At 33.9% G+C, this 57,671-nt stretch carries 54 protein-coding genes and 1 pseudogene (1 of these 55 running past the window's edge); 24 read left to right on the forward strand and 31 right to left on the reverse strand.

Translation table 11 applies throughout. The annotated features are described in order from the left end of the window. The 8 genes from ACJMML_RS08790 to ACJMML_RS08825 form a co-directional block, all read right to left on the reverse strand. Positions 1-150 (reverse strand): terminase large subunit domain-containing protein (locus ACJMML_RS08790; RefSeq protein ID WP_405307010.1); only part of this gene is annotated, 150 nt, incomplete at its 3' end. A 9-nt stretch (positions 151-159) separates the two neighbouring features. Beyond that, complete coding sequence (gene pdxT, locus ACJMML_RS08795; protein WP_405306944.1) at positions 160-747, reverse strand: pyridoxal 5'-phosphate synthase glutaminase subunit PdxT; 588 nt, start codon at positions 745-747, stop codon at positions 160-162. 40 nt (positions 748-787) lie between these two features. Further along, positions 788-1,672: a pyridoxal 5'-phosphate synthase lyase subunit PdxS gene (gene pdxS, locus ACJMML_RS08800; RefSeq protein WP_405306945.1), complete on the reverse strand. Its 885-nt coding sequence runs from the start codon at positions 1,670-1,672 to the stop codon at positions 788-790. A 101-nt stretch (positions 1,673-1,773) separates the two neighbouring features. Beyond that, positions 1,774-2,211 carry a molybdenum cofactor biosynthesis protein MoaE gene (locus ACJMML_RS08805; RefSeq protein ID WP_405306946.1) on the reverse strand — a complete coding sequence of 146 codons (438 nt, stop codon included), beginning with the start codon at positions 2,209-2,211 and terminating at the stop codon, positions 1,774-1,776. 44 nt (positions 2,212-2,255) lie between these two features. Further along, entirely contained in the window at positions 2,256-4,568 is a 2,313-nt protein-coding gene (gene hdrA / locus ACJMML_RS08810) for a ferredoxin:CoB-CoM heterodisulfide reductase subunit HdrA (RefSeq protein ID WP_405306947.1), read from the reverse strand. Beyond that, positions 4,565-5,506 carry a ferredoxin:CoB-CoM heterodisulfide reductase subunit HdrB gene (gene hdrB / locus ACJMML_RS08815; protein WP_405306948.1) on the reverse strand — a complete coding sequence of 314 codons (942 nt, stop codon included), beginning with the start codon at positions 5,504-5,506 and terminating at the stop codon, positions 4,565-4,567. Before hdrB ends, hdrA begins: the two co-directional genes overlap by 4 nt. After that, positions 5,503-6,114, reverse strand: coding sequence for a ferredoxin:CoB-CoM heterodisulfide reductase subunit HdrC (gene hdrC / locus ACJMML_RS08820; RefSeq protein WP_405306949.1), 612 nt, complete (start codon positions 6,112-6,114; stop codon positions 5,503-5,505). Before hdrC ends, hdrB begins: the two co-directional genes overlap by 4 nt. Positions 6,115-6,127: 13 nt before the next feature. Further along, on the reverse strand, positions 6,128-7,381 hold the full coding sequence (locus tag ACJMML_RS08825; RefSeq protein ID WP_405306950.1) for a methanogenesis marker 16 metalloprotein: 1,254 nt from the start codon (positions 7,379-7,381) through the stop codon (positions 6,128-6,130). A 455-nt stretch (positions 7,382-7,836) separates the two neighbouring features. Here ACJMML_RS08825 and ACJMML_RS08830 point away from each other — a divergent pair, with 455 nt between their 5' ends. Next, positions 7,837-8,685, forward strand: coding sequence for a methanogenesis marker 8 protein (locus tag ACJMML_RS08830; protein ID WP_405306951.1), 849 nt, complete (start codon positions 7,837-7,839; stop codon positions 8,683-8,685). Between the two features lie 67 nt (positions 8,686-8,752). Here the strand turns inward: ACJMML_RS08830 and thiI are convergent, their stop codons facing one another. After that, a complete protein-coding gene (thiI, locus tag ACJMML_RS08835) occupies positions 8,753-9,907 on the reverse strand; it encodes a tRNA uracil 4-sulfurtransferase ThiI (RefSeq protein ID WP_405306952.1) in 1,155 nt (384 codons plus the stop codon). Between the two features lie 300 nt (positions 9,908-10,207). On the opposite strand from thiI, the gene ACJMML_RS08840 reads away from it, so the two are divergent. The 5 genes from ACJMML_RS08840 to ACJMML_RS08860 all read left to right on the forward strand — a co-directional run bounded on the left by ACJMML_RS08840 (position 10,208) and on the right by ACJMML_RS08860 (position 16,501). Then, entirely contained in the window at positions 10,208-10,924 is a 717-nt protein-coding gene (locus ACJMML_RS08840) for a UPF0280 family protein (RefSeq protein WP_405306953.1), read from the forward strand. Positions 10,925-11,443: 519 nt separating this feature from the next. Beyond that, positions 11,444-13,006, forward strand: a complete 1,563-nt coding sequence (locus tag ACJMML_RS08845; RefSeq protein ID WP_405306954.1) for a nitrogenase component 1 — start codon at positions 11,444-11,446, stop codon at positions 13,004-13,006. Between the two features lie 16 nt (positions 13,007-13,022). Next, positions 13,023-14,393: a nitrogenase component 1 gene (locus ACJMML_RS08850; protein ID WP_405306955.1), complete on the forward strand. Its 1,371-nt coding sequence runs from the start codon at positions 13,023-13,025 to the stop codon at positions 14,391-14,393. Between the two features lie 16 nt (positions 14,394-14,409). After that, positions 14,410-15,282, forward strand: a complete 873-nt coding sequence (locus ACJMML_RS08855; protein ID WP_405306956.1) for an AAA family ATPase — start codon at positions 14,410-14,412, stop codon at positions 15,280-15,282. Between the two features lie 211 nt (positions 15,283-15,493). Continuing rightward, complete coding sequence (locus ACJMML_RS08860) at positions 15,494-16,501, forward strand: DsrE/DsrF/DrsH-like family protein (RefSeq protein ID WP_405306957.1); 1,008 nt, start codon at positions 15,494-15,496, stop codon at positions 16,499-16,501. Positions 16,502-16,563: 62 nt separating this feature from the next. Here ACJMML_RS08860 and ACJMML_RS08865 read toward each other — a convergent pair whose 3' ends face one another. Continuing rightward, positions 16,564-17,349 (reverse strand): carbon-nitrogen hydrolase family protein, encoded by a 786-nt coding sequence (locus ACJMML_RS08865; RefSeq protein ID WP_405306958.1) that lies wholly within the window; start codon positions 17,347-17,349, stop codon positions 16,564-16,566. A gap of 77 nt (positions 17,350-17,426) precedes the next feature. Further along, complete coding sequence (locus ACJMML_RS08870) at positions 17,427-18,602, reverse strand: GMC family oxidoreductase N-terminal domain-containing protein (protein ID WP_405306959.1); 1,176 nt, start codon at positions 18,600-18,602, stop codon at positions 17,427-17,429. Positions 18,603-19,124: 522 nt separating this feature from the next. On the opposite strand from ACJMML_RS08870, the gene larE reads away from it, so the two are divergent. The 5 genes from larE to ACJMML_RS08895 all read left to right on the forward strand — a co-directional run bounded on the left by larE (position 19,125) and on the right by ACJMML_RS08895 (position 25,306). Continuing rightward, on the forward strand, positions 19,125-20,141 hold the full coding sequence (gene larE / locus ACJMML_RS08875) for an ATP-dependent sacrificial sulfur transferase LarE (RefSeq protein WP_405306960.1): 1,017 nt from the start codon (positions 19,125-19,127) through the stop codon (positions 20,139-20,141). 327 nt (positions 20,142-20,468) lie between these two features. Continuing rightward, a complete protein-coding gene (locus tag ACJMML_RS08880; RefSeq protein ID WP_405306961.1) occupies positions 20,469-21,497 on the forward strand; it encodes an NOG1 family protein in 1,029 nt (342 codons plus the stop codon). 426 nt (positions 21,498-21,923) lie between these two features. Continuing rightward, positions 21,924-22,181, forward strand: coding sequence for a PRC-barrel domain-containing protein (locus ACJMML_RS08885; protein ID WP_405306962.1), 258 nt, complete (start codon positions 21,924-21,926; stop codon positions 22,179-22,181). A gap of 256 nt (positions 22,182-22,437) precedes the next feature. After that, positions 22,438-24,456 (forward strand): hypothetical protein, encoded by a 2,019-nt coding sequence (locus ACJMML_RS08890; protein ID WP_405306963.1) that lies wholly within the window; start codon positions 22,438-22,440, stop codon positions 24,454-24,456. Between the two features lie 286 nt (positions 24,457-24,742). Further along, positions 24,743-25,306, forward strand: a complete 564-nt coding sequence (locus tag ACJMML_RS08895; protein ID WP_405306964.1) for an Hsp20/alpha crystallin family protein — start codon at positions 24,743-24,745, stop codon at positions 25,304-25,306. A gap of 33 nt (positions 25,307-25,339) precedes the next feature. On the opposite strand, the gene ACJMML_RS08900 is transcribed toward ACJMML_RS08895, so the two are convergent. After that, positions 25,340-26,350 carry an SIS domain-containing protein gene (locus ACJMML_RS08900; protein ID WP_405306965.1) on the reverse strand — a complete coding sequence of 337 codons (1,011 nt, stop codon included), beginning with the start codon at positions 26,348-26,350 and terminating at the stop codon, positions 25,340-25,342. Positions 26,351-26,433: 83 nt separating this feature from the next. Between ACJMML_RS08900 and ACJMML_RS08905 the strand changes: the two genes are divergently transcribed. Then, positions 26,434-27,060, forward strand: coding sequence for a DUF447 domain-containing protein (locus ACJMML_RS08905; RefSeq protein ID WP_405306966.1), 627 nt, complete (start codon positions 26,434-26,436; stop codon positions 27,058-27,060). On the opposite strand, the gene ade is transcribed toward ACJMML_RS08905, so the two are convergent. The 6 genes from ade to ACJMML_RS08935 all read right to left on the reverse strand — a co-directional run bounded on the left by ade (position 27,057) and on the right by ACJMML_RS08935 (position 33,772). Beyond that, positions 27,057-28,769 carry an adenine deaminase gene (gene ade / locus ACJMML_RS08910; RefSeq protein ID WP_405306967.1) on the reverse strand — a complete coding sequence of 571 codons (1,713 nt, stop codon included), beginning with the start codon at positions 28,767-28,769 and terminating at the stop codon, positions 27,057-27,059. The two genes, ACJMML_RS08905 and ade, sit on opposite strands and share 4 nt — an antisense overlap. A 2-nt stretch (positions 28,770-28,771) precedes the next feature. After that, entirely contained in the window at positions 28,772-29,992 is a 1,221-nt protein-coding gene (locus ACJMML_RS08915; RefSeq protein ID WP_405306968.1) for a TIGR00300 family protein, read from the reverse strand. A 292-nt stretch (positions 29,993-30,284) separates the two neighbouring features. Further along, a complete protein-coding gene (locus tag ACJMML_RS08920) occupies positions 30,285-30,785 on the reverse strand; it encodes a hypothetical protein (RefSeq protein ID WP_405306970.1) in 501 nt (166 codons plus the stop codon). A 267-nt stretch (positions 30,786-31,052) separates the two neighbouring features. Continuing rightward, positions 31,053-32,390, reverse strand: a complete 1,338-nt coding sequence (locus ACJMML_RS08925; RefSeq protein ID WP_405306972.1) for an NCS2 family permease — start codon at positions 32,388-32,390, stop codon at positions 31,053-31,055. A gap of 83 nt (positions 32,391-32,473) precedes the next feature. Next, a complete protein-coding gene (speB, locus tag ACJMML_RS08930; RefSeq protein ID WP_405306974.1) occupies positions 32,474-33,340 on the reverse strand; it encodes an agmatinase in 867 nt (288 codons plus the stop codon). A 36-nt stretch (positions 33,341-33,376) separates the two neighbouring features. After that, the gene (locus ACJMML_RS08935) at positions 33,377-33,772 is read right to left on the reverse strand and encodes a translation initiation factor IF-5A (RefSeq protein ID WP_292604345.1); all 396 of its coding nucleotides are present in this window, start codon (positions 33,770-33,772) and stop codon (positions 33,377-33,379) included. 202 nt (positions 33,773-33,974) lie between these two features. On the opposite strand from ACJMML_RS08935, the gene ACJMML_RS08940 reads away from it, so the two are divergent. From ACJMML_RS08940 to ACJMML_RS08975, 8 genes are all read left to right on the forward strand, one after another. Then, entirely contained in the window at positions 33,975-34,436 is a 462-nt protein-coding gene (locus tag ACJMML_RS08940) for a pyruvoyl-dependent arginine decarboxylase (protein ID WP_405306975.1), read from the forward strand. A gap of 4 nt (positions 34,437-34,440) precedes the next feature. Beyond that, positions 34,441-36,261: a bifunctional NADP phosphatase/NAD kinase gene (locus ACJMML_RS08945; protein WP_405306976.1), complete on the forward strand. Its 1,821-nt coding sequence runs from the start codon at positions 34,441-34,443 to the stop codon at positions 36,259-36,261. Between the two features lie 24 nt (positions 36,262-36,285). Beyond that, positions 36,286-37,704: a coenzyme F430 synthase gene (cfbE, locus tag ACJMML_RS08950; protein ID WP_405306977.1), complete on the forward strand. Its 1,419-nt coding sequence runs from the start codon at positions 36,286-36,288 to the stop codon at positions 37,702-37,704. A 109-nt stretch (positions 37,705-37,813) separates the two neighbouring features. After that, positions 37,814-38,683: a hydroxymethylbilane synthase gene (gene hemC / locus ACJMML_RS08955; RefSeq protein ID WP_405306979.1), complete on the forward strand. Its 870-nt coding sequence runs from the start codon at positions 37,814-37,816 to the stop codon at positions 38,681-38,683. A 14-nt stretch (positions 38,684-38,697) separates the two neighbouring features. Then, complete coding sequence (locus ACJMML_RS08960) at positions 38,698-39,654, forward strand: Gfo/Idh/MocA family oxidoreductase (protein ID WP_405306980.1); 957 nt, start codon at positions 38,698-38,700, stop codon at positions 39,652-39,654. A gap of 8 nt (positions 39,655-39,662) precedes the next feature. Further along, entirely contained in the window at positions 39,663-40,274 is a 612-nt protein-coding gene (locus ACJMML_RS08965; RefSeq protein ID WP_405306982.1) for an orotate phosphoribosyltransferase-like protein, read from the forward strand. A gap of 94 nt (positions 40,275-40,368) precedes the next feature. Beyond that, complete coding sequence (locus tag ACJMML_RS08970) at positions 40,369-40,755, forward strand: HIRAN domain-containing protein (RefSeq protein ID WP_405306984.1); 387 nt, start codon at positions 40,369-40,371, stop codon at positions 40,753-40,755. An 11-nt stretch (positions 40,756-40,766) separates the two neighbouring features. After that, entirely contained in the window at positions 40,767-41,696 is a 930-nt protein-coding gene (locus tag ACJMML_RS08975) for an ARPP-1 family domain-containing protein (RefSeq protein WP_405306985.1), read from the forward strand. Here ACJMML_RS08975 and ACJMML_RS08980 read toward each other — a convergent pair. The 6 genes and pseudogenes from ACJMML_RS08980 to ACJMML_RS09005 all read right to left on the reverse strand — a co-directional run bounded on the left by ACJMML_RS08980 (position 41,679) and on the right by ACJMML_RS09005 (position 46,225). Next, positions 41,679-43,352, reverse strand: coding sequence for an N-6 DNA methylase (locus tag ACJMML_RS08980; RefSeq protein ID WP_405306986.1), 1,674 nt, complete (start codon positions 43,350-43,352; stop codon positions 41,679-41,681). The two genes, ACJMML_RS08975 and ACJMML_RS08980, sit on opposite strands and share 18 nt — an antisense overlap. After that, positions 43,349-43,912 carry a restriction endonuclease subunit S gene (locus ACJMML_RS08985; RefSeq protein WP_405306987.1) on the reverse strand — a complete coding sequence of 188 codons (564 nt, stop codon included), beginning with the start codon at positions 43,910-43,912 and terminating at the stop codon, positions 43,349-43,351. Before ACJMML_RS08985 ends, ACJMML_RS08980 begins: the two co-directional genes overlap by 4 nt. Before the next feature lie 77 nt (positions 43,913-43,989). Then, the gene (locus ACJMML_RS08990; RefSeq protein ID WP_405306988.1) at positions 43,990-44,334 is read right to left on the reverse strand and encodes a hypothetical protein; all 345 of its coding nucleotides are present in this window, start codon (positions 44,332-44,334) and stop codon (positions 43,990-43,992) included. Positions 44,335-44,765: 431 nt separating this feature from the next. Then, a pseudogene (gene mtrA, locus ACJMML_RS08995) lies at positions 44,766-45,281 on the reverse strand (tetrahydromethanopterin S-methyltransferase subunit A); the annotation flags it as partial. A 60-nt stretch (positions 45,282-45,341) separates the two neighbouring features. Further along, entirely contained in the window at positions 45,342-45,632 is a 291-nt protein-coding gene (locus ACJMML_RS09000) for a hypothetical protein (protein ID WP_405306989.1), read from the reverse strand. A 74-nt stretch (positions 45,633-45,706) separates the two neighbouring features. Beyond that, the gene (locus ACJMML_RS09005; protein ID WP_405306990.1) at positions 45,707-46,225 is read right to left on the reverse strand and encodes a nitroreductase family protein; all 519 of its coding nucleotides are present in this window, start codon (positions 46,223-46,225) and stop codon (positions 45,707-45,709) included. 486 nt (positions 46,226-46,711) lie between these two features. Between ACJMML_RS09005 and ACJMML_RS09010 the strand changes: the two genes are divergently transcribed. Further along, entirely contained in the window at positions 46,712-47,011 is a 300-nt protein-coding gene (locus tag ACJMML_RS09010) for a hypothetical protein (RefSeq protein ID WP_405306991.1), read from the forward strand. A 144-nt stretch (positions 47,012-47,155) separates the two neighbouring features. Here the strand turns inward: ACJMML_RS09010 and ACJMML_RS09015 are convergent, their stop codons facing one another. Next, a complete protein-coding gene (locus ACJMML_RS09015; RefSeq protein WP_405306992.1) occupies positions 47,156-47,554 on the reverse strand; it encodes a PaaI family thioesterase in 399 nt (132 codons plus the stop codon). A gap of 84 nt (positions 47,555-47,638) precedes the next feature. Between ACJMML_RS09015 and ACJMML_RS09020 the strand changes: the two genes are divergently transcribed. After that, on the forward strand, positions 47,639-48,121 hold the full coding sequence (locus ACJMML_RS09020) for a GNAT family N-acetyltransferase (RefSeq protein ID WP_405306993.1): 483 nt from the start codon (positions 47,639-47,641) through the stop codon (positions 48,119-48,121). Here the strand turns inward: ACJMML_RS09020 and ACJMML_RS09025 are convergent. From ACJMML_RS09025 to ACJMML_RS09035, 3 genes are all read right to left on the reverse strand, one after another. Next, complete coding sequence (locus ACJMML_RS09025) at positions 48,105-48,725, reverse strand: cytochrome c biogenesis CcdA family protein (RefSeq protein WP_405306994.1); 621 nt, start codon at positions 48,723-48,725, stop codon at positions 48,105-48,107. The genes ACJMML_RS09020 and ACJMML_RS09025 overlap by 17 nt on opposite strands. Beyond that, the gene (locus ACJMML_RS09030; RefSeq protein ID WP_405306995.1) at positions 48,726-49,115 is read right to left on the reverse strand and encodes a thioredoxin family protein; all 390 of its coding nucleotides are present in this window, start codon (positions 49,113-49,115) and stop codon (positions 48,726-48,728) included. Positions 49,116-49,232: 117 nt separating this feature from the next. Continuing rightward, positions 49,233-49,793: a hypothetical protein gene (locus tag ACJMML_RS09035; protein WP_405306996.1), complete on the reverse strand. Its 561-nt coding sequence runs from the start codon at positions 49,791-49,793 to the stop codon at positions 49,233-49,235. 223 nt (positions 49,794-50,016) lie between these two features. On the opposite strand from ACJMML_RS09035, the gene ACJMML_RS09040 reads away from it, so the two are divergent. Further along, positions 50,017-53,613, forward strand: a complete 3,597-nt coding sequence (locus tag ACJMML_RS09040) for a C1 family peptidase (RefSeq protein ID WP_405306997.1) — start codon at positions 50,017-50,019, stop codon at positions 53,611-53,613. A gap of 128 nt (positions 53,614-53,741) precedes the next feature. Continuing rightward, a complete protein-coding gene (locus tag ACJMML_RS09045) occupies positions 53,742-54,035 on the forward strand; it encodes a hypothetical protein (RefSeq protein ID WP_405306998.1) in 294 nt (97 codons plus the stop codon). Positions 54,036-54,114: 79 nt separating this feature from the next. On the opposite strand, the gene ACJMML_RS09050 is transcribed toward ACJMML_RS09045, so the two are convergent. The 3 genes from ACJMML_RS09050 to prf1 form a co-directional block, all read right to left on the reverse strand. Beyond that, on the reverse strand, positions 54,115-55,335 hold the full coding sequence (locus ACJMML_RS09050) for an ATP-binding protein (RefSeq protein WP_405306999.1): 1,221 nt from the start codon (positions 55,333-55,335) through the stop codon (positions 54,115-54,117). A 280-nt stretch (positions 55,336-55,615) separates the two neighbouring features. Continuing rightward, on the reverse strand, positions 55,616-56,950 hold the full coding sequence (gdhA, locus tag ACJMML_RS09055; RefSeq protein WP_405307000.1) for an NADP-specific glutamate dehydrogenase: 1,335 nt from the start codon (positions 56,948-56,950) through the stop codon (positions 55,616-55,618). Between the two features lie 705 nt (positions 56,951-57,655). After that, a protein-coding gene (gene prf1, locus ACJMML_RS09060; RefSeq protein ID WP_405307001.1) for a peptide chain release factor aRF-1 crosses the window boundary here: on the reverse strand, positions 57,656-57,671 show its 3' portion. It continues 1,229 nt past the right edge of the window; only the last 16 of its 1,245 coding nucleotides appear in the window; its start codon lies beyond the right edge, outside the window; it ends in the stop codon at positions 57,656-57,658.

The following is a 57,671-nucleotide window of genomic DNA, read 5'->3' on the forward strand; positions in this document are numbered from 1 at the left end:
CCTCATATAGATATATTTGAATCTTTCCAGTTGTGTCAGCTCATCAATGCCGATAAATTGATATTCTGAACCTTGATATGTATCCAAGTCATTAATGTTGCGTAAATATCCGAATGTTAATGAATTGCCATTTGGAAATGAAGAATGTATAAACCAATTTTAATTAATTTTATTTAAAACTTCTTTAATGAAATATTCATGAATTAAAGTATTTTCTGTTAATTCCGGATGAAATGATATTGCAATATTGTGCCCCTGTTGAATTGCAACTATCTCACCATCATACTCTGATAACACTTTAATATCATCTTTTGTTTCATCATAGGATTCAATTGCAGGTGCCCTTATAAATACGCCTAAGAATTTTTGACCTAAGATATCTATTAGTTGTTCAAATGAATCTTTTTGCCTTCCATAATTATTTCGTTTCACCGAAATATCCATCAATCCCAATAATGGTTGATTAAAATCTGTTTTTTTACCTAGCAATACCATTCCTGCGCAAGTTCCAAATACCGGTATGTTATTGTCTTTAATTACTTTATCAATTCCTCTTTTGCAAATGAGTTTACCAATTACTGTGCTTTCTCCACCGGAGATTATTATTCCATCACAAGCCTCGACATCTTCTGCATACCTTACGGATTCTACTTTGACATCTACACCTAATTTTTTAACAGCTTTTTTTGCCATGCCATAATGTTCTGAAACTGCACCCTGCAAATTTAAGATTCCTATTTTAGCCATATTCACACCAAAATATTCTTAAAATAAAAAAAGGAGGAAATTAAATTCCCCGATCTTGCATTCTATTAGCTTCTGTTAAAGTTGACACATCCAATCCTTTCATAGCATCCCCTAAACCTTTGGACACCTCAGCCAATACATCAGGTTTATCATAGTTTGCTGTTGCTTCAACAATTGCCTTTGCAAATGCTTCAGGATTATTAGATTTAAAAATTCCTGAACCTACAAATATGCCATCAGATCCTAGTTGCATCATAAGGGATGCATCTGCAGGAGTTGCAATACCTCCAGCTGCAAAGTTTACAACAGGCAATTTTCCAAGCCCTGCAGTTTCTTTTACAAGTTCAATTGGAGCATCAATGTTTCTTGCATATTTCCAAAGTTCTTCTTCCTGCATTCCTTGGATAATTCTGATTTCACCCATCACTTTTCTCATATGGCGGACTGCTTCTACAATGTTTCCAGTACCCGGTTCTCCTTTAGTACGAATCATTGCTGCACCTTCATCAATTCTTCTTAATGCTTCGCCCAAGTCACGTGCACCACATACAAATGGTATTGTGAATTCTTTTTTGTTAATGTGATATTCTTCATCAGCAGGAGTTAATACTTCACTTTCATCTATCATATCTACTCCAAGAGTTTCTAAAATTTGTGCTTCAGCAATATGGCCAATTCTTGCTTTTGCCATTACTGGAATAGATACAGCATCGACAACCTCTTCTACAATAGTTGGGTCAGCCATTCTTGCCACCCCTCCAGCGGCACGAATATCTGCAGGCACCTTTTCAAGCGCCATTACTGCAACAGCACCAGCATCTTCTGCAATTCTTGCTTGTTCTGCATTTACCACATCCATAATGACTCCACCTTTTGTCATTTTAGCAAACCCTTCTTTTAACACATCAGTTCCTTTTTTTACCATGTAATTTTCTCCATTAAAAATATAGATTTATTTTCTTTATATGCAACTCAATTTATTAATCGAATACTCATAATCTTTTCACAGAACAGGATGGTTATGATTTATCCACCTGCCAAAATTGTTTTTCTTCCTTCTTTTGAAATTTCTTCTTTTTTAAATTCCACATTGAATTTAACATTTTCAATTGTTTCTTTTAATGCTTCAAGGGTTTCATTTCTATGGGAACCTAAAACAGCAACTAAAAACAATGTATCTCCTGTGTAAAATTCACCAATATAATGAACAACTGAAATTTCATGAACATTATATTTGATTTTAGTATTGTCAACTATTTTCCCAATTTCCTCTACAGTTTTTTCAACATCAGGAGTTGATAAAATCAGCTTTTCCAAATGCATATTCTCATCTTTTCCACGAACCATTCCTTCAAAAGTGAAAATTACTCCTGAATAATCAATTTTATTACTTTTTTTCAAATCAGCAATTAAATCAGCTGTTGTAATTTTATCATCTTTAGCTTTTATAACTTGTACAACCATTCAAAATCACCATTTATATAAAAAATTAAAAATAAGAGGTTTTTTCAAACCCCTTCTATTTCATTCAGATTTTCAATTTGTTTGTCAAAATCATTTAACTTGCGGGCAAGCCCCTCAAAGTAGGGAATATATACTTTTGAAAATGCCAATCTATTCGGATTTTCATCAGCATTTGCAATCTGTGTTTTCACCCTTTCGATTTTACGTTCAACTTCATCATACATTAAATCACCCGGGAATTCACCAATAAATACACCATCTGCACCGTTATCAAGTGCATGTTTAATATGGCTAGGCCTTACACGATTAACAGAGTGAACTTTTATTATATGTATTGATTCTGGATAATTCAGTCTATTAACTCCAATATTATCCGCTGCAGTATAGCCTATAGTATCCAAGAATACCAATATGATACGTTCGCCATCCACTTTTTTAGACAATACACCGTTAATTGTAGCGAATATCTTCTCATCAATATTACCGTTAATGTTGATTGCACCATGTTGACAAACAGTTAAGCATTTTCCACAACCGTCACAACTCATCGGATCCAATACCAGTTCATCATCAATGATACTTAAAGCCTTAAATTTACATTTAGCTAAACAGTCACCACATAATTGACATTTTTCATGGTCAATATCTGCAATGAATGGTTCAACTTCCACTCCACCATGATTGTATTCACTGACTTTAGATGCTGCGGCTGTTGCTTGCATTATGGAATCAGTAATATCCTTAGGGTCTTGTGCAGTACCGCAAACAAATACTCCTTGAACATCTGTTGTAACTGGTTTAATTTTGGGATGTGATTCTTTTATGAATGAATCTTCTGTAGTTCCAATGTTTAAGATTTCTGCAATTTCCTTAGTTCCTTCAGAGGGTTCCATCGCCGTTGAAAGTACAACCATATCACATTCAATTTCTTCAAATTCACCTTTAATTGTGTTTTCAACACGTACAATGAAATTATCCCCTTTAACGGCAACTTCACCAGGTCTACCCCTTAAGAACCTAACTTCATTAGATTGCGTATGTTTATAGTATTTTTCAAACATTCCCGGAGTTCTCACATCAGTATAACAAATTAAAACATCAGTATCAGGATACTTGTGTTTAATGATGTTTGCATTTTTAGATGCGACCGAACAGCATATTTTAGAACAATACCTATGCCCATCAGGCTTTTCATCCCTTGAACCTACACATTGAATCATCACAACTCTTTTTGGAACTTCACCATTAGCTTTTAATAATTTACCTTTAGTGGGTCCATTTACGCCAGTTATACGCCCAAGTTCTGCTTGTGTAATAATATCAGGATGTCTTTTATAGGAGTAATCAGGCCTTTTATTAGGATCTATCAATTGATGACCGGTAGCTATTATAACAGAACCTACCTGAAGCGGAACTTTCTCAGGTTTTTCTTTTAGAGAAATTGCATCCATCATACATTGACGTTTACACTCACCGCACTTTGTACATGCATCCCCGTCAATTACATATGCTTCAGGATAGGATTGTCCATATGGCCTATAAATTGCTTTCCTTAAAGATAAACCTTCATTCCAGTCATCGGGAACACTGATTTCACAGACATCACTACATTTTCCGCATGCAATACATTTATCAATGTCAACAAATCTTGGGGATTTCTCCACAATAAGATTATATGTTCCAGCATGACGATTGGCACTGATAACATTTGAGTTAGTCCAAACAGTTATGTTTTCATTCCATACCAAATCATTTAGAATAGGATTAAGCAAACACATACCACATTCTTCAGCAATTTTTACAGGAGAGAAAACTTTACCTATTTTAGCCATATGCCCACCTAATGTTGGTGACTTTTCGATAATAGTGACTTTTGTTCCCTGGCGTGCAATGGACAATGCTGCATTCATTCCAGCAATCCCCCCTCCAATAATCGCTACCTCATCAGGGGTTTGACAATAAATAGGATTAACCTCATCTGATTGCTTGACCTTTTCTATAGATGCATTAATAAGCGTAATGGCTTTTTTTGTAGCTTTCTGTTTATCATCATGAACCCAAGAACATTGTTCCCTAATATTTGCCATATCCATCAAATAAGGATTTAGAGGTTTCACATAATCTTGAAATGTTTTTTCATGACTTATGGGTGAACATGCGCCGATTACAACCCTATCCAAATGATGTTCGATAATTGCATCACGTATGATTTTACGTCCATTTAATGAGCATAAATTTTCAAATTGTTCTATTACCTCAACATCAAGTGATTGTCTGACTTCATCCAAATCTACGGTATCAGAGATGTTTCCACCACATTCACATAAGAAAACACCGATTTTCAAATCTCCACTCATGATTCAACCTCCTTTAATTCTGTAATCACAGAATCGATTTTGGAAGTGTGTGCCTGAACACCGACAACACTCTCCCAATCAGCACCCATTGCAATAGCAATGAATTGGGAAATATTCAAATGAATCGCTTTAAATTCCCTGCCTTCCCTTTTAGAGATTAATGGTTGGTATCTGTCAAATTGGATATGGCAATTAGGACATAAATGCACTACAATTTCAACACATTCATCCTTAAGTGAATTCATTTTATCTGCTGTCGCTGTAAATGATAAATCTGGATTAGAATATCTTTGCCTGAATCCTGTACCGCATGATGCTCTCTTATGATCATACCACCCGATTGTTTTGCATCCGCAGGCTTCAATGAGTTCATCAATTATATTCGGATCCCTTACACCAGCAATGGTATCTTCATAATGAACTTTGCAGTAATGACACCCATGGTGGGTAGCTATCCTGTATTGGCTTAAATCGTATTTAATATGCTTTTTAATTTCGTCTTTTTTACCATATAAAATATCTACAAAATGAAAGATATTTTCTGTAGGTGTCAAATCATTCTTTTCATATTTTAAATGATCTAAACCATTTTCTTCAAATAAAGTATTGATTTCATCCCGTAACTCATCTTTATTATTTAATAACTTAACGGATTTTTTGTTAATTGCATAACATGTAGCGCACATCATTACAAGATTAGGTCTTCCGAGATCTTGAGCAACTTTAAAATTACGTGCCCCAATTGCAGTTGTTGAAACTTGATCAAAAACATCAGAATAATGCCCTAATCCAGTACAACAGGTCTGTTTTTCCGAAATACCATAATCAATACCTAACTTTTCAAAAACATATTTAGTTGAGGATTCGATACCGGGATACTCTACACTTACAAGACAACTTCTAAACAGAAGGAGATTTTTATCTGGAATATCTTTCATTTGTTAGCCTCCTCTTCTTGTGATTTTCTAATATTTTCCATTCTTTGCTTAAATCCAGTAATTGTTAAAATTAAACTAACTTCATCAATAACATCTTCTGGAGGCATTAATGGGGGATAAAGATTTAATTTATCCCTGTTTTCTTCTAATTTTTCAAATCTGATCTCTTCCCATCCAGGGACATCTTTTGCAATATCATCAAAAAATATTTCCGGGATTGCTCCGATTGCGGCATCAAAATATGAGTCAGCAAATCCGAGATATTCATAAAGCTTATCCCATCCTATACCTTGGTTTATTGCAAATTGTTTTAATATTTGATTTACTTCACAAACACTGTTCCCAACTGGACATACACTATGACAAGTATAACAATAAAAACAATTCCATAAATAATCTTCATGCATTATTGTTTCATCACCGTCAAGAACTCTTTCAATAATTTCTCTAGGATTATATTCAGAATGGCGTGCTGCAGGACATGTGGAAGTGCATAAACCACATTGCACACATTTTAAGACACCATCATCCCTAGTATTCTTTACATTAGCTATTATATCTTCTGCAAAATTAATGGGAGCATCATTAATCTTTTGTTGAGTAGTCATTAAAACCACCTCACTACAAAGTAAATTCCTGTGTTTCAAGTAACTTTTTCAACTGATTAGATAATTTATTTCCTCTTAATCTATCAGATTGTCTGCAGATAATTGGCACGTTGACTAATTTGTCATTAATTTCCAAATCAACATCGCCGGTATTCATGTCAAATGCATCATTCTTACAGAAGTGAGCGCATAATCCGCATCCAAAGCACCTTGTCAAATCCAATCTTTCATTTGCAAATGCCTTTGTTGGACAAATCTCTTCAATTGTACATGAATCACATTTTGAACATTTTGATCTGTCATATTGTGGTCTTAAATCATAGCCTTCCCACATTTCTTTGTAGTTGGTTTCACCTAATGGTAAATGACGACCCTTTATTTCTGCTAATGGCAATTTAATGTTTTCATCCGTGATGAGCAAATTATTATATATTTCCTCATTTAAAACCGGAATAGGAATGGCCACAGTATCATAAACTTCACCGCCCTGACCAGTTTTATATCCTCCGAGATAATATGGATCCATCTGCTTATAATCAGCAGTCAACATTAAATTCGGTTTTTCAGCACTAGAACGTGTACCGTCACCTAAAACATACCCTTCAGCTCCATTGAATAAAAATCTGGTTCCAGTTTTTATTACATTATGTGGAATATCATTCTGTAATGGATTCAAATCGCCACATCCTGAAAATGTTAAACCGGAAAGATTTCCTTCTAATGGAATTGCAGAAAAAATAGAATTGATTGGTTCGTTATAAGTATTAACAAAAGCAGTATAATTTTTAAATGCCATTCTAGTTCCTATAATTTGGCCTCTTCCAATATCATCTATAGTTATTGTGTTTTCAATAGTTTTGCCTTCAACACTTTCAACTCTCACATCAATTGTTTTGCCTTCTAAAAGTTCTTTTAAAACAAAACCCCCACCATAATTGTGGTCATAAATTGAATGAGTAGTCCCATGAAGTATAACATCAATTGCACCTAACCATTCGTTTGGACATGGCCCTGCATGTGCCGGAACCCCATTTAAAAATACTTCTTCAGCCCGTATGAATTCCCCAGGCCCAGAAACTATAAAATTGAGTATAGCAGCTGTACCACTCATTACACCACAAGTTCCTGTTGTAACCACATCAACTTCATCAAAACTTGGAGTGTTACCTTCTTTAATAAGTTTTTTAAACTCTTCTGCCGTGTAGATATTGGCCTCGCCTTTTTCAATCTTTTGATTGATCTGGCTAATAGTTCTTTGATTAGTCAATTTCACTACTCTCCTAAACTTTCCTTATTTTCCAATTTGGTTCTTCTTTAAGACTGTAAATCCTTTAAAGGTTTAATATCATCACTGGAATCCATGCCCGAGTTTAGTGTATTATCCAGTAGGATGAAATAGACTAAGCTTTGTAAAGTAAATTTTTACTTTTATCAAAGTAATCTAGGATTTAATCAATTTCATCATTTGATTTCGCCCGATTTTATCAATTGATATCTTTCACCTTCTCATATTTTCTCATGATAAAGAAGAGTTGATATTTAGATAAACTATCCCTTCCATTTAATTTTTTAAATTTTGAGATAGAAACTTAAAAATATCACAATAGTTATATTTTTAACTTATAGTATTTAAATATAACAATAGTTAACTTTAATGTGAAAATTTATCACAAAAAAGTAAACTCCAAATCTGAAAAAGGTAATGTTGTTCAAGGTGAAACTATGGCAAAAGACTATCATGTAATCGAAGCTTTAGGTAAAACAGAAGTAGTAATAGAAAATGGAGAAGTAACCTCAGTTGGAGAACCCCTTGTTGATTTCTGCCCTATTTTTTATAAAATTGACGGTGCCGAACATCTAACTAAAGATTTCATAAAATGGAATATGGAAAAAAGGATTCGTGAATTTGGGATGTGCACACCTCAAAGAGTAGTGAAAATGAAAGATTTCATGAGCTTTGGAATATCTGAGATTCTAAGAACAAACATTGAATTAGGATTGATTGACTGTGTTGTTGGCGTGTGCGAAGGTGTTGGAACATTGCTGATGACAGATCCGGAAATTATTCAAGGTGTAGGTGGTCGGGTATCTGCACTTATTAGCACTACTCCAATACCGGAAGTTATTGAACAAGTTGGAATCGAAAATGTATTAAATCCAGAAAACTCTGATTTAAACCCTATAAAAGGATTGGAAATGGCAATTGAAAGAGGATATAAGAATATTGCAATTACAATTCTACCCTCCAAATCAATTGAAGAAATCGGCCAATATCCTTTGCCCGATGGTGTAAATACATATATGTTCGTAGCGCACACCACAAATGCGAGTCTAAAAGAAGTGGAAACTGCATTTAAATACTGTGAAGTCATAACTGCGTGTTCATCTAAAAATGTTAGAGATTACGCTGAAAAAGAAAAATCCTACTATTCAGGCTCCAAGGTACCTATTATTGCAATTACTGAAAAAGGAAGGGAATTCTTAGATAATAGGCTTGAAAAAATTGGTAAACCACTGACAACAAATGATTATCCTATGAATAAAGATGAACATTCAAAACCATTAGTATAGAAAAAAGTGAAAGGGGAATTTATTAAATATCATCTCTTTAAATTTCTAAAAATAAATATTTGGAGATTCAATCGAGTCTCCTAATATTTTCAAACGCTTTTTCAATATATTCATCTTGGTTCATATCTTCACATGCTTTTTTTGAAAAATCCAAGTCAGCATGTGTTTGCGGATATCTTGGAACTGCACTGCATCCCCCATCATCAATTTCAGATATTTTAAATGTTCCAATATCCTTTGCAATAGCAGTAATTTCTTCTTTATCCAAACCAATTAATGGAGATAATATTGGTATGTCCACACCATATCTTGTTGCAAGGATATTAGGCAATGTTTGTGAGGCAACCTGACCGACACTGCTTCCATCAACAATAGCATTGGCCCCCAATTCTGTTGCTAACTTTTCTGCTATTTTATACATTCCGGATTTACATAACACACAAGTCATTCTCTCCGGAGCTTTAGTTTTAGCAGCTTGAAGATATTCACCATAGTCTACAACTCTTTTTTTGATAGGCAATCCTTTTGCATATGTGTTTAATTGATCAACCAATAAATTAAAGTTTTCAGTTACTTTTGGGCCGGAAAATGGATCATTGTTAAAGTGAAGCGCTATGACCTCACAACCCCTTTTCATCATCAGATATGCTGCCACTGGTGAGTCAATACCGCTTGAAATTAAGGCAACAACCTTTCCTTGTGTTCCAAGAGGCAAACCTCCAGGACCTTTGATTTTTTCATGGAAAATATAGGTATCATCTCCCCTAACTTCAACAAAAATAGTCAATTCAGGATTTGTCAAATCAACCGGAGCTGATACAACATCCCTTACAACTTTTCCACAATATGCACCCATTTCCTGTGAACTAAAATCATGTTTTCCAACACGCCTGCATTTAATTGCAAATTTGGTGTTCTCATCAATAAGATTTTCTTTAATTAAACCTTTGACATAATTAACTAATGTTTTTTCAATATCTTCGTAATTTGTTTTAGTTAATACTACAGGAGAATATGATACTACACCAAAAACATGATTTAATTTTTCTATTCCCTCATCAAAGTTTTTTGGATGAATATATATTCTACCTTGATTTCTTTCAACTTTACATTCAAGTGTTGCTTTAATATTCTTAACAAGTCTTTTTTCAAAACGTGCCCTTATTTTAGAGCTTTTTACACCTATTTCACCATATCGTGCTAGTATTAAATCGTAATTCATTCAAACACTCTCTAATTTTGATATATGCTGAAAATTAATAGCAATCCCTTCAATACTAGTTAAAATATAACAGCAAGTATAACATATAAAATTTGATGTTATATAAATGTTTTTATAAGATTAATTAAAGAACAAAAGGAATTTGTTCAAAATTATAACACTTTGATATCTTTAAAATGTTTAATTAAAGCAAAAAGTGATTTTAAAATTTTTTAATGAATTATAAGCTCAAAATAATCTATTTTTATATAATTCCCATAAGAAAATTATTTATAATAATAACAATTGTAATATATGATTATGCATTTTGAAGAAATTAATTTAGAAGAAACACATATTCGCCTAACAACGGATTTGAAAAATCAGGAATTGAAAAAACATATCTATAAACTAAGATATTATTTAAAAGATTATATTTATAAAAATCAAGATTTTTTACTGTCTTTGAACCCAATTAAACCACATGATGATGATTTACATCCCATTGTTGAAAAAATGTACTATTCATCAAACTGTGCCGATGTCGGACCTATGGCATGTGTTGCAGGAACCATTTCAGAAATGTCACTAGATTATCTAATTGAAAACGAATCGAAATATTCAATTGTTGAAAATGGTGGAGACATTGCTCTTATTAATGATGAAAAAATAATTTGTGGAATTTATTCAAATAACAAAATTTTAGGAAACAAAATAGGTTTTGAAATAAAAGCTAGAAAAAAACCACTTGGCATTTGCACATCTTCTGGCAAAATAGGCCATTCTATTAGTTTTGGAAAATCAGACAGTGTTACTGTAATTAGCAAAAGCCCATCCATTGGTGATGGACTTGCAACAAGAATTGCTAATGATGTTAATGGTGAAACGTCAGAAGATAAAGTTTTCAATGCTTTAGAAACAGCAGAAAGGTTTAAAGAATATTTCCAAGGTATTTTAATAATATCCCAAGACAATGTAGGAACAATTGGGAAAATCCCAAAAATTGTGGAAACGGAAGAATTTGAAGTGAAAATATAATTTATTCAGATAGGAAATTAACTTGTTTTTAATGGGAATTAGAAAAATTAATAATAGTTATTATATGGACTAATTTAAATTTTAATTCTGGAATTTTCAAATTAGTTTCAAAATTTTTCATAAAAAAATAAACATCACCACAAAATTTATATATTAGTTTAATCTAACTTTCATCTACCAGACTACTTTTATAACAATAGTTATAAAAAAAATATTTCAACAAATTAAAAAAAAAGGTGTTAAATTATGTGTAGATGCAATATGATGAATCAAGAATGTAATCACATGTGTATGCCTTTAGACATGTGTATGTGATATTTTTTTAGTAATGAACTATTGTAATGTTTTAAAAATCGATTTCCATACTGATTCGACAATATTTTTCGTTAAATGGGAATTATGTTTTAATTAAACTTTTATGAGGAGTTTAATTAATTTTTGTTGACAATTGTTTAAAAGTGAAAATAATATAATTATTTAATATAACAATTGTTATATTTTTTCAGGAGGACAATTAATATGGCTAAACATGCAAAACATCATGGAAAAGAGTCTTGTAAAAGAAGAAAACTTAAAAAATTGCTTGATTTAGAAAAAGATACTTGCCCTAATAGAGAACAACGTGCTAACGGTACTAATGTTTATTATGGGAAAGCATCTGATTTGTTAAATGATGCAAAAAAAGGAAATATTAGAATTCCTGATAGAAAATTCCAACAGTCTGGTGGTTGTGTATTAAATTTCTATCTTTCAAATAGAGTAACAACTATTCGTGATGCAGTTACAATATTTAATGCACCAGTAGGTTGTTCAGCAGGATCATTGGGTTATAGGGAATTATATCGTGGAGTTCCAGAATCATTAGGAAGAACAAATGAATACAACTCTGCTTGGATGACCACAAATCTACAACAGGATGATGTTGTATATGGTGCTTCAGAAAAATTAAGAGATGCAATATTGAAAGCAGAAGAACGTTACAGTCCTCAAGCAATTTTCATATTAACCTCATGTACCACAGGAATCATTGGGGAAGATATTGAAGGAACTGTTGATGAAGTTCAACCAGACATAAATGCAAAGATTGTACCAATTCACTGTGAGGGAATTAGAAGTAGATTAGTTCAAACCGGTTATGATGCTTTCTGGCATGCAATTTTAAAATACTTAGTTAAAGAACCAGAGAAAAAACAAGAAGATCTTGTAAATGTTGCAAGTATGTTATCATACACCTGGCAGGACAGGTTAGAAATAAAAAGATTACTTGGAAAATTAGGGCTTAGAGTGAATTTTATTCCAGAATTTGCAACGGTTTCAGACTTCGAACAATTATCTGAAGCTGCTGTAACTGCACCAATTTGTCCAACATACACTGATTATTTATCTCGGGGATTAGAACAAAAATATGGCGTTCCATATTTCTTATATCCTTCTCCAACAGGTATTTCAAATACTGATGAATGGTTGAGAAATATAGCTAAATTTACTGGTAAAGAGGATGAAGTTGAAAAGTTAATTGAAGAAGAGCATAAAATTTGGGTTCCAAAAATGAATGCTATTAAAGAGGAATTTGTAAGTTTAAGAAAAAATGGTAAAAAGCCAACAGTTTTAGGTTCACTTGGTCAGGGAAGATTAGTATCTCAAATGCCTTATTTCGATGAATTGGGCCTCGCAACTCCTGCTGCAATGGCACAGGACTTTGATGATTTATTAATAGATGAACTTGAAGAAATTCTAGAAAATAACGGGGATTTCCAAATAATGGTTAATACATTCCAAGCTGCAGAACAAGCTAATGTAACAACTAACTTGGACCCAGATTTAACATTAACTTGCCCATTCCAAGGAGGAACCTGGGAAAGAGATAATAATGTAACAAGAATTCATTCACTTAGAGGCGATCCAGAACCTACAAGTGCTCAATCTGGTTATGCCGGAGCAATTGCATTTGGTAACTTCTTGTTGCATGCATTTAAAAATAAGTCTTATCATAAAACTTTGGCTGAAAAAACAGAAAAAAGTTATAAAGATTGGTGGTACGAACAAGATAATCCATTGTACTACTTAAATGAAGGAAAATAATTCAGGAAGTGATTATTTGTCTAGCGAAAATACATTGGATAACAAATCAGGAATATCAACTAATGTTGAGCATTTTGAAAGAGAATCAGTTGAAGCACCACGTTACAGTTGTGCTTTAGCAGGTGTTTATGGTACCACCTTAGGTATTAGAGGAGGAATTCCAATATTGCACTCTGGTGCCGGATGTGGTGTTGGCCAACTATTTGGAACACTCTATGCGGGTGGAGAATCTGCTGGTGGAAATGAAGGAGGAACTAGTACTCCTTGTTCCTGTCTAGTTGAAGAACATGTAATTTTAGGTGGTGAAGAAAAACTTAGAAATCTAATTGAATCAACAATTGAAATAGCTAATGATGAATTATTTGTTGTGACTTCAGGTTGTGTTCCATCATTAATTGGTGATGATGTTGACCAGGTTGTAGAAGAATTTAGAGATCAAGCAGCCGTAATTCATGTTAATGCTCCAGGATTTAAGGCTAATTCCTTGGAAGGTTATAATCTGTTTTGGGATGCCATTATAGATCAATTATTGCCGGAAGAAAAAGGTACTGTAAAAGAAAAAACAGTCAATATTTTCGGAATTGTCCCATACAACCATGTTTATTGGAAAGGTGATCTTTTAACAATTAAAACTCTATTAGAATCAATAGGAATAAAGACCAACATTATCTTTTCTGAAAAAAATGGTTTAGAGCATATTAACAAAATTCCAAACGCAGAATACAATATTGTTGTAAATCCATGGTTGGGAGTTAGAGCCGTTGAAAAATTGGAAGAAAAATATGGAACACCCTTCATTAAGTATCCAAATGTCCCTGTAGGTGCAAAACAAACTGGCGAGTTCCTAAGATTAGTTGGTGAAAAACTAAATATTCCAAATGAGACTGTTGAAGAATTCATTACAAAAAAAGAAGATTGGAATTATAGATTAATGGAATACCCTGGCGATGCCATAATTTTGGTACGTCCAAATTCATTCTATGCCGTTGCTGCTGAAAGCAGTTATGCTATTGGATTTACTAAATTTTTAGCTAATGAATTAGGGTATTTGCCGGACATTATTCAGATAACTGATAATCCCCCAGTTGAAGTGAGGGAAGAAATATTGTCTGAAATTAAAAATAATTTAGATACTGTAGTTGAACCTGATGTGATATTCGAAGCAGATACTTATAAAATAAGGAAAAACCTGGAAGATAGACCATTTTTATTCCTATTTTCCAGTTCAATAGAAGCTCCCACATCAATAGAAGATTATAATGCTTTGCATGTCCCTATTTCATACCCAATATATAACAGGTCAGTTCTTGTAAAACATTATGCTGGCTATGATGGGGGATTAACATTAGTAGAGGATATTGTAAGTTCATTTGTAGGACCATTATAAAAAAGGAGGTAAGATTGTGCCAAAACAAATAGCAATATATGGAAAAGGTGGAATAGGAAAATCCACTACCACTTCAAATTTATCAGCAGCTTTATCCGATTTGGGGTATAGCGTAATGCAAATAGGTTGTGATCCTAAAAACGATTCAACAACCACATTAAGAAAAGGTAAATCCATTCCAACAGTATTGGATACTGTAAGAAAAAGATCCGGTGATTTGGATAATCTTGTTCATGAAGGATACAATGGAATTCATTGTATTGAAGCAGGAGGTCCTGAGCCAGGTGTTGGATGTGCTGGAAGAGGAATTATCGCAGCTATAGAATTATTAAATACTAATGGTATTATTGAAGAATACAATCCAGACATTATTATTTACGATGTATTAGGAGATGTTGTATGTGGTGGTTTTGCAATGCCTATTCGTAAAGGTATCGCTGATCAAGTTTATACTGTAACTTCATCCGATTACATGGCAATTTATGCTGTAAACAATTTATTCAAAGGTATTTTGAAATATTCAAATAATGGTGGTGCATTATTAGGTGGGGTAATTGGAAATTCAATAAAATCCACTCTTCAGGAAGATATGATTAAAGATTTTACAAATGAAACAAACAGTGATGTAATTCAGTTTGTTCCAAGATCCCCTACAGTAACACGCTGTGAGTTGGATGGAGTGACAACTATTGAAGGAGCACCTGATTCAACGCAAGCAGAAGTTTACAGAGAACTTGCTCGAAAAGTAATAGCGAATAAAAACAAGTTTTTACCAACCCCATTTGATAATGATGATCTGTCTGATTGGGCATCCGGCTGGATAAATCAATTATTATTAAATGAGAAAATTGAAAAAGACAATATTCAAAAAGAAAGTTCTGGAATATAGTCTTTATAATCTACAAAATTGAAACACAAATATCAAATCAAACATATGTCAACCTCAAGAGAATTACATATTCTCTTTAAATGAAACACGGATAATTAATCAAATACAACCAAAATCAACTTCAATTATGATTAATTATCCATCCTCCCTATTAACTAATTTTAAATATCTTCTTTTTCATTGTTCGGGCGAAATTAAGGAAGTGATGAAAATGACAAAATCAATCAATACTGAAGAATTATTGGAAAAAAATATAGGAGAAATTCAAATAATCGATGTGAGAGACAGTGAAGAATTAATTTTAGGAAAAATTGAAAATTCAATTAATATTCCACAATCAAAGCTATCATTTAATCTTGATAAAATTGACAAAACAAAAGAAATAATCGTATACTGTAAGACTGGTGAGAGAAGCGACAAAGTAACTGACGAATTAAATTCTTTAGGTTATGAAGCCTATAGTCTTGAAGGCGGTTTTGAAAAATATCAAGAACATATTGTGGGATTAAAAGCTATTGAGCTTGATGTAAAAGGCCAAATGTGTCCCGGACCAATAATTAAAATTGCTGATACAATTAATGAAATTCAAAACGGTCAGAAAATATATGTTGAATCGGATGAAGACGCATTTGCATCAGACATTAAAATATGGTGTGAGCGAACTGGAAATAAATTAGAATCACTGATTATTGAAGAGAACATTATAAAAGCAACTATCATAAAACAAAACCTACCCGAAATTCCAAAGGATGATGATAAAACATTTGTAGTCTTTAGTGGAGATTTGGATAAAACAATAGCTGCATTTATTATTGCAAATGGAGCAGCATCAATGGGAAGAAACGTAACAATGTTTTTCACATTCTGGGGATTGAATATATTGAGAAAACCTGAGAAAGTAAGTGTTAAAAAAACATTGATTGAAAAAGCATTTGGGTTTATGATGCCAAGAGGAACTAAAAAATTAGGGTTGTCTCGAATGAACATGATTGGGTTTGGTCCAAAAATGATACGCTCAATTATGGATCAAAAAGGAATATTGTCACTTGAAGAGTTAATAGAAAGTGCAAAAAGCCATGGAGTTCGTATTGTAGCATGTCAAATGTCAATGGATATCATGGGAATACACCAAGAAGAGTTAATCGAGGGTGTTGAACTGGGAGGGGTTGCAACCTTCATAGGCTCTGGTGAAAAAAGTGATATGAGCTTATTTATTTAAAGCAAATGTTTGAATAGATATTGGGCAAATTAAATCTCGTAGGATATGCAATTATCTTTAAATTAACCATACATTTCTTTTCTAATGAATGGAATATAATTTTTATTATTTGATTTGTCCAAATCTACATTCGCATAAAGTATTTCTTCATCATCACTTGCAACAGCTAGTGTATCTCCATTGACATCACAAACAATGGATTGGCCATTAAATTCCATTTCATCTTCAATGCCTACACGATTGCACATTGCAATTATTACATTATTTTGAAATGATTGGACTTTAATTTCCCATTTAAATAACTCTTCAGGTTCATCTGTAGTATTGGCTGTGGGTATTAATATTAATTGAGCGCCTTTAAGTGTTAATGTTCGGATACTTTCAGGAAAATGTCTGTCAAAGCAGATTGCAATGCCAATCTTTCCAAACTTGGTTTCAAATACATTGAACCCCTCATCAGATGGATCATAATAGCTTTCCTCAAAGAATTTTTCAGCTTGTTTAATATGAACCATCTTTTGTTTACCTATCATATTTCCATGGTTATCAATTAAAAAAGACATGTCATATGAATTATTATTTTCTAAGACATATACGTTAGGAGCGGCAAAAATATCATATTTTAAACAAGCTTCTTGAATTCTTTTAATGTAATGTGAATCTTGTGTTATTAAATAATTTTCCACATTAATATTTTCGTATTGGGGAAAAAATGGAGTTAAATGTATTTCTGGAAACAGAATTAAATCAGCATTGTTTTCACTAGCAGTTCTAATTGAATTAATTGTTTTTTTCAAATTTTCATCGATCTCTTCAGATATTTTCATTTGGGCCAATGCTATTTTCATTTATCCTCCCTAGATTAGTTAATCAGGTTTATTTCACCAATATCTTTAAATTTTAATTTAAATTCCACATTATCGCCTTAAATATTGTTATTTACAATCTTTGCTACTTTTTTGGCTATTGCCACAATTGTTAAAATCGGAGGTCTTCCTGGAGCTTCAGGTATTACACTGGCATCAGAAACGTATAATCCTTTGATTTCAGTTTCGAAATTATTGTCTACAACTTCACCTACTGCAGCAGTCCCCCCGGGATGTGCTCCTTTAAGAGATGTTGCAACAATAGATCCTTCATCAACACCCAATTTTAGAAGTATTTTAACAGCTTTCTCATACCCTTCTTTGATTAAATCAGCATCGACTTTAGTTAGTGTCTTTTCAATGTTTCCATTATTATCTATTGTTCCGATACATGTATCTGCAAATTTAAGCATAATTCCAATTACATCACTTTCTCTAGCTTTCATGCCTTTTTCTTTCATTAATGGCAGTAATTGCATTGAATAATGTGGTGATAAAAAATATGGTCCAAATTCGGCTTTAATACCCATCATCAGTTCATTTTTTAAATTTGCATCTTTTAGGTATCCTCCAATTGTTGTGAATATGTCAAAGAATATTTGACCTCCGACATTTTTTATTCGTGAATTTTTTAATATTATTGGAGTGTTCAATGCTCCTGCAGCTACGACAACTTTCTTTGCTTTAAATATTTGTTTTTCATTGTTTTCATTTATTCCAACAACACCTGCTACACGACCCTTTTCATGTAGTATTTCAATCACATTTAATCCTGTTATCAATTTAGCTCCATATTCCTGAGCTTCTTTGATGAAGTATGTCGCATCCCATTTTGCATCAAACATGCATCCGTTTACGCATTTTCCGCAAAATCTGCATTTTTCAAAGTTGATGAACTTTGGCATTGGTTCTACGACATATCCTAAATTGTTTCCTGCTTCAGCAATCAGTTTTGTTGCATGCCCCCATGATTTCTTGGGGAAATAAGTAACATTTAATTCACCGCTGGCTTCTAGGAGTTCTTCAAAGATATCCAGATTTTTATCTTCAAACTGCTGCATTATTGAGTTTGTATAACAGCCACTGCATGAAAAGCATGCGTTTCCGATTGATGAAGTTGTTGTTCCTCCGACTTCTTCAATGTTGGTTAAAGTCAATGGCCATGTTAAGAATTCATATTTTTGTTTATCATCATCTGAAAGGTTATTTTTCAGATGAATTTCTTTATTTTTCATATATTTGACATAACTTCCATCACCTTGTTTTTGCCCTTTATCTAATATGAGGACATTTCGTCCGTTTAAAGATAAATCTTTAGCGACTGTTGCTCCTCCAGCACCAGTTCCTATTACAATAACATCAAAAATTTTAATTCCTCCAAAATTATTAACAATTGTTATATTATTCTTTAAATGTTTAAATATTTTCTGTCGGACTGTGAAAAAAATTCAAAAAATATTTATACAATAATTTACATTACTAACTTTATGGAAAAAATAACTATTGTTATATAGTTTAATTTCGAAGGGATTCTGTTTTTTCCATGTTCTCGGGCGTGTATAAAAGTCTTAAAAATAAAAATAAATTTTTAAGCAACTGGTTTCATAAAATCTCTAACCATTAGGAGAAACACATCATTAACGAGCAATAACTCCTTAATATCTAACTATTAATCAACTTCTTAAAGCTCGTTAATAAAAAGAGCATCATTTGATGCTCTTTAAATTTAAAAAAAACTTAAAGATACACGTGATAGAATGAATTTAGAAGAGAAAATAGAAATCGTGAAAGAAACTTTAAAAGATAAGAAAGTGGCTATAGGTTTTTCAGGAGGTGCTGATTCAACACTAATAGCTTACTTATCATCAAAGGTTGCAAAAGATACACTGGCCATTACTATTGATAACCATCTGTTGCCAACTGGTTTTGTCGAAAATACTCAAAAACTAGCTAAATCATTTGGAATCAAACATGAAATAATTGACATTGACTTTTATAAAAAAGAATATTTTTTATCAAACGATTCAAAAAGATGCTATAACTGCCGTAATTTAATGTACAGTGAAATTGAAAAGCTTGCTCAAGAAAAAGGTTTTGATTTTGTATGTGATGGCAATAACATTAGTGATTTGGTTATTGATAGACCAGGAATTCTTGTAACTTATAAAAAAGGATTCAATACTCCTTTTATTGAAGCAAAATTAACCTCCAAAGAAATTCATGAGTATTTAAATAAAAATGATATTCCATATTCTAGATCAACCACCTGCCTTGCAACAAGAATTCCAACCAATACAAAAACCACTGAAGAAAAAATTAAAAGAATTCGTGACTGTGAAGACTATATCTACAATAACACCAACTGTGAAATTGTTAAAGTCAGAGATTTTGGAAAATTTGGTATATGTGAAGTAGACAACATTAATGAAATAATAAAAGAGGATAGATTTAAACTAATTAACAACAAATTAAAACAAAAAGGTTTTAAAAAAGTTGCTTTAAATTTATCGCCAATCGATGATGATGAATACATAGCCATAGAATATGACAACGGATCATTTAAATACAAACTACCCTTTACAATAAACATTGAAAATACCAAAAAACAATTTGAAAATGAAAAATTTATTGACATTAAAGATAGAATAGATACCGAAAAAACTACTATTTTTGAAGAGGGATTAATAATCGGACGAGGATTTAAAAATTATGACGATGCATTAATTAATTTTATGGAAATACTGCCAAAACTAAGAAGAAATATAAGTGACTAATTTTCACTTATCCTTTCATGCAATATTGTTTCCAATAATTTAAAATTTAAATTAATTACATTTAATCAACAACTTTAAATTTTATCAGTTAGAATAGAGAGAAAATAGTAGAAATATCACATGAGTTTTCATATAACAATCTAATTTTAATATAATGAGTAATTCCCATGTCAATCATTTTATTATATTCACTATATAAAACAAATAATATACCAACTGAAATATCACAACATTATCCACAAATTTAATTAACCTGCCAAATCTAAACTATAGTATAGAAAGGTTGAGAGAGAAAGCACATAAGCAACTGATATTTAGAGTGATATAATGATGATTCCAACAATACCTACCCCTGATGAAATATTGGACAAGGGATTCAGCAGAGGAAAAAAACAGGCAGACTTACTTAGATCTCAGAAAATACCTAAACATCTGAAAGGCAAAAAAATTGAAGAAAGACGTGTTGTTACATCCTGTCAAGTCATTAAAGACAAATTGAAATCAATTTTGGATGCAGTTCCTGAAATTGAAAGCATGCACCCATTTTATCAGGACTACATCGACATTACCGTTGGCGTAGATGATATGAAACAGGCCCTTGGAGGACTAAACTGGGCTTATGGAATTATAACCCAGCTTGAAAAGGAATACGGTGCTAAAATCAGGAAAAATCCATCTGAAAAGGCAACAGCCATTCAAAAGCAGGCCTATGGAAGGATTGCATCTGTCATAAATAAGATCAAACCTAATCTGGATTTCCTTGATTTTGCAAAACAAAACCTGAGGAACATGCCTACAATCGATTTCGATGCAACCACAATCGTCATTGCAGGATTTCCGAATGTGGGAAAATCCACACTTTTAAGACAGATTACAGGAGCAGACCCTCAAGTTGCCAACTATCCTTTTACAACAAAAGGTATACAGATCGGACACACCGAAATGCATTGGAGAAGCATACAAATAATCGACACTCCCGGACTTTTGGACAGACCCGTTTTGGAAATGAATGACATTGAAATGAATGCGATCGTTGCACTTGAGCATTTGGCGGATGCAATATTGTTTATCTTTGACGCTTCCGAAACCTGCGGATTCCATCTGGAAAATCAATATAACTTATTAAAGCAAATTGAGAAAATATTCTCAGAAATTCCGGTTTATTACCTTTTCAACAAAATGGACCTGATAGAGGACAGGGAATATCTCAAAGAATATATTGATGATGAAGAAAACTCTGTGTTCATATCTGCCATTGAAGGAGAAGGCATAGACGAAATTAATAAAATCATTCGCCGAATCAAAAAGATTGAACGCAACATTGAAGAAGAAGACGATGATGATGAATACTATTAATGCTTAATTTTTTAAATGTTAAGCATTAATATGCATTATTTTAACCACTTTAAGCCATCACATATATATCCCATATTTAAAATCAGATTGCATTATAGAAACGGTGCAGTTAATGTTAAATTCGATTGATTAAATTAAATCTGAAAAATATAATTTGATTTAATCAATGATTATTTTAAGTATTTCATATGCAATTAAGACATGAAACAGCAGCTAAAAAATTTAAAATATCCCCAAAGCATCTTAAAATAATTGCATTAAATTTTTAACAATCATATATTAAAATCTTTTAGCATCTACATTGACTTAAAATAAGACAATTAATGATTTTGTGAAAAAATTCATCATATTATGAAAAAAAATATATTCACCAATCATTTAAAATAATTATATAAAAAACTAAAAACATCAATTAAAGGTGATATAATGAAAATTAGACAATTGTTAGGAAAAACAGTTTTAGATAAAAATGCATTTGAAGTTGGTAAAGTAGACGATGTTGATTTTGATCCTGAAAGCGGTAAAATCACCGGCCTTACTTTAGCTTTACAAAAGAACATTTTTTCCAAAGACGTAAGCGGAGTCCTATTTGACGATGTAGCAACAATCGGCGAATTCATTATCTTAAGCAAGGAAATACCAAAAAAAGATGAAGAAACAGCCGAAGAAACTGAAGAAGAATAACTCTTATGCGAAAAGTCAGATATCTTTCCAAACGCCTTAACACGATTGGAATATATTTGATTTTAAACCATACCAATTACCATCATCACAAACACTTTTTTTAGTTTTAACATCCTCCTGTTGAATCTCCGCAGATATAGAAGTCGAAGAATTCATTCAAAACAAAGTTAATTGTTAAATTAGATATCTTTATTAATCTTATTTTACTAAAATTATATCGATAAGAACAATTATACATAAAGAGGAGAAAATGAATATGAGATATAAACAGATATTACTTCTTTTGGTAATTCTATCAATAATAACAACAATTAATTGTGTTAGTGCAATAGACAACATGAATGCAAATATAACTAGTTCAGAATCTCCTGAAGCATATATTTCACCAAACGGAAATAATGATTTAGGAGACGGAAGTCAAAAAAATCCTTATAGTAGCTTAAGACATGCTATAGATTACACTTCGAATGAATCAACAATATATCTTAATGAAGGCAAGTATGTAGGCGAAGACAACCGAAACATTTCATTAGACAAATCAGTTACACTCATTGGCAAATCAAAAGAAAATACAATAATCGATTGTGAGTCCTCCGGAAGATTATTTACAATGAGTTCAAACAGTAAATTGACTTTAATTAACCTTACTTTAAAAAATGGTAATTCTACTAATTCCGGCGGACTAATTTATAATGAAGGCGGACAGATTACAATTAAAAATTGTATGATTATCAATTCTCAAGGATATGCCAACGGAGGAGCCATATACAGCACTTTAGGAACTTTGAATATTGAAAATACCTGTTTTACAAACAATAGCGCATTCCAATATGGAGGAGTTATTTTTGCAATTGGAGACACCACCATCAAAAATTCCAATTTTACTCAAAACTTTTTGACTGCAGAAAAAGGTGTGGGAGGCTGCATTGCATCTGATGGAAAAATAAACTTGGAAGGATGCATATTCTCAAAGAACTTTGTAGTCTACTCAGCAGCCGCTTTGCTAAACCTTGGGAATGCAACAATCAACAACTGCAGATTCGAACATTTAACTACAAATTATACTGCAGGAGCCATAAGTAATCATAATTATGCAGTTATAAACAACAGTTATTTTGGATTTAATAACGTTAGACATTACGCAGGTGCAATTTTAGCACCGCCTAGTGGCCAACATGTAATTACCAAGGTGTATAATACAATTTTTGAAAGAAATCATGCGGGAAACCATGGAGCAGTATCCAATAACTTTAGAGATACCGAGCTGTTCATGGAAAACTGTGCCCTTGTTGACAACTACATTGTAAAAAACTCATTTTATGGGGATATTTCTTTAGATGACAATGCAACTTTACAATACTGCTGGTGGGGGCAAAACAACATAAGCTCTTATTATTACTCTCCTCATGACAGTGAACCTCATCCTGAAAAAATTAATGCTTCCAGATGGTTAATAATGACATTCTCATCAAACGGCATTGTTTACAAAAATAAAGATAATATTTTAACTGTAGATTTAAATTATTACTTTGACAATGAAACCAAAGAGATCCACAGATTAAATGAAAGTATCAATCTCCCATTAGAAGTTACAGTATATACAATTACACAGACCATTACAAAAAAACTAGTAAATGGAGTTGCAACTTTCAATATTAAACCTATAGAAAATGATAATGCAGTTTTTGCAAAAATTAACAATCAGATATTGAAAATAGACGTGAACTCCCAGTATTCAACATTGATTGTAAATGATTTTACAAAATATTATAAGAGTGGCGAAAAATTATCTATAAAATTAGTGGACTGCTATAATAAGGGCATCAAAAGCGAAAAAGTTTCCATTATAATAGCAGGTAAAACTTATACTGCCTATACCAACAATAATGGAATAGCTAGCTTTAAAATTAAAGATTCACCTAAAACTTTCAAAATAAATGTCATTTACAAAGGAAACAGCTATTATACAGGAACTAGCAAATCCATTAACGTAAAAATAGTGAAACCAATTATTAAAGCTTCAAAAACCAAAATACATAAAAAAGGAAAATTTGTTGTTACTTTTAAAAATGCCAATAAAAAAGCAATAAAACATGTCAAAGTCAAATTTAAAATTAAAGGCAAAACATATTTCCGAACAACAAACAGCAAAGGACAGGCTAAAATTACCATTAACCTAAAAGCAAATAAAAAATATACCGTCAAAGTAGGTTTCAAGTCAACTGAAACTTATGGAACAACTACTTTGACCAAAAAAATTAAAGTAATTAAATGATCAATTATCATATGATAATTGATTATTATTTTTTTAAAGATTTCAGCTCAAATTAATTTATCCAGGACCTTAAATTTAATTTTAACAAATTACAACCTATATCTCCAATATACACAAAAAAAATTATCGAATTTCAGAAAATAAAGCGATATCATTATGAAAAATAAAAGATTAACAGAATTGATTTTTTAGTAACTTTGAGTAAATTTAATCGAAAACTTTATATACTAACAAAATGTAATTAAAACATATTTACATAAACTCATTTATAAGGAGTGTGAAAATCATGGTAGATTCCGAAACCATTGAAAGCAAAATTTCAGATAAAAAAGAAGAATTTGATGAGCAAGAAGAAGAAATTAATGAAAATTACGAAGAAGAAACCCAGGAAAAAAGGAAAAACATTGCTGACAATGTAATAAATGATGTTTACGCTAGCATTGAAGAATTCAAAGAATACATCAAAAACATGCAAAAAAATGCAGACAGGAAATATGCTGAATATAAGAAATCTACTGTTCAAACCATTGACATTGATTTAATTGAAAGCAAAGACACTTATTTCATTAAAGCTGCTGTACCAGGAGTTAACAAAGAAGATATCTCAATTGAAGCAGGAGACAATGATTTAACAATCGAAGCTACATTCAATGCATTCATCGATGAATTTGAAGAAGACGAAGAAGTCGAAGTAATTTCATCCTCCATTAGATCAGGAAGATGCGCAAAAACAGTAAGATTTGAAAACAGCCTTGATTTAGAAAATATCACTGCAAAATTCACAAACGGAATTGTTATCATAACCATTCCAAAATTAATCATACCAAAACATAAAATTAATGTAGAATAGGAATTCTACATTTTTTACTTATTTTTTTAAAAATCAGTATCTGACTTTTCCAATGTGTCTTGTAGCACCCGGATCTTCACCATTATAATGTGCCAAGTAATAGATAAACCATTCCAGTGGAATTACAAAGACAAATGGAGATAATAACTTATCAACATCTGCATAATCCTTTAATTCATAGATGATTGATTTCAATTTTAAGTTTTCAGAAAAGTCAATTGCCTTTTGTGTGATTTCGTCAGACTCGAAGTCAGACTTTAAAAATATGATAGGGACGCCTTTTTCTGCCCTTTCGATTAATCCATGTCTGAATTCCGCTGAGTATTCAGGACATGCATGTTTGATTGCACCTTCCATAAGCATTGTCATTGCCAATTTATATGCAAGTCCAAAGTTAGGTCCGCTACCCAAACAATAGAAAATATCCTCTTTTTTGAAATCCTGTGCCAATAACCTGTTAGCGTATTCAGTGGTTTTTAACAATTCTTCAATAGTGTCAGGCATTTGAGCTAATTGAGCCAATAATTCATCTTTTGCTTCGTAATCACTGGCACTGAATAAAATTTGATATAAACAGGCAAGTTGAGTAATATAAGTTTTTGTACCCAATATTGCGGTTTCAGTTTCACATCTAGTAACGATTGGAGTTTTAGCTTCTTTAATCATTGAACTTTCAGGCTCATTGGAAATTGTAACCGTATGTATGTTGAATTCATTTGCTCTTCTAAGAGATGCGAGAGTATCTGCGGTTTCACCAGATTGTGAAGTGAAAATTGCTATGGTATTTTCGTTTTCAACTAATTTCTTATTATAGTAAAATTCATAGCCAGTATATACTTCAATGTCGATATTAGTAGAAGACATTCTAATTGCATCCCTTACACTATAACAGGTTGAAATAGAACTTCCGCAACCGATTAAATAGACTTTATCCTTATCTGAAATTAATTTTGAAACTTCGTCCAGAGTAGACATTTCATTTTCAAAAGTTTTTCTTAGTGAGTCCGGTTGTTCCATCATCTCATCATACATTTTATATTTCATAGCTCAAACTCCTTAAAATTAAATATTATAATTTATATATTGTTAATCAAAATATAAAAAGGTTTTTTTAAAAAGGGTTTAAAATGGACATAAGATTATCAACAATTGGAATGGAAAAGGGTAGACAATACGAAACAATAATAACCACAAAAAATGAGGACGGAACCAAAAATGCTGCACCAATTGGTGTGCTATGTGCAGGCGAAACCAAAATCATCAATCGTATTTTTAAGGGAAGTCACACGTTAGACAATATTGTCCGTGAAAAAGAGTTTATTGTTAATATAACCCATGATCCTGAACTGTTTAAGACATCAATCCTGGGAAATTTGCCTCAAAGCCATTTCAATGATAACATGTCGATTAAATGCGCTGATGCATATTTCAAATGTGAAGCAATCAGCTTTACCGAAGCGGTCAAGCAAAGCGATCCGATAAAAAAGAAAGACGAAGCAATAGTTTTCAAGTCAGAAGTGACCGATTTAGTAATCAATAAGCCTACCCAAGCCATGAACAGAGGATTTGGATATGTTATTGAATCTCTAACAAATTTAACACGCTTTGATTTGGTTGATGATGCAAAAAAAGAAGAATATATGACTCATTTTAAAGAAGCATATCGTGTTGTTAAAAAAGTCGGAAGAAAAGAAGATATAAAAGCAATGCGGGAAATAAAAAAAGAATTAATGAAAAGAGGCTTTGACCTCTAATCAACAATCACGTCCATAAATTCAAAGTTATCTCCATCGAACAGTCCCTTATCTGAAATCTTGATTGACGGAATAACAAGCAATGCCATGAATGCCATTGTCATGAACGGAGCTTCAAGCTGACAACCCAATGTCCTTGCCATTTTACGCAAGATGGCAACATTATCGGCAACCTCATATGCATCTTCATTAGACATCAAACCTGCAATCGGAAGAGGTAATGAATAATTAAAGTCTGAACTTACAATAGAAATGCCTCCGGCATCATCAATTACCTGATTAACAGCCTGTGCCATACTTTCTGAGTCGCAGCCGATGACAATTATATTATGTGAGTCATGAGCAACTGATGAAGCGATAGCTCCTTTCTTAAGTTCGAATCCTTTTATGAATGCATTTACAACAGTATTTCCACCATAACGCTCCACAACAGCAATCTTTAAAACATCCTGATAAATATCCGGCTGGACTATGCCTTCCTTAACCTGTAATTTTGCGGTTATCTTATTAGTCAATAGTTCCCCATCCAAACTCTCGATTACATTGACTGTGCATTCATCACCATCATAATGTATGTCAAAATCACTGGCGGTCTTTTTAGAAGCATTTATAGTATTTTCGGATTCAATTTCGGGAACATCGAATAATACGTTTTCGCCATCAAATACGCATTCTCCACCAATATAGGTTTTTAATACCTTTCCTTTGTATATGCTGTCAACAACTATGTAATCTGCTTTCAATCCTTCCATTATGGCCCCACAATTGAGATTATAATGTTGTGCAGGATTAATCGTTACCATATGAATTGCCTTTAAAACATCAATACCCAAATCAACTGCTTTTTTAATTGATAAGTTTAAATGACCCTTTATTAAATCATTAGGATGTTTATCATCACTAACAATGAAATCAAACAGTGGGGAGTAGATCCTATTCCCAAATATGTTTTTAAAGACATTAAACTCCTCTTCATATTGATGGAATATATCATCTTTGTAGATATCAAAAAGCCCTTCCATATTCATGGCGGATGAGCCATCCCTTACCATAATCTTCATGCCCTTTAACTTTTTCTCGATGGCTTCAACAATATTGCTGCATTCGTGGTCAGTACTTATGCCATGTTCAAGGTATTTATCCAAATCCTCACCGGAAAGCAATGGCGCATGCCCGTCGATCGGTTTGCCATACTTCTTTGCCAATTCCAGTTTTCGAACAACCTCTTCATCATCATTAATAACGCCAGGAAAATTCATCATTTCCCCTAATGCAACAATTTCATCCTTTTTAAGCAAATATTCAATATCTGATGAATCCAAAGTAGCACCTGAAGTTTCAAATGATGTGGCAGGCACACAGGATGGTGCCGTAAAATAAAAATTGAAGGGAACCTGCTTTGCATTTTCAATCATTGCTTCAACACCTTCAATTCCTAAAACATTGGCTATTTCATGAGGGTCGCAAACGACAGCTGTAGTACCATGACGCACTGCAATTCTGGCAAATTGAGCAGGAGTAATCATACTGCTTTCAATATGAATATGAGAATCAATAAATCCTGGAATAACCAATCCCTCAACATCAACCAAATAGTTTTCATCAAGTGTAATGGGAGTGACTTCCTTAAATAATCCGTTTTCTATAGTAATTCTTGCGGGATATATCGTATCAGTAATAACATCAAGAATATATGCCGTAAATGACATGCTCAATCCTCCATCAGAGCATTGTATAGAAGTGGCAGGAATGTACCTATATCTGTAACAATGCCGACGACCTGAGCACTGCCTCTGTCGGATAATTTTGTAACAGTGGATGGATTGATGTCCACACAGATACTTTTAACCCTTGAAGGGAGAAGATTTCCTGTTGCAATTGAATGAAGCATGGTGGCAATCATGATGACCATGTCAACTTCCTGAGCATAATGCCTCATAATCTTTTGGGCTTCGGTAATGTCCGTTATGACATCAGGCAAAGGTCCATCATCACGAATTGAACCTGCAAGGACAAATGGAACATCGTTTTTGATACACTCATACATGATACCTCCAGTTAAAGTGCCATCCTCAACGGCCTTTTTAATGGAGCCTGAGTTGTTGATTTTGTTGATTGCCCTCATATGGTGAGTGTGGCCGTGAGCGACAATCTTACCTGTTTCTACTTCAATACCCAACGAAGTGCCGAAAAGGTTTGATTCAATATCGTGAGTTGCAAGAGCATTTCCTGCCATGATGACATCAATGTATCCTTCCTTAACAAGTGAAGCCAAGTACTTGCCGGAACCTGTGTGAACTATTGCAGGTCCACCAACAATACCTATTTTTCCACCTTTGGCCTTGATTTCCTTCATCTCCTCGGCAATACCATTGATAAGATTCATCAAAGGTTTTTCTGAGGAAACTTCACTGTTCATGAATTCAAACACTTGCTGTTCGTCACGTGATCTGTGAGGTGGTGTAACCTTAACACCGTCAAGGCCGACAACGATCTTGTCTCCAGCCTTAACATCCGCTATAGGTTTTACAAATGCCCTTTTCTCATCTTCATCCACAACTACCAAACAGTCCATTTCAATCTCTTCGACAGGAATCCAGTCCCCATCATAGAAAATATGTGTGGTATGATTAGAAGATGAATAAAAGCCTTCCGGAGCAACCTTATCTTTAGTTGATGCAACAAGATTAACCTCTTTGATATCATCAATTGATGCACCAAGAACTGACAGTTCATCTAAAATAGAATCCAACAATTCGGGAGAATCCGCTGATACTTCAATCTTTGCATGACTTACGTCTGACTTTTTACGTCCAACATCGATTTCCAATATGTCAAATTCTCCGCCTTTGTCCATGATTATGCCCATTGTCCTGGTTAAAGTCAATGAGTCAATAATATGGCCAGAAAGCTCAATAGTTCTTTTATTCATAACAATATGCTCCATTTTTAGTTAATATTATAATTTTGGTGTTGGTGATATTTAATGATATTGTTATTGTTAAAAAAAAAGGATTTGTAGAAATCTTATCTGATTTTTACAAAAAATTTTTCTCTCATATCTTTACTTTAATGTTCAAAAAAAAATAATATTAACATCAGCATTTATTTAACACTTTAATTCACATCAATGAAAAAAAATCAGAAGACCAAACTACCCTTAAAAAAAGGAGATTACAAACTAAATAACTGAAAAACACAAATTACAAACTAACATTTTTTATCTATTTAAATTCAACAGAATCGGCATATTTTTTTAACATATCGAGGTCATATCCACCAACAAAAACAACTTTACTTCCGTCATCATTTGTAACACCTACAACATATTCGGGCAAATTCCTCATACCAATATTACTGTGCAATATAATCAGATCCCCATCACTTTGAAAAAATTCATAGACAAATGTAGTAGTCAGCACATGAAGTGCGTGTTCAGCAGCATTAGATTCCCCAACAGATAATTGAGAATCATCATAGTAATAGACTGCAAAATCCCCTTCTCCAATTACACAATCTGAATTATCTTCACAGTATTGTTTAGTACATCCCAATGGTTTATTGGAATAACACCAGCCCAAATCACTATAATGCTGACCTAATGGAACATCCATTGTAAACAATCCGTCAAAATCCTGGGAGGATGTGGCAAATGAATTAACTGCAGTAATACAAACAAATGCCAAAATAACTATCAGCAATAACCATTTTTTCTTGATAGACATCACCTTACATTTTGTATTAATACATATATTACACACATGATTTAAACATTACTATCTACATGATAATATCATATACCTATTCATTAATTAAGAAGATATGAACCTCATATTCTGTTGGCACATTCCAAAAAAGATAAACAAAAAACTATAAAAAAACAGATTAAAACTAAAACCATTAAAAATCATAATTAACATCAGCACATAAAAAAGTAGAAAAAGACTACAACGACTGATTTTAAAAAAAAAGATAAACTCACATATGTGAGTCTAAAGTCCAAAGAACAGATATATAATGAATACTATGACCATCAACCAGATTCCCCAACCTAAATCCTTTGCCTTTCCGCTAGCAATGTTTGTAACTGCGTAAATTACGAATCCCCAAGCTATACCTAATGAAATGGAGTAGGTCAGAATCATCATAATGATAGTCATGAATACAGATGCCGCCACAGTCAGACTGGTCCATTGAACATCCTTTAACTGCTCAATCATCAATATACCAACAATTACCAATGCTGCACAGGTAACCGGAGAAGTGAACAGTCCCAATATCAATGGGGCGAAGAATATTGAAAGCAGGAACAGTAACCCGATGACGATAGCTGTCAGACCTGTCCTGCCGCCGTTACCGATACCTGCAGCACTTTCCACAAATGCTGTAACGGTACTTGTACCAACTACTGCACCGACAATGCCTCCGACCGCATCAGCCAGGAACGCCTTTTCGATTCCAACAGCCTGACCTTTATCGTCCATGAATCCGCATTGCTTTCCTAAACTCATCAGAGTCCCTGTTGTATCAAAAAACGTTACGAATATCAATGAAAACAGAATCATTATCAAGTTCGGAATGTTTGAAAACAGCTGTCCGAACCCTTTGGTGAATCCGCAAAACAATGACACATCAAAATTGGCAGATACGATATGTTTCGGAAATGCAGGCATCAATACGTCACCCGCACCAAATCCTAATGCAGTAAAAATCACTCCAATTATGGCAGTCACAATCAATCCAAGAAATACGGCAGCAGGGATTTTCTTTACATATAAAACCAATGTAATGATAATACCTATCAATGCAAGAAGCGCTGGAGGAGTCATAAGAGATCCCATGCTGACAATGGTGGACGGGTCGGAAACGATGATTCCAGGACCTTTTAATCCTAAAAATGCCAAGAAAAATCCGATGGCAGCACCAATACCATACTTCAAGTCAAGAGGAATGGCATTTAGGATCGCCTCCCTCAAACCGGAAATAGTGATTATAAAAAAGATTATGCTTGAGAGGAATACTGCCGCAAGAGCGGTCTCCCAAGTGTTTCCCATCGACAATATAACCGTGTATGTAAACAATGCGTTCAGTCCCATGCCCGGAGCCAATCCAATCGGATATCTGGCAACCAGACCCATTATCAAACAAGCAACACCAGAAGCGACTGCAGTTGCAAAAAACACACCAGTGGCGGGCATTCCACCATCAGACAAAACAACAGGATTTACCCCCAAAATATACGCCATTGCAAGGAATGTAGTAATGCCTGCGGCTATCTCTGTCTTAAAATCAGTTCCATTCTCACTTAATTTAAAAAAATTGTCCAACATATAACCATCAGAAAATTTAATTCCTATACTATTATTTTTAAAAAAAAGCAATATTAAATTTTCCTTTATTTTTAACATCAGAATTATTCAACTAATGTTAAAAAATCATAGATGATTTTCGCCGCAACAACTGCAGTGCTGTCCCCTAGCCTATCAGCAGCAGTTTCAACAACATCTAACCCGACAACATTTTTATGGGACAATGTTTCGATTATTGCCTCGATTTCAGAAATGAATAATCCTCCAGGAGTAGGATTACCAACGCTTGGAGCAATGGACGGGTCAACAACATCCATGTCGATTGAAATGTAAATTGGACCATCTATATTAATCAGGAAATACTCAATGGCATCCATGTGCTTGTGGACATCCTTATTCTTGAATGTTTGAATGTTATATGTTGACTTTACAAACTCATTTTCATCGGCTGAAGCAGACCTGATTCCGATTTGGACCAGCTCAACACCCATTTCATGAGCCCTTCTCATTACAGTCGCATGAGAGTACTTTTCTCCAACAAATTCAAACGCCAAATCCCTGTGGGCATCCAAGTGTATTACTGTCAATTTTCCAAATCTTTTAATCAAGGCTTTGATGGATCCAATGGAAGCGGAATGTTCACCGCCAATTATTATCGGTTTGATATTCAAGTCCAAAAGTTCATTAACAGTATCCTCAACTATCCTGCAAGTTGCCTCACAGTTACCAGGAACAACATTAACGTCACCGAAATCATAAAAAGTAGTTGTTAAATCTTTATTAAAAACAGTATTATATTTTTCAAAACCAAATGAAGCCTCACGAACAACAATTGGTCCTAAACGTGAACCGGAGTGATAAGAAGTAGTACTGTCAAATGGAACTCCGATTATTCCAAATGAATTTTCAGTTATTTCATCATTTTCCCTAGAAAATGCAAATTTCCATGGCTCATAAGTATTTAAAAGCATAATGAATCTTAAAAAAGGAAAATAAAAAAAGAGAACTTATGATCCTCTAGTTCTCATTATTTTCATATTTCCCATAGCAACAATGTATTCAACTTCAATACCTTCGACGATTGCATCTTTTAAGTCTTCAGGCATTGGTAAGTCAATAGTATCATAGTTTTCCATATCCATGATTTGTACGTTGTCACCTTGGATAGAAATTACTTGTCCTAATCTTTTGTCGATAATAGGAATATCAACTTTGTTATCTACAGGTTTAACAAGACTTCTTTTTTGATTATCGAAAACACCAACTGCTTCAATTCTTGCTTTTGCAGCTCCGTGCTTACCAGGAGATGAAGTGGTGTAACTAATGATTTTACAAGCTTCTCCTCCTAAAACAATGTATTTTCCAACTTTTAATGTTTTAATTTCTACAACTTTTGTTGACATTAATTTTCCTCCATTTTTTTTAAAAACCGGTTTTTAATCTTATAATAAGGAATATTATTAGATTAATATAAACTATCTTTTCCATTTTATATAAAGTATTCGTTTAATCCGAACAAAAAAAATATATTCCAAAAATATGAAATAAATAAAAAACTTTCAATTATTTAAATATATTAAAAAACATAATAAAAATTGTGATAAAATGAAAATAGCAATCGTTTCTGGAAAAGATGAAGGACCAACAAAATTAAATGCTTTTGATAATGCACTGAGTAATGCCGGAATTGGGGACGTGAACCTCATAAAAGTATCCAGCATGCTTGCAGGCAATGCAAAAATCCAAGAATTGCCAAAATTAAAAGCAGGATCAATGGTAAACTGCGTTTTATCTGAAGTTACCTCAGACAATCCAGGAGACGAAATCACTGCAGTGGTTGCGGTGGCTATTGGAGAGGAATTAGGATGCGTTGTTGAAACAACAGGAATTAATAAAAATAGTGATGAAATTGTCGATGAAGCCAAAGAAATGGTAAAATACATGATGGATAAGCGTGAAGTGGACATAAACGAGTTGATAATTGAATATTCAACTACAACAGTTAAGAATATCGCATCAACCATATCCGCAGTAGTTTATTTGAATGATGACATCGTGGAGGAATGAGAATATGGATGAAAAAACCAGAAAAATTGCCAGACAATTGGCAAATAAAATGATTAAAGAAGTCGGACCTGCAGTCAGGGAATATGCCGGAACAGAATTAGCCGGTGCAGAAGTGAAAACTGGTGCAGATGGGACCCCTACATCTTTCATAGATCAAATAGCTGAAGAAAAAATTGTCACTATCTTAAAAAATGCTAATGTTTATTCATATCTAATTAGTGAAGAAATTGGAGAAGTTAAATTAGGAAAGGGAAGGAAAAGAAGAGTTAATTTAGCCCAGGAATTAAAACGTACAGACTTAAAAGAAGAAGAAACTCCAAAATTCATATTTTTAATTGATCCGGTTGACGGAACCACAAATGCAACTAAGGAAATCCCTGCATATGCAATTTCCATTGCAATTGCCGAAGTAAACCAGGGACGCCTTGCAACAATAAACGATGTGGAACTTGGTTTTCTATACAATTTGGCAAACGGTAACTTTTTTGAAGCCGAAAAAGGCAAAGGATGCCTGTTGAATAATGAAAAAGTCAAACCGAGTGATGTCATAAAAGTCAATCAGATGACCCTTGGAGGATTTACAAAATCCGGAACATCCGAAGCTTCAAAGCTGGTTGACAGCGCACGCCGTATGAGAGTTCTTGGAAGTGTAGTTTTAGAGCTTTCCTATGTTGCAAGCGGTAAATATGATGCATTTCTTGACCTGAGGGGAAGTAGAATTATCGATATTGCAGCCGGAAAATTAATACTTGAAGAGGCAGGAGGAATCATAACCGACAAATACGGTCAGAAGCTCAATAACGTATTGAGCATCTATGAAAAATCAATCGTCGTTGCCGCAAACAATGAGATAATGCACAAGCAAATGATTGACATATTAAATGACAATCAGGCAGATGTGATCGGCAAAATCGGATTAATATCAAGAATTGACCAGAACCAACCTATAGTGCTTGCTGCAAAAATAATCGATTACCTTTTGACAAATGGCCGTGAAGTAGTTATTGAGCACCAATTGGCCCACAAATTAGTTGAACTGAAAGAAAACCCTAATTTGGATGAAATAATTCAGGAAACAAAAGACAAATACCCTGAAATTGCGCCTATGCTTGATGACATTAACCTTAACCTGGACTATAATAAAATATCAGAAAACCTTTTCGATATCGAATGTGACATGGCAATAATTTTAGGAGGGGACGGAACACTCCTAAGAGCACACAACAAAATGAAGGACAACATCCCATTATTCGGAATTAACATGGGTACAGTCGGATTCCTAACAGAAATTGAAGTAAAACACACATTTGAGGCATTGGACGAAATAATGAAAGGGAAATACTATAAGGAAAAAAGAACACGCCTTGTAGTATCCCACGAGAACCATAACTTCAAAGCCATGAACGAAGTGGTTATTATGACCGACAAGACTGCAAAGATGCTCCATTTCCAAATATTGGTTGATGGAGAAATCATTGAAGAGGTTAGGGCTGACGGATTGATTATTTCAACACCAAGCGGTTCAACTGCATATTCAATGTCTGCCGGAGGACCTATTGTGGATCCGAAAGTTGCAGGATTCATCATAAACCCAATTTGTCCATATAAACTGGGAGCAAGACCGTTCGTTGTATCTGACAACAGTGAAATTACTGTCAAATTACTCAAAAAAGGTAAAAATGCAGTATTCGTTATGGATGGTCAAATCAATGAGGAAGCCGGATATGAAGAGGAAATTAAATTTAAAAAATCTCCTAAAGATGCCCTTTTCATCAGAACTTCAACCAAATACTTCTATGAAAAGGTTAAAGACAAACTAAAATAAATCGGATACATCTTAGGTGTAATGATGAACAATCTGGTAATTGATTTAACACACGGCGGAGTAAAAATAGCCATCAGTTTAGCTAAAAAAGGCAAGAATGTTCTCGCCTACGACCTATACAATACCCTAAAAAGCATTGATGCCAAAATGCTCCAGGTTTATGACGTTGAATTAATCCAGCTGGAAGAATTGACCAACTTTAAAGGAGATATGAATGTCATCTATCCAATTCATATGCCTTTAACTTTTGATGAAATAAAATCATTCAATCCCCAATTGAACTACACCTTTCAAAGCCATCATGAAATCATTGGCGAAATCCTTAATGGTTGGGGAGAGGACATCCTAAAAGTTGAGGTGACAGGAGTTAAAGGAAAAACAACCTCTGTTTTCATGCTTAAGGAAATACTTAGTGATGAGAATCCTCTGATATTGTCCAGCCTTGGGGCATTGCTCTATGAAAATGAAAGGGAGATCGTTTTAAAAAAGGACATCTCAATTGCCCCTGCAAACATAAAAGAAACTATTGATTTGGCATACAAGATAGCAAACCCAATTTGCAAAATTGCTGACGGCGTTGTTGAAAGTGAAAACCTGAGAAAATACAACTCTGCAATCTTCGAATCATCCTTGGGAGTGAGCGGAATTGGAGATGTAGGACTTCTATTGAATATTGTTGAAGACTATCCTATTGCAAAGGGCAGAAGCAGTGCCAGTGAAGCAAAAAAGCAGGTATTCAGATGCGGATGCGTATGCATTCAAAAGGAAGCCCTGGACAAGTACTATTCCGACCAGAATCATGACAGAATCAATACATTTTCCTTGACCGATTCCACATCAAATCTATTCGCTACAGGCATTGAATACGGCCTTGACCAGACCATCCTAGAAATCACATATAATGACGTTAAAACAATTAACGACAATGTTATTTCAGGAGAAATTAAACTGAAAACATTTGCTCCGGGCCCACATCATGTAAGCAACGTTTTGGGAGTGACATTAACCTGCCTAAGTTTAGAAATTGAACCGGACCGGATAATGAATGGGCTTGAAAATTATAAGGGCATACCTGGCAGAACCACCAAAAAAACAATTGAAAACTCAATCATTATTGAAGAAATCAATCCAGGATTGAATACTGAAGCCATAAAAGAATCCGTTAACATGATTCGAGATTTGAAAGATTACTATATCTCAATTGGCGGAGACTATGGAATTACCTGTGAAGAGATTGATGAGGAAAAACTATCTGATTTTTTAAACACCATAAACACGGACATAATCCTTACCGGCGAATTAGGATTGTCAATTGAGCCAAAATTAACCAAGAAAACCATTTATTTTAAAAACTATGCTGACGTTTATGATATGGCAGTGAAAAACAATAAAAACCTTCTTTTCATTTATAGGTCAGATTACCGCAAGGTTTCCCAAAGATGAATTTTTCAAAAAATTGAAACATTTAATATATATTAATTCTAAAAGTTAATAATGTAACAAAATCTTATAAGTGGTACTTATAAAGAAAATTTTGAAATGGAGATAATTAATGATTGTTGGAACACGCGGTAGCAAATTGGCTTTAGCACAGACAAATCAAGTATGTGCAGATTTATCTAGAATAACCGGAGAATCTATTGATGTTGAAATTATTAAGACAAAAGGGGACAAGATTACAACTTCCCAACTATACAACATGGATTCAAAGGGACTTTTTACCAAAGAATTAGATATCGCCCTTTTAGAAGAGGAAGTTGATTTTACCGTGCACAGCTTTAAAGATTTGCCTACCGAACTGGACGAGGATTTGGAAATCGTAGCCGTTCCAAAACGTGAATCTCCCAATGAAGTGCTGATCTCCAAAAAAGACTGGAATGACTTGGGTCCCGGTTCAAAGCTTGGAACAAGCAGTCTCAGAAGAGAAGCATTCTGTAATCATTACAATAAAGAATTTGAACTCAAACCTATCAGGGGAAACATTGAAACCAGAATCCAGAAAGCTCTTGAAAGCGATTTGGATGCGACCATAATGGCTCAAGCAGGTCTAAAAAGATTGAATCTGACCCAATACATTAAAAATGTATTTCCGCTAGATTATATCACACCTCCTGCAGGCCAGGGAGCATTGGCAATAATTACCCGTAAGGATAGTGAAATTAAAGAGAAGATATCCAAATTAAATGATTACATTTCAATGCAAGAAGTTCTTGCAGAAAAGAAAGTGCTGGAAGAGCTGGGCGTCGGCTGCCAATGGCCAATCGGCTCCATAGCACAAATGAACAATGACAAATTTAATATTTACTCAATATTATTAACCAAAGAAGGAGAAATCCTTAAAGAGCAAAGTGAAAAGGGATCCATAAAAGATGCTGTTGAACTTGGCAGACGCATCGGAAAAATTTTCACAGATTATGTTTAAACGGAGGAATTGAATTGAAAACTATTAACGTAGGAGTTGTAGGAGTAGGTGCGATGGGTGAAAACCACGTTCGTGTCTACCACAAAATGGAAGAAGCAAATTTAGTCGCTGTAAGTGATGTAAGTGAAAGAGCACTCAAAAAAATTGAAAAGAAATACGGTGCAAAAGGTTTTACAGACTATAGCGAACTATTGGAAAATCCGGAAATAGAAGCGGTAAGCGTATGTGTGCCAACCACATTCCACCATGCAGTGGTAATGGAAGCAATCAAAAACGGAAAGCATGTACTGGTTGAAAAACCGATTGCATTTACCGTTGAAGAAGCCGAAGAGATGATTGCAGCAGCTAAGGAAGCTGGAGTTCTGCTTGCAACCGGACACGTTGAAAGATTTAATCCTGCTGTTCAAAAAGCTAAAGAACTTATTGATGACGGAGTAATTGGCGATGTCGTATCCGCATTTGCAAAAAGAGTAGGGCCACTCCCACCAAGAATTAAGGATGTTGGTGTTTCAATAGACTTAGCTATTCACGATTTAGACATTATGAATTATTTATTTGAAGAGGAAGTTACCCAGGTCTACGGCTCAATGAATTGTAGTTTTGATGACAGCGAATTTGAAGACCATGCAGAGATAATGGTTAACTTTGACAACGAATCAACTGGAATCATTGAAGTGAACTGGCTTACCCCATATAAACGTAGAGAATTGGAACTTACAGGTACTGCCGGAATCATATCTGTAGATTATATCAAACAAAGTATTGAGGTATACGGTAAATTTGCCCAAGATATTCAAATCAAGCATGAAGAACCTCTCAAAAGTGAATTAAACTCATTCCTGAATTCAGTGATGAACAAAGAAGAGCCAGAGATTACCGGTGAAGACGGACTCAAAGCTCTTAAAATGGTTATTGCTGCGAACAGATCCTCCAAAGAACATAAACCAATTAGTTTTGAACAACTCGAATAGGTGATAATGTGAAGCAAAAATTAATTCAAAAGGCTCAAGAACTAAGACAACACGGATTTACAACCGGTGAAATAGCTGATGAACTTAATGTTAGTATGGATACCGCCAGATGGTTGACTCTCCAAAAAACAGAAGAAGTAAAAGCTGAAGCACCAGTTGACTTTGCCATCAATTGGAAAAGCATTGGTGGAAATTCCACCCGTTTAAGTTACGTTTCAGGCGCTTTAAGTGACATGGCATTATCACATGGTGAAGTTGATACAATAGTTGGAATTGCAGTCAGCGGTATTCCATTCGCAACAGTAATGGCTGATTTGATTGAGGACATGACTGGATTAGACACTTCATTAGCAATTTTCCACCCTCACAAGCACAGAAAGGATGCCGATGAAAGTGATGATGAAGGTACAATCAGTACCAACTTCGGAAGCGTCGAAGGCAAGAAAGTTGTTATTGTAGACGACGTAATCACAAGTGGAAAAACCGCAAAAGAGGTAATTCACACCGTTAAAGACCTTGGCGGAGAACCAACTTGCGTTACCGTCTTAATCGATAAGGCAGGACTTTCAGAAATTGAAGGCATACCTGTTGAATCATTAATCAAAGTTAGTAGATTATAATCTACTACAATTTTTCTTATTTTTTGACCACAAATACCATTTATAAAAACCTTATCAAATAGATTGACACAAGTTAAATACAAGAGGTGAAAATATGTTTATTACAATCATTGCATTTAACAAATTTCATGGCTCAAAACCACTCAAAGTAAACGGAATAGTTAAATTAGTAAAGGAACCAGACAACAAATACGACACCGAAGCAATAGCCTGTGAAATGAGATATTTCGGAAAAATAGGCTATGTTGCAAACAGCGTCAATTCTGTAATCAAAGGATGCATGAGTTCAGGAAGGGTTTATGACAAAATTGAAGACGAATACTATGCACGAATCAAATTCATATCTGACCACAATGCAATAGCAAAAATATTGTCCTCTGATGAATTCATAGAAGAAATTGAAAATCCTGAAAGTGATGTTCATTACCTAAGTGAAAATCCTGCAGAATTGGATATCGAATACATTAAACAACACTACTGAAGATGATAAAAATGATTGCACTTGAAAAGGATATTGAACTTTTAAAGCCACAAGTACACGAAAATCTTGCGATAATTCCATTAAAAACTGAAAAATCATACATCGACCTGTTGACCCTTAAAAAAGGTCTCGAATTGGGACTGGTCGAAGTAAAGGAATGTGAAACATCCACCGTAAATACTGTAATTGTCAAAAACAATTCAGTTGTCCCATTAATCCTAATTGATGGCGAAGAGATAGTTGGAGGAGACCAGAACCGTATCGTCAATTCCACTATTCTGGTCAATGCGAAAAGCAATATGAAAATACCTGTAAGCTGCACCGAAAAGGGAAGATGGGCATACAAAAGCGAATTCAAGCAATCAAAATATATTGCAAACTACAACACCAGAAGGGCAAAGGAGTATGCATCCAGAAAACATGGTTCATATCAGAATGTCATCTGGTCATCCATCAATAGCCTGGAGATTGAAAACGATTATTCCTCTCCAACCTGCGCAATGGAAGAGAGCTATGAACACCTGAAAATAGATCATGCCAAGATAATAAAAGAGTTCAGCATTGAACCAGGTCAAAATGGTGTTCTAATCATTGTAAACGGTGAAATCATGGGCTTTGAAATATTCCTAAACCCTGAAATCTATAAGGAATTCCATGAAAAGATATTAAAAAGTTACCTTATCGACTCAAAGGTTGAAAACAAGACATTTACGATAAATGCTGATGCTGCTAAAAGCGTGATAGACAATGCACTAAATTCAACATTTGAAAAAAGAGACAACATAGGGCTTGAGGAAGCCTTTGAATTTGAAAACGACGAAGGACTTGGAACACTATACGAATATAAAGATAAAATTGTCCACTTATCTTACTTCACAAAGTTAGAAAATATTATTGAGGATGAAATTAATGATAATATCAGTTTAGAATCTGATATCTAATTCATCCATCATTTTTTCAATTTTACAATTTAAATCCTTGATATTTGACTCGATTTCCTGTTTTTCAACGATTATCTCATCAAGTGAAATGAATTCACCTTCAAAGGTATCCACATAACGGGAAACTGACAAGTTGAAAGCATTGTTTTTTATCTCATCAATTGAAATCAAATTTGAAAATTTTGGTATTGACAGTTTGTTTAAATACACATTTTCCATTTTGGCCATTGTCTTATTATTCAAAACAAGATTCTTTCTAAAGAGTCCAGGGTATGCCCTGCCGCTTCTTTGGGTTTCATAGTCGACAGCCATATCAATGAACAGAATATCTTCGTTTGATCTGTTTTTCTTAAATACGATAACCACTTCCGGCCTTGAGCGGATGATTTCATTTGGAATGCGAATGATTGTGTCAATGTAGTTTTTTTCATATGTCAAATATTTTCTAAGAATCTCCAACGAGTTTTTAAACAGGAAATTTTCAGAAATGCTTATGGCCATTATCCCATCATCTTTTAGAGAATCCACAAGATTGAGCAAAAACAAGAATTCACTTTCTTTAAGGGATTCATATTCCCCTATAAAATCTGTGCCGGACTCATCTTCAAGATTTATCTTTTCAACAAGATTTTCCAAAGCGATATTCAATTCACTATCCTGTTTAAAGGAATCTCCATCCATGCCAAAGTTATCCAATAGCAGGCTTTCAAGTTCGCTTCTTTTATTCCTTTTTGCAATTTCCCTGCTCTGATTGACATTTGATGAATAGTAATTCTTTATGGCAATAGGAATCTTAGACAATATCACATCAAAGGAGGATCCATTAATGTCAATTGAATCCATTGCATCTTCATTCTTTAAGAACACATCATTGAATGACAGATTGTTTATGAAAAATTTGATGAGAGTGTAAAAATAATTTAATTTAAATGAATCCTTACCATAACAGTACTTCAGGTCGTATCCGATGCTTTTATATAACTTCATTATGGATTCCCCATCCTTTATGAATGGGTCATACGCACTGTTGATGGTCTTTTTTTCAGCCAGAACTATTCTTGATAGAATCTGATTAATGAATTCCGGATTTGAACCGATGTGCATCAGATTAGAATCGGAAATTATATTGAATACCTCACTGAACTCGAAATCATAATCGAAAACATCAAACTGTGAAATCAGATTAATTACCTCGCCGACATTATGGATCTCTTCGCTTGTGAATTTGAATGTGTCGATTTCATTGTCTATTGTTTTGAAGAGATAATCAAAATAATCAGAATTGTGATATTCGGAACTGAACATTATGTTTTCCGGAAATATCTTTAAGAAGTCCGGCAGGAACCCAGGTTTTGAGTAGTTGCTGTTAACGACTTCCTCAATGAAAGCTTCTGAACTTTTAATATAAAAACCGTTTAATTTAAGTGAATCAAATAGAAGACGTTCCTGATAGCCCTTATCCCTGTAGGCCTCATCGATTGTAAGTTCCTTATCTCTTAATTCAAGCAGCAAAAAATCCTTTATGGTATCTGAGCAGTATTTGTACAGAAATGTGTACATTACAATGTAGTCTATTTCAGGAGGAAGTTTATAACTTCTTGATTGAGACATCAGCATTTTCAGAATCTTATAATTTATGGATTTCTTATTTTTCATGTGCCATCACCCCATAAATCATTCAGTATCGCTTCCTTAAGGTGCCTGTCATATTCAACTTGACGCAAATCCTCAAAGATCTTATCGTTAATGGTGTTTAAAAGTTTCCCATATTTCTTTTGTGTTTTTAAATCAGGAACAATAATTTGAAGTTGTTTTATCTCTTTTAGTGATGTATGAGGTATCTTGCCGCTGCCTCCAAGTTCATGGAGTTGCTTTTTAATGTGTGCATTTGTCAATAGATGAGCAATGAATTCAGGGTCATAACCCTCTTTAAGCCTTATTATAGCTATCCTGTCACTTATCACAAGATTTTCATCTTTTACACAAACAACATCATATGGATAAGTCATTTTCATCAGGACATCATTTTTCTGTGTAAAATACCTTTCCTTAATATCGCTTTTTAGAGACACCTCTTCAAAATCAGATAGTTCACCATCTCTTTTAATGGACCTTTGAACAATGATTTTGAAGTCATCTCCATTCTCATCTAAGTAACGTCTATATGATAGGCCGGAAAATATTTCGGCCATATCATTAAGTATTATCTTTTGCATGTTAATCCCTTTCAAAGAAAGTTGTTTGAAGATGGTGGTTGAATGAGCATTAGTTTTGGTGGTGAGCCAAAACTAATTTATTGGTAAAGACCGGCTACGTCATCGAGTAGCGGTGTTTCATCAGGAATTTCGGAGGGGTCTACTTTTTCAGCAGAGACTCCGCCGATAACTCCTACACTTTGAATGTTATTCTTTAACACGGCTGTTGAAGTAAGGCCTGAACCTTGTGGGGACAAGACAAACAAATCAAGAAATGTCTCATCTTCTCCAACAATGAATGCAGGTTCGATTGCTTCAGCAGACTTTGTTTGAACTTTGATTAAGATATGCTTAGCTTCGTTTTCCTCTTCAATACCAATTTCTTTTCTAATTGTTTCATCCAAGTCTTTAACTTTTTCGCTCCAATTAATATTTGGGTTCATATTATTACCTCGCTTATTTTTTTATAGTTCACCTTAAAAAACAATGGTGTGATTTTTAGTTAACAGTCAATGCATTTTTTGAAAAGTTATGCACTTTCCAATAATACATTAGTTTTCATAGTATATAAACTTAACTATTTTAATTATATTTTTCAAAAAATTACAGTTATTAAACTGTAAAATATTATTTATTTTAGGATATATATAAAGTTTTTTGTATTTTTTAAGAAAATGCAAAAAAGTGCAATATCATGGATGTGCCCACAACAAAAAAATTCAAAAAAATATGATTTAAAAAAAAGATTTCAATAAAAAAAAAAAAATAGAGCGAAATTAATCCAAAAACTGAAAAATAGAATAAAAAAATAGAGATACTGAGACAGTTATGCCTCAGATTTTTCCTTTTTGCCTTTTTTGTCAACGATGACCATTTTTTCTTCTTCCTCGTCAACTTCCATGACAATTGGGTCAGCTTCAAGTGCACCAGGATCCTTTTCAACACATTCATTGATTTTTGATTGGATTGCCCCGATGTCTTCAGTATCAATCAAATCGACAATTTCCAATTGTTGCTGGAACCTTTCAATACCTTCGAGAGGAACATTTTCAACGAATGGTATAGCTCCTATAGCACCAATAATTTTCTTTTTGTCAGGGTCTGCACCGCTCTCATATAATGCCTTAATACTTTGACCGGTAATGTGGCCTTGCACTTCAGCACCAGCCAAAATCAAGAATCTGATATTCGGATTTGATATAATATTTGCTACAACCTTTTCAATGCCTAGGTTTTCTGTTTTACATGGGCCTGCAATAGCTGCTCCTGACAATTCAGCTTCAATGTGGGAAGCAAGAGTAGTTACTGCAACTGGACTTTCCGGATCTCCTACAATATAGTCACCGCTGATTACCGGCCAACCATCTGCAGGGGCTTTTTTATCAACCATAATTGATTCCTCCTATAGTGTAATTGTGATTATATTTAAAAGAATATATAAATATTTTCATCAGTAATACAGTTCGGAAGGTTTTCCAATATATTCGAAATCATCCTTATTATCCAAGTACTTGACGCCGATGACTTTACCGTCAGGAAACTTTGTGACAACGCTCATCCCGTCATTTACATCAATAACTATCAGTTTGGTGTTTTTCTCACCAACAGCCTCAATTTTGATTATCTCATCATTTTCCAAAAGATTTGCGTCTTCAAAATCATTGCTGATATCGGTTGAATACCAATGCTGAGGCAACTTGACTCTAATGTCTAAATAATCCAATAAATCTTTAACATGCATTTTTAATCCCTCTAATTAAATGTTAATTTGAAACGTTAATAAAGATTTTGTAACTTGTCAAGGGTTAAAAGTAGCTAAACCAGGAAATGAACCTTGCTCTTATCGATGTCCTTCAGGTCATGAGCCGGAGGAATATCATCGGAATGGCCCAATGCCATGATGCCAACAATCCTATAGTGATTATCAATTTTCAGAATGTCCCTGACAAGCTCCTCTGAATCTTTTCCGTTTTTGGACCTCAAATGAATCTGAACCCAACAGCTTCCAAGGCCCAACTCTGTAGCCATCAAATGCATATATGTCAGGGCAATGGATGAGTCTTCAATCCAGGTATCCGCCACCAAAGTGTCTGCAACCACTACAATAGCCTTATCGGCACCTTTGATTAAATCAGCACCATGATCTTTAGCATTTGCCAAATCAATCAAGGTTTCCTTTCGCTCCACCACCATGAAATTGCATGGCTTGCGGTTCATGCTGGTCGGTGCAAGAAGAGCGGCATGGAGAATCATTTCCAATTCTTCCTTTGTTACCGGATCATCATTGAATTTCCTTGTACTTCTTCTCTTAAGCATAACATCTATAAGTTCCATAGTAATGTTTTTAGAAAACTAGATAATTATATGTTGTGATGTAGATACTCGAAAGAATATTTTTAAGAAAATAAATACCTATTGAAAAAAATGAATACAAAATAAATTAAAATACAATATAACTCTGATACCATTAGTTTAATCGATTGAACTTTAAATTAAATGGGCAATTAAAAATTGGTTAAAAATCATAGAAATAAATGTTGCGACTAACAACAATTAGTGTTGCATAAAAAAATTCGAAGTTACGGCAGTGCAACTCCGAATTTGCTATTTTTCACGACTTGTTAATCAGTCACTTTATAGTTATTGATTTCATCATTAATAAAACAAATGGTTTTTGAAATCAAAACACCATACAAAAAACAATATTTATATTGACTTAAAATAATTATAAATCAATTATAATATTGAAATAAGTCCATACATAGATTTAAAAGTTATTATATTAATAATAACTAATTACAAAAAGATTTGGTGAAAAATATGCAATATAAAAGCAATATTGATTTTGAAAATATAATGCGCATGAATGAAATTGCAGAGGTTTATGAAATGACAAGGCAAAATAAAAAAGCTGAAACTTACCACATAAACATCATAAAACTCTGTGACAGAAATCCAAAAAATGAAAAACTACTCCAATACAAAATACACTCCCTGAACCAACTAAACAAACCCTACAAATCCCTTGAAACAACAAATGAACTGTTGAATCTGAATCCAAATAGCCTAATAGCATTGTTCAATATCATTAAATTCATAAGGGAGACTTCGTATGTTTAAGCGAAATACCCTTGAAAAGACCGTTGAATACTTCAGAAAAGCAGATGTATAAATCCCACAAGCACAGAAATTGTAAAGCACAAGGAGTTATTTAGGCTCCTTGACGCGTGAAAAAAATGATGATTTGAGTTTGGAAAAACTCACTTATAATTTGAATCCGGTTCCAACAAACTGGGCAACATCGCGTCCGATATCATCAGATACATTGACTATTACGATTGAAGATGTGCGTCCGCTTTTACGGCATGTTGCCTCGGCAATCAGCTTTTCGCCTTTAGGGGCAGACAGATAATTGATGCTTACCTGCTGGGCGACAGTAAGCTGGTGTATCTGATTTGACAGAACTGCAAATGCAAAATCAGCCAATGTGAATATCACACCACCCATAACTCCCCCATAAGCATTTTTATGCTCGTCAGTTATCTTTAAGCTACAGATTGCCTTGTCTTCTGTCAACTCATCCAATGTTATACCTGCATTTACTGCAAATTTGTCATTATAAAAAAATTCCCTTGCGCTTTCCACTGTATCATAATTTGCCATAATTACACCAACTATCTATTTATCCCTCATCATTATTAATTTTTCTACAAAATAATTTAATCAGGAACTCTAATAAATTAACACATGACAGACTTGACTTTTGAAATTGCCCAAAGAAAAGATTCACTTTTAATTTTGGAGTACATCAAAAAACTTGCAGATTATGAAAAAAGATTGGATGAAGTTGTCGCAACTGAAAGCGACATTGAAAAATGGGTCTTTGACGAAAAACAGGCTGAAGTGATATTTGCTCTTTTAGATGGAGAAGTGATTGGCTTTGCCCTGTATTTCTTAAGCTTTTCCACATATATCGGAAATGTGAACATGCATCTGGAAGACCTTTTCATTGAAGTGGAACACAGGGGAAAGGGATATGGAAAAGCCCTTCTGAAGGAACTTGCAAAGATTGTAATCGATAGAGGATATGGCCGCATGGAATGGACCTGCCTTTCCTGGAACAAGCCAAGCATAGAGTTTTACCACTCCATCGGATCCGAAAGGAAAGACTGGGAACTTTTCCATTTCAAAGGAGATGCTCTTGAAAGATTCGCTAAATCAACACTTTGAATGACTCCCAAAACAGATAGATTGCTCCAATAATTATCAGAATGGCAAAGACTTTGGGAATGTATTTTGTTTTTCCAATCAGCTTTTCGAAATTTATCTTTGAAATCAGAAGGCTTAAAACGAATAACGTCAAACCGAAGCCTAAACAGTATAAAAGTATATTGAAAACCGCATACAGTCCGTCGCTGGAAGACACTAAAAGAGTTATGAGAGAAATCAGATATGCGCTGTAGCACGGTGCCCAGGAAATTGATGTTATGAATCCCAAAACAAATGAACCGACAATCCCCTTACTCGCTTTCGGCAATTTAACACTGAAACTAAATGAATAGTCAACAAGCATCAGAATTCCGATTAAGAGAAGAAGAACAGCCGATAAAATCCTTATATAAAAAAGGTATTGGTAAACAATGGATGTGAAAAATCCTGTCAGGAGTATTATAACTAGAAAAATGCTCAGTAATCCAAATGTGAATGAAATAATTTCACTTTTTGACTTTGTCTTCAGGCTGAAAGCTACGAATATGGGGATTACCGGCAGGATGCAAGGAGACAATATTGAAATTACTCCTGTAAAAAAAGAAATCAAAGGAACTATTTCCATTTATATCTCCTTAAGTTCCTTTAAGAATTCGTCAGCCTCGACATATCCCTGAATTTCATGAATAACCTTGCCGCTAGGTTCAATGAACTTGATTATGGGAGTTCCATAAACCCTATATTTATCGGCGAATTTAGGATTTTCATTGATGTCAACCAAAAGGAAGACATAATTTTCATTCAACTGCTTTTGAACATCAGAATTGCTTAAAACATTACTTTTCAGCATTTCGCAGTAAGCGCAACTGGCCTGATCGAAGAATATGGCTACAGACTTGTTTTCACTCTGTGCCGCATTCATTGCCAAATCAATGTCAGTGGTCATGTTCAATCCTGGAATGGTGCTGTTTTCAAAATCTGCACTATACACTGCAGGGGCCAATGCAAGCAACATGATGGCCATTAAAATAAAGACATATTTTCTCATATGGAATAATCTAAAAATAATTGTTTATAAAGTTATTTCATGACTTTCTTTGAGCACATACAAAACATCCTAAAAAATAAGCAGTTATGCCAAATAACCGTTTTTCTGGAAATGGTCTTCCATTTTAATATAGAACTCCTCGATTGTGAAATCAAAATTGGTATTGTATGACTTATAAGCCAGCTCGCAATCCTTTTTTAAATTGAATCTGTAATCTGGGCATTCCTTGAAAAATTCTTCAAAACATATTTTGGAATTTTCCGGGAAAGGAACATCTGCAAAGGAAATCTTTTCTATTGACATTTTCATGGCACATGTAAGAACGGTCAGCTGGATAGCAGAAGCATAGGCATCATAATACTGGCCATAATCCAGATTGACATTGAAATATATCATGAAATTGATCATCACATGGGAAACCCAAATTAGGGAATTGGGCTCAAATTTTTCCAGCTGCAAATCGGTGAACTTGAAAATTTTATCTTCCATGCTTTTTTCACTGTTGTCGTTGCAGAAGCTTACAAACTCATCAAATGAATAATTTGTCAAATATTTAGTGTAAGCGTCCTTAATCTCATCATCACAGGGATATTTGGATATCTTTTTCAAATCTTTTTGCCTTAAAACTCTTGGATAGGAAAACATCAAAATCAATTAATATATTGGATTTCATTAAATTAATAATTTCCTAAATGTTAACTCAATTTCTAGCGAAGCAATTTTACAAGCTCAAACAATGCCTAAAATTAAATATGACATATATTTTATACCCCGAAACACAAATATTATAAATGTATAAAAATATGGAGGAAAAATATTGAAATTTCATAAGATAAGTATAATCTTTCTATTTTTATTGATAATGACGATGGGAGTTGTCTGTGCTGAAGATGCAAATCAGACAGTTACAGACACATTGGAGCTCGACGACACACAGGATGTTATTTCCGAAGCTCCTGAACTGTCATATGTTAATTTATCACAAGAGATAAATGAATCATCTGATTCAATAACGTTAGAAAACGATTATAAATATAATAACGAAACCGACAAAAATACAAAGTATATAGAATTTAAAAATAAAGTTTTCACTATTGATGGAAATAATCATGAAATCGATGCCGACGGCAAAACTTTCATGTTTAAAGTGAATGGCGGAAACTTAACATTGAAAAATCTTGTATTGAAAAACACCAATAACACTGCAATAGAATTGCGGAATGGTATACTGACCACCATCAACGTCACATTCATAAATACCCATTCTCAGGATGTAGGAGGTGCAATATATGCCTACAAAAGTACATATTACAGTACCAACGATAAATTTACTGACAATTACGCTAAAGATGTGGGAGGCGCGATATATGCCCGTGATAGTGAATGTTACATTACCAACGATAAATTTACTGACAATTACGCTAAAGAGGGAGGATGTGCATTATTCACATCATCCGCTAAAATGCATATAAAAAATGCAACATTTACTAACAAAAATCCTGTAACATGGAGTTTGATTTATGGATCAAGCAGTGTTTTAAATATTTCAGAAACTACTTTTGCAAACGTTACCTCAAGATATGCAACTGCAATATATAACAGCGGTTCCACAACAATATCAAGATCAAAATTCATTAACTTACTTGCAAATATGACTGGAGGAGCCGTTGCAGTAAAAGCGCAGAATGAACAAAAATATACTGAATTAGCAATTATTGACTGTGAATTTATAAACGTCACTGCCAAAAGAAATGGTGGAGCCATCTTTGCAGATATCGCAGCAAACAGTAATACTTTAGGTAAAGGTGGTGTTATAATCAATAATACCCTGTTTGACAAAAACACTGCAGAATTTGGAGGAGCACTAGTTCAGCTGGGAGGAACACTTTTAATATTTAACTCCACTTTCACAAACAATAATGCATCTGAAAACGGTGGAGCCATCTATGCATCATGGACAGGAGTATCCATTAAGAACAGTACCTTTACAAACAATAAGGCACGAGAAGTTGACGGATGCGGCGGAGCTGCATATCTTGACTATATCAAAGGTGCATTTATTACCAATTCCACATTTACAGATAATTCTGCAGGTAAAGGTGAAGCGATTTACAGTTATTCCACAATGTACATGATTGATAACACACAGTTCAATAACAATAATATCTTCACCAGATTCGATGCTGAAGGATGCCGCATAACAAACTGCGGAGAATACAACGCCACAATAGACGACAGAAATATATCTTATCTCATAAGATACAACGGAGACCAAATTATATTGAATCCAAAGCCTATTCCAGGCTCCGCAGCAGATTCCTACTTCAATCTAAACGATCATGGATTGGTCACTGGTGTTAAAAACCAGGGTTCAATGGGTTCATGCTGGGCATTTGGAGCTGCAGGCGCATTTGAATCATCATACCTAATCGCAACAGGAATAGAACTTGACATTTCCGAAAACAATATCAAAAATCTCTGTCTGCCGTTTACAGAATACGGACAAACCGGTACAACAGAAGCCGGAACCATGTTTATGGGCGCTTCATACTTTGTAAGCTGGTTAGGGGCAATCAACACAACAGATGATGAATACGATGAGCTTGGAAAAGTTTCTGCATTACATTACAGTCCTGCGGAAGTCCACACAGTAAACGCTGTTTTAATAAACATAAAAGACAAGAATGCCATTAAGCAATTCTTGACAAAATATGGTGCAATGAACCTTTTCGTATACGGTGCAGATTCAAGCGATCCATCCTACAGTAAGGTGTACAAGTCAGTTTACAACAACAAATACGAAGGAAACCATTACGTGACATTAGTCGGATGGGACGATAACTTTTCAAAATACAATTTCTCAACTACAGCTCCCGGCAACGGTGCATGGATTTGTAAAAACAGTTGGGGAGATCAATGGGGAGATGGAGGATTCTACTATCTTTCCTACTACGACAAATCATTAGTGGTTGATGCTGTGGGATTCACTTTTGACAATGTGGAGCACTATGAAACCCTTTATCAAAATGAAGTCATCGGAAGGTACGACTTTTTAGACGACTACGATGGATACGGACAGCTATATACCAGCGAAAATGGAGACATAATTGCAGCAGTCGGAACCTACTTTGAAACCGCAGGCAGCCCATATACCATTTCAATATATGTCAATGAGAATTTTGTTTACAGCCAAAGTGGAAAATCAAGCCATAGCGGATATGAAACAATTAAATTGAACAAATACATTGCAGTTGATGAAAATTCAACCTTTGAAATCAGAATAACTACCAATTCAATGCCAGTTGCTGAATATACAAGAAGCATTTATGTGCCTAAGGTGAATTACGGAATCCAAGAGGGCAAAATAGTTAGCCTTGCAGAAAAAAATATTATTGCTCCGGTTAAGGTATACACCTATCACAACAGCCTGATTACCAGAAACATCCTGAAATATTATGGTCCAAATGAAACAATATTTACAGTCTACAATGTCACTGGAGACAGCATTCAAGCAAGCTTCAACAATAAAAATCTCACCATACCAATCATCGGCAATACAGGAAACATTTCATTGGGAGTTTTACCTGCAGGAGAATACCTTGTAACCCTAAACTACAACAATATAACTTTCTCAACTCCAGTAGTGATAAAAACAAGTATTTTCAGCAATGATGAAACAAGTTTGACACTGGGATACAATGCAGGCGGATCTTTTGCTGTGCAGTTCTTTGATTCAGATGGAAACATTCTCGCAAATACCCAAGTATCTGCCAAATATGATAATCAAGAACTTTCCGGTGCAATAACAAATGGTAAAGGTATACTAAGCATCGACATCAGCCCTAAAAATGCAATCGGAAAACACTACATTGACTATGTAAATCCAAAAACCGGCGAAACCTTAAGAATTACAATTAATGTCGTTTCCAGATTCTCTGGAAATTCAAACATTAACATGTACTATTACGACGGACACACCTACAAGGTACGTGTAAAAGGAGACGACGGTAAGTTCGTGGGCAAAAATCAGATTGTGACCATTAAAATCGGCAAAAAAACCTTTAAGGTAAAAACCAATGCCAACGGATATGCAATCTTGAAGATACCTTCCAAAATCACTCCAGGAAAATACACAATTTCCGCAACATACAAAGGCCAAACCGTTAAAAACAAATTGACAGTAAAACAGGTATTGAAAACCACAAAAACAGTTAAAGTCAAAAAGTCAGCCAAAAAACTTGTATTGAAGGCTACCCTCAAGAAAGGAAAAACAGCCATTAAAGGCAAAGTCATCAAATTCAAGGTCAAAGGCAAAACTTTCAAGGCAAAAACAAACAAAAAGGGTATCGCTAAGGTAACCATCAAAAAATCAGTCCTCAAAAAACTCAAAGCCGGTAAAAAATATGCAATCAAAGTGAGCTACTTGAGTGATGTTGTAAAAGCAACCTTAAAAGTTAGACGTTAGAGATTTAAATCTCTAACTCCATATTTTTTTATTAAAACATTACACAAATTATAATAATTAAGAAAACATAATATTTTAATGATTTATTTTTTAAAACTTCTTTTAAAAGAAAATTAGGAGAGAATATCATGATCAGTGATGAAGAAAAACAGAAAATCAAAGCGGAGATAGTGGAGAAAATAAACTCAGTTCTGGAGAAAAACGGTGAATCATTCAGGCTGGATAATGTAAACATCCTGAAAACTAAAGAGACAGTTAAATTCATGGGAAACTACAGGGTTTATGACAGAAAAAATTACGACTCCGTCTCAAGAGAGATCAACACCTTTTTAAAGCAATACGGAGATGTTGACATCAAATCCAAAAAAATCAGGGACAACGGCATGAAATTTACCGCCGTGAGTTTCAACTTTGAACTTTGAAAATTTCATTGATTTAAAAAGAAACGAGGAAATCTATAGGATTCCTTGTGCAGGAAACAGGCGATACCACCCTACCGTTCTAAATTTCATCATCCAATAAGAAATCAATAATGTTTTTATGCTTAATTCCATTCTGGGACATGTCGAATTCATCCATGCTTAAAACATAAGCATCATACTTATCCGGAACATCCATTAACGGTGAAAACTCTCTTTCGATTGTTTCAGGTGACGACAAGAGGTATGCTACTTGAACATATATCTTATTGGCATGTTTTTCACAGACAAAATCGATTTCCTTATTGCGTATCTTCCCAATCTTTACAGAATATCCCCTTCTCACCAATTCGTTGAAAACAACATTTTCCAAAATCCTTCCTAACCAGTTATTGTTATTGTCAACCAATGCATGGTGGAAACCTTGGTCTGTCAAATAATATTTCTCTTCAGTTTTTAGTATTTTTTTGCCTAAAATATCCTGGCGCCTTACCCTTTTGCAGAATAGGGAGTCTTTAAGATACTCCGTGAAGTTTGAGATGGTATTACGAGTTGTTCTTTTGTTTTCACTTTTTAGATAGTTTGTAATGCTTGTTTTGGAGAATGTTTGTCCTGTGGAATTCATTAGGTAATGTGAAAATCGTTTAAACAAGTCAATTTCATTTATGGTGTATCTTGAGAGAATATCATGAACAATTATTGAATCATAAATGTCTTGAAGAGCATTTATCTTTGTATCGTCATCTCTTATTGGAAGCAATCCCGGCATCCCCCCAAATAAAAGGTATTGATTAAACTGTTCTTTTACTGATTCATTGTCTAATTTCACATTGTCAATTTCTTGACGGTATTGCAATACCTCTTTAAATGAAAACGGATACAGATTGATTTTAATGTATCTGCCAGCAAGAAGGGTAGCCAGCTCGTTTGACAATAGTTTTGAATTGGATCCTGTAATGTAAATGTCACAGTCAAATGATGCCCTATATGAATTGACGGATTTTTCCCATGATTCAACCTGCTGAATTTCATCAAAAAGAAGATATACTTTACCATCAAGATTTTTAGTTAAATTCAATACGGTTTCATCCAACTGTTCGGAAGTGAAAATATTTTTATATTCAACCAACTCAAAGGAGATATAGATTATGTTTTCTTTATTGATTCCCTGATTTTGAAGTTCTTCCATGATGCTTTTTAGCAAAGATGTCTTTCCACACCTGCGAAGTCCTACAATTACTTTTATGAAATCTGTGCCAATGATCTGGCGAATTTGATCAAGATACATTTCCCTTTTAATCATTTGTTCCACCTTGAATGATATTACATATATTAATATTAAATTACTGCAGTATATAATGCTTTCTATAGAAAGCATTGTTAACTTTTTAATAAAAAATGATTTCTATATAAATCATTATAGTAAAAATTATTTAATAATGCATTTGATAAAAATCACGATATAATATATCTTAAAAAATTATTAAAAATTTTGGAAGTGCGACTTTACACAAAAACCCAATTTAACAAAAAAGGGATTATAAAAAAATGAATCTAAAAAAAGAAAAAATAAACAAGGACATCTATACGATGCCTTGTGCGTTCATAGCGTCAACTACTTTCTTGAATCCTGCAATGTTTGCTCCTGCGACATAATTTTTGTCCATGCCGTATTCTTCAGCAGCAGCTGCAGCATTTTCAAAGATGTTTTCCATAATGGTTTGGAGTCTGCCATCAACTTCTTCGAAAGTCCAGGATAATCTTTCTGAGTTTTGTGACATTTCTAAAGCGGAAGTTGCTACTCCACCAGCGTTGGAAGCTTTACCTGGTGCGAATAATACGCCGTTTTCCTGTAAGTATTCGGTTGCTTCGATAGTGGTTGGCATGTTTGCTCCTTCAGCAACAGCTAAAACGCCGTTTTCAACTAGGATTTTAGCATCTTCTAATTGCAATTCGTTTTGGGTTGCGCATGGTAATGCGATGTCACATTTGATAGTCCATACACCTTTGCCTTCGTGGTATTCTGCGGAAGGTCTTGCTTCAGCATAAGCGGTTAATCTTTCACGTCTTACTTCTTTAATCTCTTTGAGCAATTCAACATCGATTCCTTCTGGGTCGTAGATCCATCCGGTGGAATCGGAACAGGTTACTGGGTTACCGCCTAATTGTTGTGCTTTTTGGATAGCGTAAGTAGCTACGTTACCTGCACCAGATACGACAATGGTTTTACCTGCGATATCAATATCATTTGCTTTTAACATTGCATTTGTGAAGTATAATAAACCATATCCGGTAGCTTCAGTTCTTGCAAGAGAACCTCCGAAAGATAATCCTTTACCGGTTAATACTCCTTCGTATAATCCTCTGATTCTTTTGTATTGTCCGAATAAGAAACCGATTTCTCGGCCACCTACACCAATATCCCCTGCAGGAACATCAGTGTCAGCACCAATGTATTTGCATAATTCGGTCATGAAACTTTGACAGAATGCCATGATTTCCCTGTCAGATTTTCCTTTAGGATCAAAGTCGGATCCACCTTTACCTCCACCGATTGGAAGTCCGGTTAAGGAGTTTTTGAAGATTTGTTCGAAACCTAAGAATTTGATGATTCCGAGGTTTACTGATGGGTGGAAACGTAATCCGCCTTTGTAAGGTCCGATTGCTGAGTTGAACTGTACTCTGTAACCGGTGTTTACTTGTACTTGACCGTTGTCGTCTACCCATGGAACACGGAATTTGATTTGTCTTTCTGGGTTGGTTAACCTTTCAAGAAGTGCGTTTTTCCTGTATTCTTCTTCGTTTTCTTCAATTACTACCCTTAAGGATTCTAAAACTTCACGAATAGCTTGGTGAAATTCTGGTTCTGAAGGGTTTTGTTCTATTATAGTTTCAATTACTTCATCTACGTATGACAAAATTATTCCTCCGAATAAAATTATAAAAATTATATCATTAATATTTAACAATATAGTTAATTATTTGCACTTCCTCATATTTAAATATTATTCAATTTTTATTAAAAATAAATCAATATTATTCATAAAAATTAAGATATATATTATACAAATTATAAAAAATATAAAAACAACTATTTTACTTTTTAAATCTTTTCAAAAATTTTTCTACAATCGACAATAAAAATTATTAATACATAAACAAAGTCGGAAAGTATCTTCCACCATAAAATTTCCGAAGAATTGAAAAATTCAAATGTTCTGGAAAATCACATGTTGCACCCAAAAAACCGAACAAAAAAGAAAAATACAAAAAAATTTTAAACAAAATTATATAGAAATTTAAAAACCATATTCCTTTATATACCATAATTTACAAATCAATATTTAAAAATGGGCAAAAATTAATTTTTAATAAACAAAGTGATAAAATATGATAAGCAAAAGTCAATATCAAACACTTAAGGAAAATTATCTGACCAAAAACAGGAGCATGCATTCATTATATGTGGAGATAAACAAAGAGAATACCGTTCCCAAACAGATTTTTTTCAAAATGATCAACCAGATACGCCAAGAAGAAGGTCTAAGCGAATATTATACAAAAAAAGAAAAAAGAAAAAGTGATATTATAACACATTTGGACAAATCGCCAAAATGTTATAATTAGCGTTCAACGTAA

The organism is Methanobrevibacter sp. (assembly GCF_045130115.1).
Classification (GTDB): domain Archaea; phylum Methanobacteriota; class Methanobacteria; order Methanobacteriales; family Methanobacteriaceae; genus Methanocatella.

Bases quoted from the DNA above. Each gene is read 5' to 3' on its own strand.
- pdxT (WP_405306944.1), bottom strand. From the start codon at position 747: ATGGCTAAAATAGGAATCTTAAATTTGCAGGGTGCAGTTTCAGAACAT.
- pdxS (WP_405306945.1), bottom strand. From the start codon at position 1,672: ATGGTAAAAAAAGGAACTGATGTGTTAAAAGAAGGGTTTGCTAAAATG.
- ACJMML_RS08805 (WP_405306946.1), bottom strand. From the start codon at position 2,211: ATGGTTGTACAAGTTATAAAAGCTAAAGATGATAAAATTACAACAGCT.
- hdrA (WP_405306947.1), bottom strand. From the start codon at position 4,568: ATGAGTGGAGATTTGAAAATCGGTGTTTTCTTATGTGAATGTGGTGGA.
- hdrB (WP_405306948.1), bottom strand. From the start codon at position 5,506: ATGAAAGATATTCCAGATAAAAATCTCCTTCTGTTTAGAAGTTGTCTT.
- hdrC (WP_405306949.1), bottom strand. From the start codon at position 6,114: ATGACTACTCAACAAAAGATTAATGATGCTCCCATTAATTTTGCAGAA.
- ACJMML_RS08830 (WP_405306951.1), top strand. From the start codon at position 7,837: ATGGCAAAAGACTATCATGTAATCGAAGCTTTAGGTAAAACAGAAGTA.
- thiI (WP_405306952.1), bottom strand. From the start codon at position 9,907: ATGAATTACGATTTAATACTAGCACGATATGGTGAAATAGGTGTAAAA.
- ACJMML_RS08840 (WP_405306953.1), top strand. From the start codon at position 10,208: ATGCATTTTGAAGAAATTAATTTAGAAGAAACACATATTCGCCTAACA.
- ACJMML_RS08845 (WP_405306954.1), top strand. From the start codon at position 11,444: ATGGCTAAACATGCAAAACATCATGGAAAAGAGTCTTGTAAAAGAAGA.
- ACJMML_RS08860 (WP_405306957.1), top strand. From the start codon at position 15,494: ATGACAAAATCAATCAATACTGAAGAATTATTGGAAAAAAATATAGGA.
- ACJMML_RS08865 (WP_405306958.1), bottom strand. From the start codon at position 17,349: ATGAAAATAGCATTGGCCCAAATGAAAATATCTGAAGAGATCGATGAA.
- ACJMML_RS08870 (WP_405306959.1), bottom strand. From the start codon at position 18,602: ATGAAAAATAAAGAAATTCATCTGAAAAATAACCTTTCAGATGATGAT.
- larE (WP_405306960.1), top strand. From the start codon at position 19,125: ATGAATTTAGAAGAGAAAATAGAAATCGTGAAAGAAACTTTAAAAGAT.
- ACJMML_RS08880 (WP_405306961.1), top strand. From the start codon at position 20,469: ATGATGATTCCAACAATACCTACCCCTGATGAAATATTGGACAAGGGA.
- ACJMML_RS08885 (WP_405306962.1), top strand. From the start codon at position 21,924: ATGAAAATTAGACAATTGTTAGGAAAAACAGTTTTAGATAAAAATGCA.
- ACJMML_RS08890 (WP_405306963.1), top strand. From the start codon at position 22,438: ATGAGATATAAACAGATATTACTTCTTTTGGTAATTCTATCAATAATA.
- ACJMML_RS08895 (WP_405306964.1), top strand. From the start codon at position 24,743: ATGGTAGATTCCGAAACCATTGAAAGCAAAATTTCAGATAAAAAAGAA.
- ACJMML_RS08900 (WP_405306965.1), bottom strand. From the start codon at position 26,350: ATGAAATATAAAATGTATGATGAGATGATGGAACAACCGGACTCACTA.
- ACJMML_RS08905 (WP_405306966.1), top strand. From the start codon at position 26,434: ATGGACATAAGATTATCAACAATTGGAATGGAAAAGGGTAGACAATAC.
- ade (WP_405306967.1), bottom strand. From the start codon at position 28,769: ATGTCATTTACGGCATATATTCTTGATGTTATTACTGATACGATATAT.
- ACJMML_RS08915 (WP_405306968.1), bottom strand. From the start codon at position 29,992: ATGAATAAAAGAACTATTGAGCTTTCTGGCCATATTATTGACTCATTG.
- ACJMML_RS08920 (WP_405306970.1), bottom strand. From the start codon at position 30,785: ATGTCTATCAAGAAAAAATGGTTATTGCTGATAGTTATTTTGGCATTT.
- ACJMML_RS08925 (WP_405306972.1), bottom strand. From the start codon at position 32,390: ATGTTGGACAATTTTTTTAAATTAAGTGAGAATGGAACTGATTTTAAG.
- speB (WP_405306974.1), bottom strand. From the start codon at position 33,340: ATGCTTTTAAATACTTATGAGCCATGGAAATTTGCATTTTCTAGGGAA.
- ACJMML_RS08935 (WP_292604345.1), bottom strand. From the start codon at position 33,772: ATGTCAACAAAAGTTGTAGAAATTAAAACATTAAAAGTTGGAAAATAC.
- ACJMML_RS08940 (WP_405306975.1), top strand. From the start codon at position 33,975: ATGAAAATAGCAATCGTTTCTGGAAAAGATGAAGGACCAACAAAATTA.
- ACJMML_RS08945 (WP_405306976.1), top strand. From the start codon at position 34,441: ATGGATGAAAAAACCAGAAAAATTGCCAGACAATTGGCAAATAAAATG.
- cfbE (WP_405306977.1), top strand. From the start codon at position 36,286: ATGAACAATCTGGTAATTGATTTAACACACGGCGGAGTAAAAATAGCC.
- hemC (WP_405306979.1), top strand. From the start codon at position 37,814: ATGATTGTTGGAACACGCGGTAGCAAATTGGCTTTAGCACAGACAAAT.
- ACJMML_RS08970 (WP_405306984.1), top strand. From the start codon at position 40,369: ATGTTTATTACAATCATTGCATTTAACAAATTTCATGGCTCAAAACCA.
- ACJMML_RS08975 (WP_405306985.1), top strand. From the start codon at position 40,767: ATGATTGCACTTGAAAAGGATATTGAACTTTTAAAGCCACAAGTACAC.
- ACJMML_RS08980 (WP_405306986.1), bottom strand. From the start codon at position 43,352: ATGAAAAATAAGAAATCCATAAATTATAAGATTCTGAAAATGCTGATG.
- ACJMML_RS08985 (WP_405306987.1), bottom strand. From the start codon at position 43,912: ATGCAAAAGATAATACTTAATGATATGGCCGAAATATTTTCCGGCCTA.
- ACJMML_RS08990 (WP_405306988.1), bottom strand. From the start codon at position 44,334: ATGAACCCAAATATTAATTGGAGCGAAAAAGTTAAAGACTTGGATGAA.
- ACJMML_RS09000 (WP_405306989.1), bottom strand. From the start codon at position 45,632: ATGCATGTTAAAGATTTATTGGATTATTTAGACATTAGAGTCAAGTTG.
- ACJMML_RS09005 (WP_405306990.1), bottom strand. From the start codon at position 46,225: ATGGAACTTATAGATGTTATGCTTAAGAGAAGAAGTACAAGGAAATTC.
- ACJMML_RS09010 (WP_405306991.1), top strand. From the start codon at position 46,712: ATGCAATATAAAAGCAATATTGATTTTGAAAATATAATGCGCATGAAT.
- ACJMML_RS09015 (WP_405306992.1), bottom strand. From the start codon at position 47,554: ATGGCAAATTATGATACAGTGGAAAGCGCAAGGGAATTTTTTTATAAT.
- ACJMML_RS09020 (WP_405306993.1), top strand. From the start codon at position 47,639: ATGACAGACTTGACTTTTGAAATTGCCCAAAGAAAAGATTCACTTTTA.
- ACJMML_RS09025 (WP_405306994.1), bottom strand. From the start codon at position 48,725: ATGGAAATAGTTCCTTTGATTTCTTTTTTTACAGGAGTAATTTCAATA.
- ACJMML_RS09030 (WP_405306995.1), bottom strand. From the start codon at position 49,115: ATGTTGCTTGCATTGGCCCCTGCAGTGTATAGTGCAGATTTTGAAAAC.
- ACJMML_RS09035 (WP_405306996.1), bottom strand. From the start codon at position 49,793: ATGTTTTCCTATCCAAGAGTTTTAAGGCAAAAAGATTTGAAAAAGATA.
- ACJMML_RS09040 (WP_405306997.1), top strand. From the start codon at position 50,017: ATGGGAGTTGTCTGTGCTGAAGATGCAAATCAGACAGTTACAGACACA.
- ACJMML_RS09045 (WP_405306998.1), top strand. From the start codon at position 53,742: ATGATCAGTGATGAAGAAAAACAGAAAATCAAAGCGGAGATAGTGGAG.
- ACJMML_RS09050 (WP_405306999.1), bottom strand. From the start codon at position 55,335: ATGATTAAAAGGGAAATGTATCTTGATCAAATTCGCCAGATCATTGGC.